This window comes from Nitratireductor aquibiodomus (assembly GCF_900105565.1).
Lineage (GTDB): Bacteria > Pseudomonadota > Alphaproteobacteria > Rhizobiales > Rhizobiaceae > Nitratireductor > Nitratireductor aquibiodomus.
In genome coordinates this window covers 1,190,520-1,245,883 of sequence record NZ_FNSL01000001.1, presented here as the reverse complement: position 1 = coordinate 1,245,883, position 55,364 = coordinate 1,190,520, and the positions used below count along the sequence as shown (strand labels likewise).

General features: G+C 59.9%; 57 protein-coding genes and 1 tRNA gene (2 of these 58 cut by a window edge). 39 read left to right on the top strand and 19 right to left on the bottom strand.

The window, feature by feature from the left end:
• The 13 genes from BLW55_RS06000 to BLW55_RS05940 form a co-directional block, all read left to right on the top strand.
• On the top strand, positions 1 to 3,236 hold the 3' portion of the coding sequence (locus BLW55_RS06000) for an autotransporter outer membrane beta-barrel domain-containing protein (protein ID WP_090327470.1). It extends 136 nt beyond the left edge of the window; the window shows 3,236 of its 3,372 coding nt (coding positions 137–3,372); its start codon lies beyond the left edge, outside the window; its stop codon occupies positions 3,234 to 3,236.
• Between the two features lie 91 nt (positions 3,237 to 3,327).
• On the top strand, positions 3,328 to 3,960 hold the full coding sequence (locus BLW55_RS21055; protein WP_090327467.1) for an amidohydrolase family protein: 633 nt from the start codon (positions 3,328 to 3,330) through the stop codon (positions 3,958 to 3,960).
• Positions 3,961 to 4,352: 392 nt separating this feature from the next.
• Positions 4,353 to 4,607 (top strand): hypothetical protein, encoded by a 255-nt coding sequence (locus BLW55_RS05990; protein WP_090327464.1) that lies wholly within the window; start codon positions 4,353 to 4,355, stop codon positions 4,605 to 4,607.
• Positions 4,608 to 4,777: 170 nt separating this feature from the next.
• The gene (locus BLW55_RS05985; protein WP_090327462.1) at positions 4,778 to 5,341 is read left to right on the top strand and encodes a helix-turn-helix domain-containing protein; all 564 of its coding nucleotides are present in this window, start codon (positions 4,778 to 4,780) and stop codon (positions 5,339 to 5,341) included.
• A gap of 399 nt (positions 5,342 to 5,740) precedes the next feature.
• Positions 5,741 to 6,973 carry a phage portal protein gene (locus tag BLW55_RS05975; RefSeq protein ID WP_177175029.1) on the top strand — a complete coding sequence of 411 codons (1,233 nt, stop codon included), beginning with the start codon at positions 5,741 to 5,743 and terminating at the stop codon, positions 6,971 to 6,973.
• Positions 6,966 to 7,292 carry a gene transfer agent family protein gene (locus BLW55_RS05970; RefSeq protein WP_090327457.1) on the top strand — a complete coding sequence of 109 codons (327 nt, stop codon included), beginning with the start codon at positions 6,966 to 6,968 and terminating at the stop codon, positions 7,290 to 7,292. Before BLW55_RS05975 ends, BLW55_RS05970 begins: the two co-directional genes overlap by 8 nt.
• On the top strand, positions 7,234 to 7,878 hold the full coding sequence (locus BLW55_RS05965; protein ID WP_177175028.1) for an HK97 family phage prohead protease: 645 nt from the start codon (positions 7,234 to 7,236) through the stop codon (positions 7,876 to 7,878). The genes BLW55_RS05970 and BLW55_RS05965 overlap by 59 nt, the downstream gene beginning before the upstream one ends.
• 3 nt (positions 7,879 to 7,881) lie before the next feature.
• Complete coding sequence (locus tag BLW55_RS05960) at positions 7,882 to 9,066, top strand: phage major capsid protein (protein ID WP_090327453.1); 1,185 nt, start codon at positions 7,882 to 7,884, stop codon at positions 9,064 to 9,066.
• A gap of 31 nt (positions 9,067 to 9,097) precedes the next feature.
• Positions 9,098 to 9,577 (top strand): phage tail tube protein, encoded by a 480-nt coding sequence (locus BLW55_RS05955; protein WP_090327450.1) that lies wholly within the window; start codon positions 9,098 to 9,100, stop codon positions 9,575 to 9,577.
• Positions 9,574 to 10,155, top strand: a complete 582-nt coding sequence (locus BLW55_RS05950; protein ID WP_143038421.1) for a hypothetical protein — start codon at positions 9,574 to 9,576, stop codon at positions 10,153 to 10,155. Before BLW55_RS05955 ends, BLW55_RS05950 begins: the two co-directional genes overlap by 4 nt.
• Positions 10,152 to 10,424 carry a helix-turn-helix domain-containing protein gene (locus tag BLW55_RS20620; protein ID WP_143038420.1) on the top strand — a complete coding sequence of 91 codons (273 nt, stop codon included), beginning with the start codon at positions 10,152 to 10,154 and terminating at the stop codon, positions 10,422 to 10,424. The genes BLW55_RS05950 and BLW55_RS20620 overlap by 4 nt, the downstream gene beginning before the upstream one ends.
• Positions 10,382 to 10,723, top strand: coding sequence for an HNH endonuclease signature motif containing protein (locus BLW55_RS05945; protein WP_008597087.1), 342 nt, complete (start codon positions 10,382 to 10,384; stop codon positions 10,721 to 10,723). Before BLW55_RS20620 ends, BLW55_RS05945 begins: the two co-directional genes overlap by 43 nt.
• 41 nt (positions 10,724 to 10,764) lie before the next feature.
• Positions 10,765 to 11,277, top strand: a complete 513-nt coding sequence (locus tag BLW55_RS05940) for a hypothetical protein (protein ID WP_040677561.1) — start codon at positions 10,765 to 10,767, stop codon at positions 11,275 to 11,277.
• A gap of 5 nt (positions 11,278 to 11,282) precedes the next feature.
• Here BLW55_RS05940 and BLW55_RS05935 read toward each other — a convergent pair whose 3' ends face one another.
• Positions 11,283 to 11,828: a hypothetical protein gene (locus tag BLW55_RS05935; RefSeq protein WP_090327446.1), complete on the bottom strand. Its 546-nt coding sequence runs from the start codon at positions 11,826 to 11,828 to the stop codon at positions 11,283 to 11,285.
• A 160-nt stretch (positions 11,829 to 11,988) separates the two neighbouring features.
• Between BLW55_RS05935 and BLW55_RS05930 the strand changes: the two genes are divergently transcribed.
• From BLW55_RS05930 to BLW55_RS05900, 7 genes are all read left to right on the top strand, one after another.
• Positions 11,989 to 12,279 (top strand): head-tail connector protein, encoded by a 291-nt coding sequence (locus tag BLW55_RS05930; RefSeq protein ID WP_090327443.1) that lies wholly within the window; start codon positions 11,989 to 11,991, stop codon positions 12,277 to 12,279.
• Position 12,280: 1 nt separating this feature from the next.
• Positions 12,281 to 12,691 (top strand): HK97-gp10 family putative phage morphogenesis protein, encoded by a 411-nt coding sequence (locus tag BLW55_RS05925; protein ID WP_090327441.1) that lies wholly within the window; start codon positions 12,281 to 12,283, stop codon positions 12,689 to 12,691.
• Positions 12,688 to 13,098 (top strand): DUF3168 domain-containing protein, encoded by a 411-nt coding sequence (locus BLW55_RS05920; protein ID WP_090327438.1) that lies wholly within the window; start codon positions 12,688 to 12,690, stop codon positions 13,096 to 13,098. Before BLW55_RS05925 ends, BLW55_RS05920 begins: the two co-directional genes overlap by 4 nt.
• Positions 13,095 to 13,418 carry a phage head closure protein gene (locus BLW55_RS05915; protein ID WP_244508997.1) on the top strand — a complete coding sequence of 108 codons (324 nt, stop codon included), beginning with the start codon at positions 13,095 to 13,097 and terminating at the stop codon, positions 13,416 to 13,418. The genes BLW55_RS05920 and BLW55_RS05915 overlap by 4 nt, the downstream gene beginning before the upstream one ends.
• 1 nt (position 13,419) lies before the next feature.
• Positions 13,420 to 15,060: a terminase large subunit gene (locus BLW55_RS05910; protein ID WP_090327436.1), complete on the top strand. Its 1,641-nt coding sequence runs from the start codon at positions 13,420 to 13,422 to the stop codon at positions 15,058 to 15,060.
• A gap of 26 nt (positions 15,061 to 15,086) precedes the next feature.
• Positions 15,087 to 17,873 carry a phage tail tip lysozyme gene (locus tag BLW55_RS05905; RefSeq protein WP_090327433.1) on the top strand — a complete coding sequence of 929 codons (2,787 nt, stop codon included), beginning with the start codon at positions 15,087 to 15,089 and terminating at the stop codon, positions 17,871 to 17,873.
• A gap of 139 nt (positions 17,874 to 18,012) precedes the next feature.
• The gene (locus BLW55_RS05900; protein WP_090327430.1) at positions 18,013 to 18,861 is read left to right on the top strand and encodes a hypothetical protein; all 849 of its coding nucleotides are present in this window, start codon (positions 18,013 to 18,015) and stop codon (positions 18,859 to 18,861) included.
• A 1-nt stretch (position 18,862) separates the two neighbouring features.
• On the opposite strand, the gene BLW55_RS05895 is transcribed toward BLW55_RS05900, so the two are convergent.
• Together BLW55_RS05895 and BLW55_RS05890 are read right to left on the bottom strand one after the other, a co-directional pair.
• Positions 18,863 to 19,114 (bottom strand): hypothetical protein, encoded by a 252-nt coding sequence (locus BLW55_RS05895; RefSeq protein WP_090327428.1) that lies wholly within the window; start codon positions 19,112 to 19,114, stop codon positions 18,863 to 18,865.
• Complete coding sequence (locus BLW55_RS05890) at positions 19,111 to 19,380, bottom strand: Arc family DNA-binding protein (RefSeq protein WP_090327425.1); 270 nt, start codon at positions 19,378 to 19,380, stop codon at positions 19,111 to 19,113. The genes BLW55_RS05895 and BLW55_RS05890 overlap by 4 nt, the downstream gene beginning before the upstream one ends.
• Positions 19,381 to 19,469: 89 nt before the next feature.
• Between BLW55_RS05890 and BLW55_RS05885 the strand changes: the two genes are divergently transcribed.
• Both BLW55_RS05885 and BLW55_RS21085 read left to right on the top strand, forming a co-directional pair.
• Positions 19,470 to 19,787, top strand: coding sequence for a hypothetical protein (locus BLW55_RS05885; RefSeq protein WP_143038419.1), 318 nt, complete (start codon positions 19,470 to 19,472; stop codon positions 19,785 to 19,787).
• Entirely contained in the window at positions 19,780 to 21,426 is a 1,647-nt protein-coding gene (locus BLW55_RS21085) for a recombinase family protein (RefSeq protein WP_425286774.1), read from the top strand. Before BLW55_RS05885 ends, BLW55_RS21085 begins: the two co-directional genes overlap by 8 nt.
• Here the strand turns inward: BLW55_RS21085 and BLW55_RS05865 are convergent.
• Positions 21,383 to 21,459, bottom strand: a tRNA-Met gene (locus BLW55_RS05865). The two genes, BLW55_RS21085 and BLW55_RS05865, sit on opposite strands and share 44 nt — an antisense overlap.
• A gap of 230 nt (positions 21,460 to 21,689) precedes the next feature.
• Here BLW55_RS05865 and BLW55_RS05860 point away from each other — a divergent pair.
• On the top strand, positions 21,690 to 22,643 hold the full coding sequence (locus BLW55_RS05860) for a Gfo/Idh/MocA family protein (protein ID WP_025030287.1): 954 nt from the start codon (positions 21,690 to 21,692) through the stop codon (positions 22,641 to 22,643).
• A gap of 101 nt (positions 22,644 to 22,744) precedes the next feature.
• Here BLW55_RS05860 and mnmA read toward each other — a convergent pair whose 3' ends face one another.
• Positions 22,745 to 23,926, bottom strand: coding sequence for a tRNA 2-thiouridine(34) synthase MnmA (gene mnmA / locus BLW55_RS05855; protein ID WP_090327418.1), 1,182 nt, complete (start codon positions 23,924 to 23,926; stop codon positions 22,745 to 22,747).
• Between the two features lie 288 nt (positions 23,927 to 24,214).
• Here mnmA and sciP point away from each other — a divergent pair, with 288 nt between their 5' ends.
• The gene (gene sciP / locus BLW55_RS05850; protein WP_007009631.1) at positions 24,215 to 24,490 is read left to right on the top strand and encodes a CtrA inhibitor SciP; all 276 of its coding nucleotides are present in this window, start codon (positions 24,215 to 24,217) and stop codon (positions 24,488 to 24,490) included.
• 261 nt (positions 24,491 to 24,751) lie between these two features.
• Here sciP and BLW55_RS05845 read toward each other — a convergent pair whose 3' ends face one another.
• Positions 24,752 to 25,126 carry a flagellar export protein FliJ gene (locus BLW55_RS05845; protein WP_065815511.1) on the bottom strand — a complete coding sequence of 125 codons (375 nt, stop codon included), beginning with the start codon at positions 25,124 to 25,126 and terminating at the stop codon, positions 24,752 to 24,754.
• A 443-nt stretch (positions 25,127 to 25,569) separates the two neighbouring features.
• On the opposite strand from BLW55_RS05845, the gene ctrA reads away from it, so the two are divergent.
• On the top strand, positions 25,570 to 26,265 hold the full coding sequence (gene ctrA / locus BLW55_RS05840; RefSeq protein WP_007009633.1) for a response regulator transcription factor CtrA: 696 nt from the start codon (positions 25,570 to 25,572) through the stop codon (positions 26,263 to 26,265).
• 103 nt (positions 26,266 to 26,368) lie between these two features.
• On the opposite strand, the gene BLW55_RS05835 is transcribed toward ctrA, so the two are convergent.
• Positions 26,369 to 26,737: a response regulator gene (locus BLW55_RS05835; protein WP_007009634.1), complete on the bottom strand. Its 369-nt coding sequence runs from the start codon at positions 26,735 to 26,737 to the stop codon at positions 26,369 to 26,371.
• A gap of 100 nt (positions 26,738 to 26,837) precedes the next feature.
• On the bottom strand, positions 26,838 to 27,470 hold the full coding sequence (chpT, locus tag BLW55_RS05830) for a histidine phosphotransferase ChpT (RefSeq protein ID WP_090329898.1): 633 nt from the start codon (positions 27,468 to 27,470) through the stop codon (positions 26,838 to 26,840).
• A 576-nt stretch (positions 27,471 to 28,046) separates the two neighbouring features.
• Between chpT and BLW55_RS05825 the strand changes: the two genes are divergently transcribed.
• Positions 28,047 to 28,637 carry a DUF1134 domain-containing protein gene (locus tag BLW55_RS05825; RefSeq protein ID WP_090327415.1) on the top strand — a complete coding sequence of 197 codons (591 nt, stop codon included), beginning with the start codon at positions 28,047 to 28,049 and terminating at the stop codon, positions 28,635 to 28,637.
• Between the two features lie 159 nt (positions 28,638 to 28,796).
• Positions 28,797 to 30,032 (top strand): coiled-coil domain-containing protein, encoded by a 1,236-nt coding sequence (locus BLW55_RS05820; RefSeq protein WP_007009637.1) that lies wholly within the window; start codon positions 28,797 to 28,799, stop codon positions 30,030 to 30,032.
• A gap of 12 nt (positions 30,033 to 30,044) precedes the next feature.
• Here BLW55_RS05820 and BLW55_RS05815 read toward each other — a convergent pair whose 3' ends face one another.
• The 7 genes from BLW55_RS05815 to BLW55_RS05785 form a co-directional block, all read right to left on the bottom strand.
• Complete coding sequence (locus BLW55_RS05815; protein WP_007009638.1) at positions 30,045 to 30,848, bottom strand: TrmH family RNA methyltransferase; 804 nt, start codon at positions 30,846 to 30,848, stop codon at positions 30,045 to 30,047.
• A complete protein-coding gene (locus BLW55_RS05810; RefSeq protein ID WP_090327413.1) occupies positions 30,845 to 31,615 on the bottom strand; it encodes a HugZ family pyridoxamine 5'-phosphate oxidase in 771 nt (256 codons plus the stop codon). Before BLW55_RS05810 ends, BLW55_RS05815 begins: the two co-directional genes overlap by 4 nt.
• Before the next feature lie 7 nt (positions 31,616 to 31,622).
• Entirely contained in the window at positions 31,623 to 32,798 is a 1,176-nt protein-coding gene (locus BLW55_RS05805; RefSeq protein WP_090327411.1) for a CaiB/BaiF CoA transferase family protein, read from the bottom strand.
• Positions 32,799 to 32,805: 7 nt separating this feature from the next.
• A complete protein-coding gene (locus BLW55_RS05800; RefSeq protein ID WP_090327409.1) occupies positions 32,806 to 33,567 on the bottom strand; it encodes a 3-hydroxyacyl-CoA dehydrogenase in 762 nt (253 codons plus the stop codon).
• Between the two features lie 94 nt (positions 33,568 to 33,661).
• Positions 33,662 to 34,849, bottom strand: coding sequence for a choline ABC transporter ATP-binding protein (gene choV, locus BLW55_RS05795; RefSeq protein WP_090327406.1), 1,188 nt, complete (start codon positions 34,847 to 34,849; stop codon positions 33,662 to 33,664).
• Positions 34,846 to 35,700 carry a choline ABC transporter permease subunit gene (gene choW, locus BLW55_RS05790; RefSeq protein ID WP_090327405.1) on the bottom strand — a complete coding sequence of 285 codons (855 nt, stop codon included), beginning with the start codon at positions 35,698 to 35,700 and terminating at the stop codon, positions 34,846 to 34,848. The genes choV and choW overlap by 4 nt, the downstream gene beginning before the upstream one ends.
• Before the next feature lie 134 nt (positions 35,701 to 35,834).
• The gene (locus BLW55_RS05785; protein ID WP_090327403.1) at positions 35,835 to 36,782 is read right to left on the bottom strand and encodes a choline ABC transporter substrate-binding protein; all 948 of its coding nucleotides are present in this window, start codon (positions 36,780 to 36,782) and stop codon (positions 35,835 to 35,837) included.
• A gap of 227 nt (positions 36,783 to 37,009) precedes the next feature.
• Here BLW55_RS05785 and BLW55_RS05780 point away from each other — a divergent pair, with 227 nt between their 5' ends.
• A complete protein-coding gene (locus BLW55_RS05780; protein ID WP_090329897.1) occupies positions 37,010 to 37,630 on the top strand; it encodes a thymidine kinase in 621 nt (206 codons plus the stop codon).
• A gap of 7 nt (positions 37,631 to 37,637) precedes the next feature.
• On the opposite strand, the gene BLW55_RS05775 is transcribed toward BLW55_RS05780, so the two are convergent.
• Positions 37,638 to 38,648: a YeiH family protein gene (locus tag BLW55_RS05775; protein ID WP_244508996.1), complete on the bottom strand. Its 1,011-nt coding sequence runs from the start codon at positions 38,646 to 38,648 to the stop codon at positions 37,638 to 37,640.
• A gap of 102 nt (positions 38,649 to 38,750) precedes the next feature.
• Between BLW55_RS05775 and BLW55_RS05770 the strand changes: the two genes are divergently transcribed.
• The 7 genes from BLW55_RS05770 to BLW55_RS05740 all read left to right on the top strand — a co-directional run bounded on the left by BLW55_RS05770 (position 38,751) and on the right by BLW55_RS05740 (position 48,196).
• Entirely contained in the window at positions 38,751 to 39,683 is a 933-nt protein-coding gene (locus tag BLW55_RS05770) for a LysR family transcriptional regulator (RefSeq protein ID WP_090327398.1), read from the top strand.
• A 20-nt stretch (positions 39,684 to 39,703) separates the two neighbouring features.
• The gene (locus tag BLW55_RS05765; protein ID WP_090327395.1) at positions 39,704 to 40,792 is read left to right on the top strand and encodes a coiled-coil domain-containing protein; all 1,089 of its coding nucleotides are present in this window, start codon (positions 39,704 to 39,706) and stop codon (positions 40,790 to 40,792) included.
• A 39-nt stretch (positions 40,793 to 40,831) separates the two neighbouring features.
• On the top strand, positions 40,832 to 41,980 hold the full coding sequence (locus BLW55_RS05760) for a hypothetical protein (RefSeq protein WP_090327393.1): 1,149 nt from the start codon (positions 40,832 to 40,834) through the stop codon (positions 41,978 to 41,980).
• Positions 41,981 to 41,988: 8 nt separating this feature from the next.
• Positions 41,989 to 43,893, top strand: coding sequence for an AAA family ATPase (locus BLW55_RS05755; RefSeq protein WP_090327390.1), 1,905 nt, complete (start codon positions 41,989 to 41,991; stop codon positions 43,891 to 43,893).
• The gene (locus BLW55_RS05750; RefSeq protein ID WP_090329896.1) at positions 43,890 to 45,176 is read left to right on the top strand and encodes a DUF6638 family protein; all 1,287 of its coding nucleotides are present in this window, start codon (positions 43,890 to 43,892) and stop codon (positions 45,174 to 45,176) included. The genes BLW55_RS05755 and BLW55_RS05750 overlap by 4 nt, the downstream gene beginning before the upstream one ends.
• Positions 45,177 to 45,209: 33 nt before the next feature.
• Positions 45,210 to 46,334: a DUF2333 family protein gene (locus tag BLW55_RS05745; protein WP_090327387.1), complete on the top strand. Its 1,125-nt coding sequence runs from the start codon at positions 45,210 to 45,212 to the stop codon at positions 46,332 to 46,334.
• A gap of 182 nt (positions 46,335 to 46,516) precedes the next feature.
• Positions 46,517 to 48,196 carry a formate--tetrahydrofolate ligase gene (locus BLW55_RS05740; protein WP_090327384.1) on the top strand — a complete coding sequence of 560 codons (1,680 nt, stop codon included), beginning with the start codon at positions 46,517 to 46,519 and terminating at the stop codon, positions 48,194 to 48,196.
• 35 nt (positions 48,197 to 48,231) lie between these two features.
• Here BLW55_RS05740 and BLW55_RS05735 read toward each other — a convergent pair whose 3' ends face one another.
• Entirely contained in the window at positions 48,232 to 49,782 is a 1,551-nt protein-coding gene (locus BLW55_RS05735; protein WP_090327382.1) for an MFS transporter, read from the bottom strand.
• Positions 49,783 to 49,939: 157 nt separating this feature from the next.
• Between BLW55_RS05735 and soxR the strand changes: the two genes are divergently transcribed.
• Complete coding sequence (gene soxR / locus BLW55_RS05730; RefSeq protein WP_007008717.1) at positions 49,940 to 50,374, top strand: redox-sensitive transcriptional activator SoxR; 435 nt, start codon at positions 49,940 to 49,942, stop codon at positions 50,372 to 50,374.
• A gap of 21 nt (positions 50,375 to 50,395) precedes the next feature.
• On the opposite strand, the gene BLW55_RS05725 is transcribed toward soxR, so the two are convergent.
• Both BLW55_RS05725 and rnk read right to left on the bottom strand, forming a co-directional pair.
• Positions 50,396 to 50,935 carry a GreA/GreB family elongation factor gene (locus BLW55_RS05725; protein WP_007008718.1) on the bottom strand — a complete coding sequence of 180 codons (540 nt, stop codon included), beginning with the start codon at positions 50,933 to 50,935 and terminating at the stop codon, positions 50,396 to 50,398.
• 190 nt (positions 50,936 to 51,125) lie between these two features.
• Positions 51,126 to 51,533 (bottom strand): nucleoside diphosphate kinase regulator, encoded by a 408-nt coding sequence (gene rnk, locus BLW55_RS05720; protein ID WP_040665180.1) that lies wholly within the window; start codon positions 51,531 to 51,533, stop codon positions 51,126 to 51,128.
• Between the two features lie 453 nt (positions 51,534 to 51,986).
• Here rnk and BLW55_RS05715 point away from each other — a divergent pair, with 453 nt between their 5' ends.
• From BLW55_RS05715 to BLW55_RS05705, 3 genes are all read left to right on the top strand, one after another.
• Positions 51,987 to 52,754, top strand: a complete 768-nt coding sequence (locus BLW55_RS05715; RefSeq protein ID WP_090327380.1) for a phosphatase PAP2 family protein — start codon at positions 51,987 to 51,989, stop codon at positions 52,752 to 52,754.
• A gap of 151 nt (positions 52,755 to 52,905) precedes the next feature.
• Positions 52,906 to 55,095 (top strand): anthranilate synthase, encoded by a 2,190-nt coding sequence (locus BLW55_RS05710; RefSeq protein ID WP_090327377.1) that lies wholly within the window; start codon positions 52,906 to 52,908, stop codon positions 55,093 to 55,095.
• A gap of 58 nt (positions 55,096 to 55,153) precedes the next feature.
• On the top strand, positions 55,154 to 55,364 hold the beginning of the coding sequence (locus BLW55_RS05705) for a cation diffusion facilitator family transporter (RefSeq protein ID WP_090327374.1). It continues 671 nt past the right edge of the window; 211 of the gene's 882 nt are visible here — the first part of the coding sequence; the start codon lies at positions 55,154 to 55,156; its stop codon lies beyond the right edge, outside the window.

Genomic DNA, 55,364 nt, shown 5'->3' with positions numbered 1-55,364 from the left:
TCATCGATGGCTCCATGGAGACCGTGGATGGCGATGGCGCGGGAACCAAACCGAGCCCGTGGCTGCTTCCTGGTAGCCTTATCCTTGGTGATCAGAGTGCGGGAATGCTGATCCTGCAAAACGGAGGCCTTGCGTCTGCGACCGACGTGCAGCTTGGCGCCAGGGCTTCGGGCGAGGGGCAGCTCTGGCTTCATGGATCGGTAGCTGATCGCGGCGTGCTTGAAACCGGTCAGGTCAGTGTTGGTGCGGGCGGCGGAACGATCAGTTTTGACGGCGGCATTCTTCGCCTGACGCGCGATGAGGCGGACCTCTTTGCGGGCTTTGACGATGGTGACATCACAATCGGCTATGCGAATGCCTATATCAACACGCAGGAACATTCGGTTGCGACGTCTGTTGGTCTCGAAGGCGTTGGCGGTCTGCTGAAGCGTGGCTCGGGCACGCTGACGCTCACCGGACACAATCGCTATCAATCCGGAACGACCGTTTACGAAGGTGTGCTTGCGGTCGATGGCGGAAGCATTACCCATACGGCCGGGCACGTTGTGGTGGCTGCGTCCGGCGGGGACGACGCGTCTCTGATTATCAAGAATGGAGGCGCAGTCAGCGGCTACAACAGCCAGATCGGGATGGGTAGCGGGTCGATCGGAAAGGCTCTCGTGACTGGCGCCGGATCATCATGGCTTAGCGCCGGAACGTTAGACATTGGCCGTTTCGGAAAAGGTGGTCTCACGATTGAAGATGGTGGGCTCGTCGAAAGCCGCGATGCGCACATCGGGTATGCCCAGAACGCTGTTGGTGAGGTGCTGGTTTCCGGAGCCGGCTCGAAATGGCGTCTGGATGACGGGCTGGAGGTCGGTCGAACTGGAAAAGGCGCGCTGACCATAGAGGATGGGGGTGTCGTACAGTCCGGCTCTGCGTTTCTCGGCACAAACGCAACCGGTCGTGGGACGGCTTTGGTCTCAGGCACCGGGACGCATTGGGGAGTTGTCGGAGAACTCGTCGTTGGCCGGGCAGGTGAGGGGGAACTTCATATTTTAGACGGTGCGATCGTCTCTGCCGGCCGGGTCGAACTGGGCATGTTCAGCAGTGCGTCAGGTACGCTGAGGCTCTCTGGCACGGCGGGGTCGAGAGGCGTTCTGGAAACTGAGCAAGTCAGCGAAACGTCCGGGGAAGGAAGCCTCATTTTCGATGGCGGAGTTCTGCGGCTCACTGCTAATGAGTACAACCTTTTTGCCGGACTTGAGGCGGGTGACGTCACAATCTCCGGGGGCGGCGCTTACATCGACACGCAGGGCTTCTCGGTTCACAGCGCCTACGCTCTTGGCGGCTCCGGCGGTCTGATCAAGCAGGGCAACGGGTCTTTGACGCTTTACGGTGCGAACAATCATACCGGTGGCACGATTGTTGAGGCGGGAACGCTTGTTCTCAAGGGCGGTGACGCGCTTGCCGATACGGGCGCGGTCGAGCTTCAGGGCGGTGTATTTCGGCTTGATGACGATGAAACGATAGGGTCACTTGCCGGTGTTGCTGGTGCGCACATCAGTCTGCAGGCCAACACGCTGATCACCGGCGGAAGCGGCAACAGCTCTGTTCTCGCCAGCAGCATTTCAGGAACCGGCGGGTTTGAGAAACAGGGGGCGGGAACGCTTGTTTACACGGGCGATGGCTCCGGCTTTGACGGAACAACCAGGGTTGTCGATGGTGCGCTGATCGTCGGAGTGGGCGGCAATGGCGCTTTGGGTGGCGCGGTTGAAGTCCTCAATGGAGGGGTGCTTGGCGGATCCGGCGACCTGGGAGCGCTGACCGTGGCTTCAGGTGGTGTTCTGAAACCCGGTAACTCCATCGGAACACAAAGTGTTTGCGGAAACGCGACTTTTGAAAACGGCTCGGTCTTTGAGGTCGAAGTGGACAATGCCGGAAGCAGCGATCGGCTGGCGGTCTCGGGCCGAGCATTTCTCAATGGTGGAACAGTGAATGTGCGCGCCGAGAACGGGACGGACGACGGCTCCACCTATGATCCCGTAAGAACCTACACGATCCTGAAGGCATCGGGTGGTATTAGCGGTGCGTTCAGCGGAGTGACGGAGAATTTCGCTTTCCTCGATGCAGCACTCGCCTACGATCCCGAAACAGTGTTGCTCACTCTTTCACGCAATGAGACGGACTTTTCCGAACTGGCAAGAACACACAATCAGCGCGTAGCAGCCATTGGTGCACAAAGCCTGGGGAGCGGCAATCAGCTTTTTGACGCCATACTTGGACTGAGTGACGCCCAGGCGCCAGGTTCATTCGATGCGATCTCCGGAGAGATATACGGATCGATCAGAAGCGGCTTCATTGCCGACAGCGGCTTTTTGCGGGACGCGGCTTCGGAGCGCGTCCGGAGTGCAATCGGGATTGGAGCGCCTGCTTCTGCGCCACAGTTTTGGAGCATGGGTTTCGGCTCATGGCAGAACTTTTCCAGTGATGGAAACGCGGCGCAATACACGCATGATACGCGGGGGCTGTTGCTGGGGGCTGATGCCGAGGTCGCTGGCTGGAATCTGGGGTTCATGGCGGGGTACAGCCGTTCATCCTTTCGCTCGGCAGATCGAGCTTCGGCTGGCAGCAGCGATAACTATCATCTCGGCATCTATGGTGGACGGCAGTGGGAGGCGCTCACGTTGAGCGGCGGGTTCGCCTATACCCGGCATGAAGTGGATGTGCGCCGCTCGGTCGCATTTGCGGGTTTCAGCGATGCCCTGTCTGCCGGGTATCACGCCGGAACGGCGCAGGGCTTTGGAGAGCTGGGCTATCGAGTGGAAACGCCTGTGGGGACGGTCACACCTTTTGCCGGGATTGCTCACATCTCCCATTCGTCTCAAGGTTATGCGGAAGAGGGCGGCGCTGCAGCTCTGGGGGCGCTCGCGCAGACCAGCAATGTCACATACACAACGCTGGGAGTGCGCATGGAACGCGATGTCAGTCTCGACGTTTTGAGCGGCGCATTGCACGGGGCGATCGGCTGGCAGCATGCATTTGACAACGAAGTGGCCCTGGCGCGCCATGCACTGGCGGGAGGCGATGCCTTCAGCGTTGCCGGCGCGCCCATTGCGGCAGACACATTGCTTCTGGAGGCGGGCTTCTTGCTTGCTTTGAGCGATTCCGCCACTCTCGGAGCAGCCTATGGAGGGCAGGTTGCCCGTGGCGCTGCGCGACACACTCTCGACGCGACACTCTCCATCAGCTTCTAAAATTCGTCCCAGCGTTTCCGGCCTGCCTGTTATCCGCGGGCCAGGCACCGGGACGCGCAGCCTGTGACGGGCAAAAAGACAGGAAAACGTCATGAAAACCAGACACAGCGTTCTTCTCACTGCGGCAGCCGTAAGCTGCTCCCTCATCACTCTGAACATTGCGGGGGCGGAAGCCGTGCCGGAATATGATCTGGTGATTGCCAACGGCCGCGTGATCGACCCGGAATCGGCACTGGACGCAACGCGGCATGTCGGGATTGTCGACGGCAAGGTGGTGGTCGTCTCCGAAGAGCCGCTTGACGGCGCAGAAGAAGTCGATGCAACGGGACTGGTCGTCGCGCCCGGCTTTATCGACCTTCATTCACATGCCCTCAATACCTCGTCCGCATGGATGCAGGCCTTCGACGGTGTGACAACCACGCTGGAACTGGAGCGGGGCGTGACCGAAAAGGCACCAGACATGGATCACGACATCAGAACTCGCGTTGTCGCGCTCGAACATTCAACCGCGGACAAGGAACGACGATTGTCTGAGCTGGAGGCGTGGAAAGCTCAGCAGGAGATCGAGAGCGCGCGGTACGATGAAAAGTGGAACGCGATGGAAGCTCGGATCGATACCCGGTTTTCCGGTCTTGAGACCTCAGTTGGAGACATCAAGAAAACCCTGTCGCACATCAATTGGCCGATCATTGGAGCCTCATCATTGGTATCGTGGCATTCGTGATCAAAGGTGGCTTCGCGCCCTGATCTTTCCGCATCCTTCCCAACTGACCCGCTGGTCTCGCGCTGGCGGGGCTCTTTTTTGCGTTTGGGGATGGATGATGTGTATGGCACTGCGCAAGAATGGGGGGACGATTCGTCGTCATTCCATGTTGCATCTATGTCGCGTGGCATTGTCGAGTGCGGCAAGAAACCCTTGGAAGTCAGTTGCAACAATTTGCAACATCGTACTGAGGCAAAAATGGCCTTAAGTCATTGAATTAAATGGTAGCGGAGGCGCGTCTTCGCCGGTCGCACCCCCCGACAGAAAATGGGGGTGAGATCGATGGTAGCGGGAGTCCGCTTCACCCGGTAGCACCCCCGACATGGGCTTATGTCGTGAGGGCGGCGTGAACCATGACCGTCACCATTCCTTGGAAGATCGCCGCCGCGCAATCCGGCAGGCGGGCCGCTGACAAGCTCTTTGAGCACGACGGCAGGCCATCCGACGCCCGCGTGAAGACCGTCCTGCAATCCATCTGCACCGGCCTTGCCGAGCTTATGGTTGAGCACGGGGAGGAAGACGCGGCCATTGACGTTGCCGCCGCCGCGATGGCGGACGCCTTCCTTGAGCGCATCGTGATCTTGGAGACAGCCCGGATACTCGACTGAAAAAGAAAAATCCCCCGGAAGGGTGCCCACCACCGGAGGATTTCGCCAAGGAGGCAGCAAGGGGAACGAATTGTCGATGAAACGTCCACGCTGAGAGGCGTACCTTGCAATCGGCAATCTAGCATCGTTCCCCGGCTCCGCAATTCAGACATTCCGAAGTGGACCGCAGAATGACCCACGACCTGAACAGCAAGAAGGCGAAAGCCGAGATCAAGGCAGCACTCGCCAAGCAGAAGGCAGCGAAGGCGTTGCAGGACGACAGCCCGCTGAAGACGCGGGAAGACCTCAAGGGCTTCTGGCGACAGTACCCAAAGGCTCGCGACCTATTCGGGCAGATCATGATTACGTGGCGCGGTTCGACCGCCCGCCGCCCCGGCGTAGCCGGATGCTGGGCAGCATATCCATATCCATGGTGGAGCGAAAAGACGAAACTGCCAGAAAGCACCCTGAGATATTACCTCAAGAAGCTTGTCGAGCATGGCCTTGTGGAGCGGCAGCAAGGGCATCATGGGGGCAAGCGCACACTGGCATTCATTCGGCCCACCGCCCTTGCACTCGAACTGTCAGATGGCCGGCCTGGCGATAGATACCACCTTGGCCTGATAGAAGGGGGCGAGGCAGAAAAACCGGTGAAGCCCGCTGGGAAGCCGATAGCCGAGACAGCGCTGACATCGGAAAAGGAGGATCACCCACCGCAATCTATGGCCGAATTGATGGCGATCCTGAAGGGGTGAGGTCCGAGCGAAGTGAGCTAGCCTGTTGGCAACTGTGTTAGCAAGTCTGTTAGCAGCTCCATATACAGATACTTATGATTATTCACTTCGTTCATAATCAAAGTATCTATCCGGCTTCGCCATCCAGCATCCATCGCGTGCGCGAGATTTCCTGTTTCCGGGATAAACCTCCCTTCGGTCGGCTCCGAGAAGATTGGTCGCTTCGCTCCCTCTCTCTCCCGTTGGTCGAGCCTCCCCCTATAGTCCCCCTCCCGCCCCCGGACCGACCATCCCACGGAGTGCTTGACGTACCGAGGCGACGCAGATAGACGGGAAATTGCTTCATTGCCCGGTGGAACCGTTGAGCGGCAATAGAGCGGGAAGGCCCCCGCAAGCGAATACCAAGCTTGCAGGTGAACCATGTGGCCTTTCACAAGTCTCCGACAGACTGGAACTGAAACCGTACACTCGCCCCGACAGGGTGGAAGTGCGGACGAACAGCGCTCGCTTGCGAACCCCGAAGACTGGCTGCTTGAGCTGTTCGGCGCTGTTCCCGTGGCATCTGGGGTTAGCGTCAATCCCCGCAGCGCACTTTCTGTTCCCGCTGTCCGCGCCGCCGTCGAACTGATAGCCGGCACAGCCTCCACGCTTCCCGTCAAAGTGTTTCGTCATGCCCCGAATGGTGGCAAGGAAGTCGCCGCTAACCACTCCGCATACAGCCTTGCCCACGATACGGCGAACCCATGGACCAGCGCTGGGGCTCTTCGTGCCCAGATCACCATGGACGCGCTGCTGACAGGCGGCGGCTTTGCCTATGCCAATCGTGCCAGCGATGGCCGCGTTGTCGAATTGATCCGGCTACCGGCAAACTCTGTCAGCGTAGAAACTGACACGCTTACGGGAGAACCCCGCTACCGGCTCAACGAGAGTGCTGGACAACGCTTTTTCACCTTTAGGGACATCATCCACGTTGCCCCTTTGGCGTCTCTGGATGGCGTGAACGGCGAAGCTCCGATCCGCACCGCACGGGAAGCCATCGGTCTTTGCATCACACTTGAAGCACACGCTGCCCGTCTTTTTGCCAATCAGGGCAGACCTTCCGGCTTCCTGAAGTTTGCCCGCGCGCTCGCTCCCGATGCGATGGCGAAGATGAGAGCATCCTGGCAGGCGATGACGCGAAGCGGCGGCACCGCCATCTTGGACGCAGACGCGGACTATAGGCAACTCACCCTTGCTTCCACCGATGCACAGTTTGCGGAAATGCGGGCCTTCCAGATTGTTGAGATTGCCCGCGCCTTCAACGTGCCCCCGACCTTCCTTGCCGACTTCAGTCGGGCGACGTGGAGCAACCTGACTGAAGCCAACCGCCAGCTTGTAACGTTCAGTCTCATGCCGTGGTTTCGCTCATGGGAAGCAGCTTACCGGCGTGTTCTTCTGAGTGATGAGGATCGGCAATCCGGCATCACTGTTGAGTTTGTGGTGGATGGGCTCTTGCAAGGCAATGCATCTGAACGGGCCGAAGCTGTTGCCAAGTTCCGGGCTGCTGGCGTGATGACCTCCAATGAAGCCCGACGCCTCGAAAACCTCCCCGCGATGGACGGCGGGGACAAGCTGGAAAACCCATACACCACCACAGGGGGCACCAATGAGTGACGCCCCCACGCATCGCCAGTTTTTCGGAGACACCGACCGTAATTTCCGGCTCACACCGGAACTTGTCACTGAACTTGAACGCATCACCGGTGCGGGCATCGGTGGCTTGTCCCGGCGCTTCTTCGCTGGTGATTTCCGTCATGCCGAGCTTCTGGGAGTGATCCGGCTTGGTCTCATCGGCGGTGGAGAGGACCCCGAAACCGCCGCCGCACTGATCGACGCATATGCGGCACCGCGCCCCTTGATGGAACTCTATCCGATTGCCGTGGGCATTCTCGAAGTTCTCATGTTCGGAAAGGTCTCGACCGATGAAGAATAACCCTGTGCAATTGATTGCACTCTTACCTAAACGTCAAAGTGCAATCAATTTCACTTCCGAAACGCGCGAAGCCAGTGCCGGCGACACGCTGGACGTGGAAACCCGCTTCACCGTGCCGACCGATAACGGTGACATTGAAGGCATGGCCGTTCGGTTCAACACGGTTGACAGCTACCGGACCGAATTCGCGCCAGACGCTTTCAGAAACATAGAAGGCCGATCTGTTCCGATGCTCTGGGCGCACGATCCCGGCACAGTCATAGGCTCATGGTCTTCTCTTCAGGTCCGGGCCGACGGTTTGACGGCGAAGGGCAGGCTCAATCTTGCTGTTGCCAAGGCACAGGAGGTGCGCAGCCTCTTGATTGCAGGTGACATCAAGGGGCTGTCCATCGGCTTCCGAACCGTAAAGGACGAGCGCCGCGCCAACGGCGTTCGCCGGATTGTGGAAGCCAGCCTTCGGGAAATCAGCATCGTAGCGTTTCCCGCCGTACCCGGCAGCGGGATTACATCCGTGCGCACCGGCAGCCCTGACTTTTCCGCCTTCCTCACCTCCGTCCGCGCCGCATCCGCAACCCTGAAAGGTTAACCTATGAACGCGCATACCTCCCTTGAAACCCGTTCAGCTCTTCCGCTGGAAATTCGGAATGATCCGTCCGAAACGAATGACCCCCTTGCCGCTGCAACGGCGGCGGTGGAAGAGCTTCGCAGTGCTTCCGCTGAATTCCGCACACGGCAGGAAGAAGAGCTTCGCGCCGCCAATGACCGCATCGCCGCGCTGGAAACCCGCCTCAATCGCCCCGGCACCGGCCAGCAGGAAAATCGAGAAGAACCAGCCCTCGAACGGCGGGCGTTCAGCAACTTTGCCCGCTATGGCGTGGAACGCATGCAGGCTGATGAAGTCCGCGCTCTCACAGTCTCGACAGACACAGCAGGCGGCTACCTCGCCCCGGAACAGTTTGTGCAGGAGCTTGACCGCAACCTTGTGCTGTTCTCTCCGGTCCGCTCCGTTGCCCGTGTCACACCGGCGTCCGCAGGCGAAATCATACTTCCGAAGCGCACTGGCACCATGACCGCAAGCTGGGGCGGGGAAACCGATCCGGCCACCGGAACCCAGCCGGCCTATGGCCAGCAGAAAGTCAATGTCTACGAACTCAAATGCTACGTGGACGTATCCAATACCCTCTTGGAAGATGCTGCCTTCAACCTCGAAGCCGAACTTGCTTTCGATTTCGCGGAAGAGTTCGGGCGTGCTGAAGGCGCTGCATTCATCAACGGTGATGGGACCGGCAAACCGAACGGCCTTCTGAACACAGCGGGCATCGACACGCTGGACACGACCGGGGCCGACCTCCGCGCCGACGATCTGATTGACGTGTTCCATGATCTTCCCGGCGCTTATGCCGCCCGTGCCGTCTGGGGCATGAACCGTTCGGTGATTGGCGAGGTTCGCAAGCTCAAGAACTCCGCAGGCGATTATCTTTGGCAGGATGCGCTCACAGCTGGCAATCCGCCAACCATTCTGGGCCGTCCAGTCGTGGAACTTCCGGATATGCCGGATTACCCCGCAACGGACGCCGAAGCCCTTCCTATCGTCTTCGGTGACTTCAAGAGCGCCTTCCGCATCTTCGACCGCGTGAACCTGTCCGTGCTCCGTGACCCCTACAGCCAGCAGGTGAACGGACTTGTGCGCTTCCATGCCCGCCGTCGCGTTGGCGGTGGCGTCACCAAGACGGAAGCTCTTCGGCTTCTGAAGGTGGACCGGACCACGCCATAACCGCCCAGCCACCGAACAAGGAACGAGAACCATGACCATCAATGCAACAGCCAAGGCCAAGGTTTTTATTGGCAGCGCAAGTGCGACGATTTCGGAACTTACCGACTTTGAAGCCGATACCTGGACCGAGATCAAGGAAGTGGAAGACCTTGGCGAATGGGGCGCAGAAGGCACCGAGATCACCTTTATCAGCCTTGCCGACAGCCACACCCGCCGCCGCAAAGGCACCATTGACAGCGGAACCGTCGCGCTTGTTTGCGCCCGTGATCCCAGCGACCCCGGACAGGAGAAGGCCCGCGCTGCCGTGGAAGATCACCTTCCCTATGCCTTCAAGGTGGAGCTTGCCGACAAGCCGACACCAACCGGCACGAACTCGATTTTCTACTTCCGTGCCCCCGTCATGTCGGCACGCAACCAGTTCGGCACGGCGAATGATCTGACGAAGACCGCCTTCAATCTGGGCATCGACGGGGCAATCCTCGAAGTGCCGGCAGCGGAAGGCACCCCGTGACCATGGCAAGGCTGGCAGACACCATCACTGTCAGCATCGGGGGCGAGGCCATACAGCTTCGCCCCTCTCTTCGCTTTGCCATCCGCTTGGAGCGCCGGCCCGGATCGTTCGCCCGTCTCGCAAGGGACGTGTTTGACGGCAGCCTCACCGCTGCAATCGACATCATCCGTGATCACTACGATCATCCGATGCTTGAAACGCTTATCCTCGACAGCGGGTTTGATCGGCTCCGTGAGCCGTTGACGCTCTACATCATGGCGCTGGCGGGCATGGACCCTGAAGCACGAACAGAAGCCCCAGATGACGCGAAAGCAGTTTCTTTCGGGGAATTTCTGGAAGACCTCTTCAAGAAGGCCGCTGGCTGGTTGGGCTGGGAGCCCGATGTTGCCCTTAATGCCACCCCCGCTGAAATCATGCTCGCCATGGAAGGCCGCATGGACATGCTCAAGGCCATCTTCGGCAGCGCAGACGATCAGGACACCCCCGAAAGCAAAATGAGTCTGGACGACAAATTCAGGACGGTCTTCAGCAGCTTTGGCACCACCAAATTCACCAAGCGCAAGGAGGCGAATTCATGAAAGTCACAAGGGAATGGCCGGCGCTTGTTCGGTCCTTAATGAACGAACACGGACTGTCCGAAAGGAAGCTTGCACCAATGGCAAATGTGCATCGCACAACCTTGCGCAACTTCCTGTCCGGAAACGCGCCACAAATGCCCGTGGATCATCTTGAACGCATCCTTTCCGTTTTCGGATACGAGCTGGAAACAGCGATTGTCTTTCCCGAAGAGAAGGAGGGCAGCGGATGCCATATGCGGCACCACGCATCTGTCAGTGTGGCCGTGTAGTCGCCACTGGCATGCGTTGCGGCTGCCAAGCCCAGCGCGACCGGGAACGAAAGGCTAGACACGATCAGAACAGGCCCAGCGCACGCCAGCGCGGATATGACAGCAAGTGGCAGAAGGAGGCCAAAGCCTTTCTTGCCACGCACTCCCGTTGCGTCATGTGCGGAGCACCGTCCCGTGTCGTGGACCATGCCACCCCACACAAGGGCAACCGGAAGCTCTTCTGGTCACGGTCGAACTGGCAGCCCCTATGCACGTTCTGCCATTCGTCCCGCAAGCAATCCATGGAGAAGCGCCGATGAACAGGACATCGCCGAAGCTCCACCGCTTTCGGAACACATGGATGACCGCACAGCAGATTGCCGAAGTAACCGGCCTGAAGGTGCGTACCGTTCACCGTCGCATTCAGTTCAGCCTTCCCATTGAAGGGCCGGCACGTAGGGGACCGGAACCGAAGCGGTATGAGTTCCGTGGCAAACTCGCCACGGCACGGGAAATCATGGCAGAAACCGGATTGTCGCGCTCTCAGGTTCACAAGCGCACGGATGGTGTTCGGTTCTTCGATCTGGACGAAACAACAGACCCGTATGCGGACTTCCAGCCGAACTGTCGCTTCGTCACCTATCGCGGCATCAAAGACAGCTTGGCAGGTTGGGCACGCCGCACGGGCATCCCTCGCCATGCAATTGCATACCGAATTGAATGTGGGTGGCCACTCAAGCGTGTCCTAACCGAACCCGCCATGCGCCCCCATCAACGCAAGCGATACCAGCGCAATGCCGAGATCATCCGCAGGATGCTTGAGGGCTTCAGCAAGCGCGCCGTCAACCTACAATCTCTGGAGCGGCTAGCATGATCACCTCAGCCAGAAAGACCAACTGCCACACCAATGGCCGTGGACGCACCTCGTTTCACCAGCTTTACCGCTCTCTGGATGCGAACGTGCCGCTTCACTTTCTCAGTCACATCGAAACGAAAATCCGCAGGGTCGGTCCGTCCATTTTCGAATTCATTGACAACGATATCACCGATTTCACCCATTATCGTGATGACTTCCTCTTCGGACATCCCGGAAAGCGAAACGTAAAAGTAATCACTCTCCTGAGTGTAGTTCTCGAACAAAATTACCGGAAGTTCAGCGGTGCCGATGCCCTGTTCTTTTATGACTTGGCGCGAAAGGTGGATGCCATAACTTCTTTTCGTCAACGGCACGTCAATCGCATAGCCACCCTCCTTGTAGGGAATAAGCATGTGCCAAGCGCGACCCACATGAGCGTCAAAGCCCCATTTCGCATTCATCACGACTTCAATATTGCGTTGAGTGTAACCACTATCCAAGAACAGAGTTATCAGCGCCCGCTGCCGTTTGTACCTGTCGAGTTGTTGTTTGCTCGAAATAGTAAGCATGCCTTCCCCTCCAAAACCCAAACGCGTCAAGCCAAAGTCACGGCGAACTCTACACACGTCAAGCTCCGACACCGGGGTATGCGACGACTTTCACCTAACCCACTGGGACCGGCGGGGGGAGTCGCGTGCGCGATTTGCATCCCCGGAAGGAGCTTTCGCAATGACCATCATTAGCGTGGAAGATGCGAAAGCGCATCTGAACATTACCGTGGATACCGACGACGCGTTGCTTTCCGGAAAGATTGAGGCTGCCGAGGCGTGGATTAGCCGCTGGCTGGAAACCCCGCTTGCCGAGATGGCCGAAGTGCCGGCCGATCTGAAGGAAGCCGTCCGGCTGCTTGTCGGGCATCTCTATGAAAACCGGGAAGCAACCCTCGTTGGCATCACAGCCGAGGAAATTCCCTTCGGCATCTGGGACATCATCAACCAGCATCGGGCGTGGAGTTTCTGACATGGCGAAGAACCCCGGTCTGACCCGCCTGCAAAAACGCCTCGACGCGATCCCACGCGCCGTCAAACAGGCAGTGCAACCAGCTTTGAAAACATCCGGTGATGAACTTGCCCACCGGATGCGTGCGCTGGCTCCGGAAGACACAGGTGCGTTGAAGCGCAGCATTGCAGTGACGCCACCGGGCGGCACCACACCGCCCTATTCGCAGCCGGGAGGTTCCCAGACCGCAACGGAAAATCAGGTTCTGGTTACTGTCGGCAATTCTGAAGTCCGCTATCCGCACCTTGTTGAATACGGCACCGCCAACGCTGAAGCGCAGCCCTATTTCTGGCCTGCTTACCGGCTCACCAGAAAGCGCATCACCAACCGCATCAAACGCGCTATGCGCAAGGCTGTGAAAGAGGCGAGATGAGCGAACCCAGCTTTTACTTCAACAGAGCCATTCGCGCCCGTCTTGTGGCTTCGTCGGCGGTCACGTCACTTGTGCCAGCTTCAGCGATCATTGACCGCAATTCACGCCCTGAACTGGATAATGCCATCATCATCGGGGAAGGCATGACGGTACCCGATGACGGTTTCGCCCGGTCACGTTATGAGACTTTTGCCGGCCTGCATATCTGGCGGAAGGAACCCGGTCTTGTCGGGGCGAAACAGATTGCCGGCGCAATCCGCGCTGCCCTTTCCGATGGACCGCTTGCCGTGGAGCTGTTCCACGTTGCCGACTTGCGGATAGCGTCCACCCGCTTTTTGCGCGATCCCAACGGCACGCATTCGCACGGTATCGTGTCCTTGGAAGCCCGGCTTGTGGAGATTACATGATGCGGGCCGGGAAGCTTGATAAGATCATCACTCTTCAGCGGTTCACCTCGACCGTGGACGAAGACGGTACGCCTATCGAGACATGGACCGATCTTGCCACGGTACGCGCCCAGCTTGTCCAATCCACCACGGAAGAGTTCATGCGCGGCTGGGGCGCATCGTCTGAAGCGGCCATCGTCTTCCGCATCCGGCACATGGACGACATCACGCCCGCCGACCGCGCAAGGTATCAAGGGCGCGCCTATGATCTGAAGGAGATCAAGGAGCTTGGACGCCGTGAAGGTTTGGACCTTCGATGCGTGGCGACCGGGAGCGCGTAGAATGCCCATCGTCATTAAGAAGAAGCGCAAGAACCCTTTCCCCGATATTCCCGACTCGTTTGGCTATGGTCAGCGCGCGGTGGACTATCTGCGCAGGCTGAAGCATCCGAAATCCCGCCTGCCCAATCAAGCTTTCCAGCTCGACCCTTGGCAGGAAGAAATCGTCCGCCGCATCTATGGGCCGTGCGACGAGGCCGGCAATCGCATCGTGCGCAATGTCGTCATCATGCTGCCGCGCGGCAACCGGAAGACTTCGCTTGGCGCGGCGCTGTCTCTTCTGCATACGGATGGGCCGGAAGCTGTTCCGGGCGGGGAAGTGATCTTTGCCGCCGCCGATCAGAAACAGGCGAAGATTGGCTTCCGGGAAGTGGAAGGCATTGTCTCCGCTGGCGACTTCCTTTGGCGAAAGGGACAGGCTTCCCGCCGTTACGATGCCGGTCATCATGTGAAGCTTCAGGAATACAAGAACCGCATCACCTTTCCGAATGGCTGCTTTCTAGAAGCGCTCTCCAACGATGCCGGCACCCAGCACGGGCGGACGCCAGTCTTTGCCCTGATTGACGAAATCCATGCTTGGCAGAAGCGTGACCTCTGGGACGTCATCCGCACTGGTCTTGTGAAGGTTCCCGGTTCCCTGTCCATCGTCATTACCACGGCAGGCCGAGGGCAGGAGAACATCGCCTTTGATGTGATTGACTACGCCCGGAAGGTCGCGCGGGGAGAGATTGAAGACCCTGCAACATTGCCGGTCCTGTATGAGACGCCCCGTGATGCCGACTGGCAAAGCGAAGACGTCTGGAAGGCGGCGAACCCCGGCCTTGCATACGGCTACCCAGACATACATGGTCTTCGGCAGCTTGCCCGCGAAGCCGCCCAGCGCCCAGCCGAGCGGGATGCCTTCCGGCAATTACATCTGAACATTTGGCTGGACCATTCCTCCACGCCCTTCGTGGACATGGCAACCTATGATGAGGGCGCGCAACCCGTGTACCTTGAAGAACTGGCCGGCGAACCTTGTTGGCTTGGCGTGGACCTTTCCAGCAATTCCGACCTGACTGTGATCGTGGCCGCGTGGCGTACGGGCGAAGACGGTTACACGGTTCATCCGTGGTTCTTCTGCCCGCGTGACAATCTGCACCGGAAAGCGGACCGGGATGGTGTTCCCTATCCGCTCTGGGCCGAACAGGGCTTCATTGAACCCACACCCGGCAATGTTGTGGACTTCCGTGCCGTCGAAGACACGATCCGCGATCTTTGCCAGCGTTTCGACATACGGGAAATCGCCTTCGACCCGCATCTTGCCCGCAACATGATGAACACCTTGCGAGAAGACGGTTATCCCGCCGTGGAAATGCGGCAAGGTTGGGTAACCATGGCACCTGCCATCAAAGAGCTTGAACGTGCAATCGTTGCCGGCAGGTTCCAACATGGCGGGCACCCCGTCCTTCGCTGGAACTTCGACAACATTGCCGTTGAGATCGACAAGGCCGGCAACAAAGCGTTCCACAAGGGCAAGAGCAAAGACCGCATCGACGGTGCTGTTGCCGCCGCGATGGCCGTTGCCCGCGCCGCTGCCGGGGAAGGCCAAGGCCCATCGATCTTCGATGATCCCGATATCACCGCCGCCGATCTGGTCTGGTGATTGCAATTCTACAAGGAGGCCCGACCATGGCCCGCGAAACCGAACAGCTTGTTGTTGCTCTTGAAGCCCGCATCCGGGACTTTGAAAAGAATTTCCAGAAAGCGAACCGCACGGCGAACGACAACTTCAGCCGGATAGAGCGGCGGGCCAAGCAATCTGGTGACCGGCTCGAAAAATCCATGGCATCGGCATCAAAGCGCATGGGTACGGCACTCAAATCTTTCGGCGCAGGCTTTGCCGGCGGGATTGTCGGCGGGCTCACCATCGCAGGGCTGCAACAGATCGCGGGGCGTATCCATCAAGTCGCCGAAGGTGTGGCCATGATTGGCAGCAACGCCAAGCGGGCGGGCTTGGATGTGAAGGCGTTTCAGGAGCTTTCCTATGTTGCTGACCAGAACCGGATTTCCGTGGACGCGCTTACCGATGGCATGAAGGAGCTTAACCTTCGCGCCGACGAGTTCATTGTTACGGGAGGTGGTCCCGCTGCCGAGAGTTTTCAGCGTCTGGGATACAGCGCTTCCGAACTTCGTGAGAAGCTGAAAGACCCGTCTGCCCTGCTTGTGGACATCATTGCCCGCATGGAGCAACTGGACCGCGCCGCACAAATCCGCGTTGCGGATGAACTCTTCGGCGGCACCGCTGGCGAACGGTTTGTCGAACTCTTGGACCGGGGCGCTACAGGCATCCGCAACATGATCCGGGAGGCCAACGAGTTCGGGCTGGTCCTCGACAAGGACATGATTGCAAAGGCTGACGAGATCGACCGGAAGTTCAAGCTGATAAGCAATACGATCAGCACGGGCGTTAAGTCTGCCATTGTGGAAGCAGCAAGCGGACTGTTCTCATTTCTGGATCGCCTCAATGCGTTCGAGGAACAGCAAACCCGCACCCTTGGCGATCAGCTCAATGACATTGGAAAACGCCGTCTCGAAATAGAAAACGAAATCCTGAAGCTCCGCGAGGATAAGGAAACGTCCATTGGCGGAACTCTCTTTGGCACTGCCTACGACAAGCAGATTGAGACCCTTGAGCGCAAAAGTAGGGAGCTACACGAGACCGAAAAGCGCATTCTGAATGTTCTGGACGAGCGCAACAAAAAGGTAGGTGATGCTGCCAAGGAAGCCGTTCCGGACATCACGAAACTGAACAGCGCCGTTCAGGGCACGGGAAGCAGCACCAAAGGTGCGGCCTCCGGACTGAAATCTTATGCTGATGCCATCCGAGCGCTGAAAGGAGAAATCCCGGAACTTGCCGAGCAGCTTGCCGAATTCGATGCCAGGGCAAAAATTGACACCGCCTATAGGGCAGCCATGGCTCAGGCCACCACCAAGGAAGAACGGGACGAGGCGACGGGCTTGCGCGATCGCGCTTTAGGCACCATCGGTTCCCCGGTCATGTCGGACGCTAGCAAGCGAACACCGGGCACCGCGCTGGGGACGTTTTCTGAACTTGCCCCCAAGATTGTCTCCGACCTCATGCGTGATCTTCAGATCACCAAGGAACAAGCAGCGGGCATCGTCGGCAATCTTGGTGGCGAAACAGGCGGCTTCAAGCACATGCAGGAACTCAATCCGCTTGTGAAAGGATCACGGGGCGGGCTGGGCTGGGCACAGTGGACAGGTCCGCGCCGCCGTGAATTTGAAGCTTATGCCGCCAAGATGGGCCTTCCTGCCGATAGCTACGCTGCCAACTACGGAAATTTGCTTCGTGAATTGAAAGGACCGGAAGGCGCGGCCCTCGCGCACCTTCGGGAGCAAACGACCGTAGAAGGGTCAACGCTATCGTTTTTGGACAAGTTCGAGCGTGCCGGCATCCGCCATGAGAAAGGCCGCATCAATTGGGCGAACCGCGCCTATGATCCTGAAGGGGTGGAGCGGAAGGAACTGGAAGCACAGCAAAAGCAGAAGCAACTTCAGCAGGAAGCGCAGCAGCGCATCAAGCAGCAGGCCGAAGCCTATTCCGACATCATTGCGCAGGCGAAGCAATACAGCGCCGCACAGGCGAATGAACAGCAGGCGCTTTCCATGACGGCACAGGCCGCCGCCGCTTTTCGGCATGAGCAGGACATGCTCAATCAGGCCCAGCAAGCCGGCCTTCAATTGACGCCCCAGCAACGGACAGAAATCCAGCACTATGCACAGGGCATGGCACAGGCTGAAGCGGCCACCCTTCAGTTCGCACAGACACAGCAGCAGGCTGCCGAGTTCTCCCAGATGCTGGGCAACAGCGCGATAGATGCACTAACCGGCATTGTTTCGGGCACCATGACCGCAGAACAGGCTCTTGCCCAGCTTGGACAGCAATTGCTCAAGATCGCCCTGCAATATCTGCTTCTAGGACAGGGACCGCTTGCCGGCGGCGGTGGTTTCGGCGGTCTGTTCGGGGGCGTTGGTTCGCTTCTGGGCGGCTTTCTTGGATTGGCGGACGGTGGCCGTGTTGCCGGTCCCGGCACCGCGACCAGTGACAGCATTCCCGCGATGCTGAGCGATGGGGAATATGTGGTGAATGCCCGTGCCACCCGGAAGCATCTGCCCGTGCTCGAAGCGATCAACAGCGGGAAGGCGCCAGCGTTTGCCACGGGAGGGCTTGCCAGCCGCAATGCCTTCAGCAGCGCCATGACCTATGCGCCCAGCCTGTCCTTCAACATGCAGGGCAGCAGCGGCAACCCGAAGCAGGACGCCCGGTTCGCCCAGCAAGTCGCAACCGCCGTGGATGCTGTTCTTCAGCGCCCGGACGGCTTCAGGCGTACCGAAGGCCAGAAGCTCGCCAAATTGGCGGGAGACCTTCGCGGGGCTGGGGGGCGGAATAGCTGAAGCACGATGCAATCAACTTCACGGGAAACAACATTTATTTTTCGCGTATTGCGTCGTGAACAACGACTTCCCGCACCTTTCGGTTGACGCAGCAGCCCTATAAAGTGTGAGGGTAATTTTTTCGGCGCGGGGCATTAAAATGCGGCAAGTGATTGCAGGGTTGTGGGTACGATTATCTAAGTTCATTTCCGCAAATTGGGAACGCATCCTATTTGGCTTGGTGGGCTTGATAGGTCTTATATTCAGCTTTAGATATGTTTATCAGGATAGGATAACAGAAGCGTCGGCCGTTTTTGCAATGGCCTTTCTTAGCTTTATTTATTCAAATCTATCGCGCTTCAAACGTTTCAAGGGACTTGGCTTCGAGGCTGAGCTATGGGAAGACAAGCAGAAAGAAGCAGCCGACTTAATTGAAAGGCTGAAGAACGTCGTTTCCATATATACGCACGAAACTGTTATGAATGACGTTTTGCGTGGGCGTTTTAGCGACGGAGTAAGATGGAATAATACTTGGACACTTTTTAACAATCTTGTTTCGCAGCACGACGTTCTTGGTCAAAAGATAGATTTTTCCAGCTTGAAGCGGGACGTGGATAGCTATTTTCTTTTCGATATGTGTATGCCCGCCGCAAGTGCGGTACAGATTGCTATAGAAAACGCGAAGCGAGAAGCTCGGCAGAAGATCGACACTGAGTTTGGGACACCTATCCGCGATGCGGCTGGATATGGCGCACGCATTGCCAAGCTAAATGAAATTACGTCCCGTATTGAAGAGCCGTTTACCCTATCGAAAAGTCGCAACCTCGCAAGAGTTGCCATCGACATGGCCGCAGTTGCGCGTGAAAAACTAAAAAGCCACTTCGAGATAGACCTGCCGCTAGACCAAGAAATGCTTGATCGCCTTCACGCGATAGAAAGTCTATACGAAAATCGCCCAGTACAGGTAACCGACGAACTAATTCTATGGGCGGACCGTTGGCATCACTGACCTAGTACGACGCTGAACGTCCCACCAAGTGACGCCAGCCGAAACCATCGGGCAGCGCCGTCCGCGATTTCCATAGACCGGCATCCGGGGCGATCTTGTTCAGCGCCCGCCGCACACTTTCCTTGTGCTTCCGTTCGATAGGTTCGCCGGGATACGCCAATTCACACAGTTCCTCGACCGTGAACCGCTTCGCCGGTTGATCCTCGAATGCCGCCATGATGCGGCGTTGCACGATGCCCGGTCCCCGGCTCATTTCGTCCTTTCCACCGACTGCCTGAACTCCGCGAACTCGCTTTCCAGCTTGGCAAGACGTTCCTCGAAAGAGGCCATGGAATTTGCCTTGGCCTTTGCAATCCACGTCGTTCTGCCGCTTTCCCGTTCCGCATCCTCAATAAAGGTGCGTTCCAGTCGCGCCACGATTTCCCCGTTCAGGGTCCGGTTTGTCTCTTCCGCCGCCGCCTCAATCTTGTCTTTGAGGGTCCGCGCCAGCCTGATCTTCATTTGTGCATCTTCGGTCATAGTTCAAAAATAGACCAAAACCGGTTTACAGACAATTCCGGATCATGTAAACCAATTTCGGTCCATAAGTAAACCGAATGGAGTTTGCTATGAGAGATCATTCCGCCTTGAGCATCCGGCTCCCCCTTGACGTGAAGGCGAAACTTCAGCTTCGCGCTGGCAGCGGGAGCCTGAACGCTGAAGTCATCCGCATGCTGAAAACCATGCTGGACGCCGAGCCGGTTCACTTTCGGCTCTACCAGAAGAACGGCTTCTATGTTCTCGACACCGGGGCCGGAACGGAAATCCATGACGTGTTTATGAGCAAGGATGAGGCCGTTAAATCCGCCGTATTGACACTCAACAGCATGGGGTTGAACGAAACCGACCTTCTCGACATGACCGAGAAGGAGACTGTCCATGCGTAACCGCGCCGCTGTCTATGCCCGGTTCTCGACCGACCTTCAGAACGAGAAGAGCATCGAAGACCAGATCGCCTTGTGCCGGGACTTCGCCCGCCGTGAAGGCTTTGAGGTTATCGCCGTGTATCAGGACCAAGCCCGTTCAGGGGCTTCTCTGCATGGCCGAGACGGCATTCTTGAAATGCTTGCCGATGCCAAGGCTGGTAGGTTCGATGCCGTCATTGTCGAACAGATGGACCGCCTTTCCCGCGACATGGAGGACATGGCCGGGATGCACAAACGCCTGTCCTTCATGAACATCAAAATCGTGGAGGTTCACGGCGGCGAGGCCAACACCTTGAGCGTCGGAATGCGCTCAATCTTTTCGCAGCTTTTCCGCGAGGACAACATGCACAAGGTCCGTCGCGGCATGACCGGCCTTATTAAGCAGGGCTTGACCGCAGGCGGCAAGGCTTACGGCTATCAGCCCGACCCGGCGAACCCCGGCAGGCCGACTATCATGGAAGATGAGGCCGAAGTCGTGGAACGCATCTTCAAGGATTATGAAGCGGGCATATCGCCCCGGCAGATTTGCTACCGGCTGAACGGGGAGCATGTGAAGCCGCCACGGGGCAAGCGTTGGGAACCATCCGCCCTCTACGGTAACAAGGATCGCGGCGCGGGCATTCTCCGCAATCCGATCTACACAGGCCGTCTTATCTGGAACAAGGTCCACATGGTCAAAGACCCGGATACGGGCAAGCGTCTGAGCCGACCGAACCCGCCCAGCGACTGGCAACGCGCCGACGTGCCGGAATTGCGCATCGTTTCCGATGAGCTGTTTGACGCCGTGCAGGTTCAGCTTGCCGCACGGTCTCACACCCAGCGCAAGGATAACGTGGGCGCACAGCGCCGCCCCGTGCGCCTTCTGTCCGGTCTATTGAAGTGCGCCGCGTGTGGCTCCGGCATGGCGGTAGCTGGCCCGGATAAGTCGGGCAAGGTGCGGCTCCGTTGCTCCGCGCACAAGAACAGCCGGTCATGTCCCGATCCGAAGACGTTCTATCTGATCGACGTGGAAGAATTGTTCCTCGACAGCCTGACCCGAGAGCTTGCCACCCCGGACCAAATCCACCGCTATGCCAAGGCATACATGGAAAAGCTCCATGCCAATGCCGAACATGAGGACCGACGCCGCAGGCAGATCGACAAGCGGCTTGGCGAGATCGAAAAGGACAATGAGCGTTTGACCGACATGCTTATGCGCGGGCTGGGCGACACCCGCGTCATCGACAAGCGTATCAAGGAACAGGCCGAAGAGCGGGCAGACCTTGAACGCGAATTGCGCTCCCTTCCTGAAGCCAGCAACATCGTCGTGCTGCCGAGCGCCATCAAGAATTTTGCCGACAAGCTACGGCAAAGCAGGGCGAAGACAGAAGTGGTCCTTCAGACGCTGGACGATATGGGCGAGCTTCCCCGGCTGGTGCGGGAACTGGTGCATTCGATCACGCTCCGCAAGACGGAGACAGGAAAGGTTGAAATGGAGGTTGTAAGCTCGCTTGAGCCATTCTTGCACGATGATGAAAACCCCGTGAAGGCCAATCGCGGCTGGGGGGTTATATCGATGGTAGCGGAGGAGGGATTCGAACCCCCGACACAAGGATTATGATTCCTCTGCTCTAACCGACTGAGCTACTCCGCCGCCAGGAGGCTTCAGGAACCAGTGTCGAAACCAGTCCGGTGCCTCACGAAGACGCGCGGATATAAGGTGGCGTTGTCTGTTGTGTCAAGCGGGGGAGACCGTTTCTTCGGGGAATTTGTCGTGGCTTACAAATTCGCTTAAGAAATGACCGGGTTTTCAAGGGCAGGGTTGAGTCGCGGGGGCGGCGTCTGTATGTGTTTTCAGCGCCAAAATCTCGGGCGAAGGATTTTATGAAACCGCGTATTGCCGTACTCGGATGTGGCTATTGGGGCTCTAACCACATTCGCACGCTTAAGTCTCTCGGAGTGCTGGCTGCCGTGTCCGATGCCAATGAGGCGCGGGCTGAAGGCTTTGCCAGCGAGCATGATTGTGTGGCGATATCGCCGGAGGCGCTTTTCGAGCATGCCGGGATCGACGCAATCGTTCTGGCCCTGCCGCCGCAGTTTCATGCCGAGTATGCCATTCGCGCCATGCGCTCCGGCAAGGACGTTCTTGTCGAGAAACCGATTGCTCTCACGGTGGATGATGCGCAGCGCGCCGTTGCCGTCGCGCGCGAAACCGGACGCATCATCATGGTCGGTCATGTGCTGCGCTTTCATCCGGCATTCGAGAAGCTCAAGGAGCTGATCGATAAGGGTGATCTCGGCGAGATCCGCTATATTCACTCGCACCGCCTCGGCCTTGGCAAGTTCCACACCGAGAACGATGCCCTGTGGGATCTGGCGCCGCACGATCTCTCGATGATTCTCGCGCTGACCGGCGTTGCGCCGGAAGAGGTGCGCGGTGAGGGCGCGGCGCTGCTCGATCACCTGAGCGACTTCGCGCATCTGCATATGCGCTTCCCCGGCGGTCTGCGAAGCCATCTCTTCACCTCGAGGCTCAACCCTTATCGCGAGCGCCGCCTGACGGTGGTTGGCGACAAGGCGATGGCTGTGTTCGACGATGTCGAGCCATGGGGGCGCAAGCTTGCCGTCTATCGGCATGCGGTCTGGCACGACAGCGGGCACTGGGCCTTCACCACCAATGAGCCGACCTATGTGGATGTGGAAGAGGGAATGCCGCTCACGCGTGAGCTGCAGCATTTCCTCGATTGCATCGAAACGCGCGGCGAGCCGCGCACGACCGGGGAAGAAGCCATTGAGGTTCTTCGCATTCTGACAGCCGGTTCAGTAACACATGGCTGACGCTTTTTACGGGACAGGCGAAAGCGTATGCCCCGTAAAAAGCTGCGTTTCATCGAGGCCGTGAGCCCGTCGGAATGCCGGCCTCTCCCGGGCGCGTGATCTTAGGCGCTTTGGGCCGTTGCCACCAGTCTTGTCAGCTGGGCTTCAGCTTCCCGACCCCGCTCCGAACGCTCGATAAACCCGCCGCCATAGACGCGGGCCTCATTGCCGTCATCCGAGTAAAGCACGCAGGCCTGTCCCGGGGCGACGCCGGCTTCTCCCTCGGTCAGTTCGACCCAGGTCACGCCGTTCTCGTGATGCAGCACAGCCGGGCGCGGCGGGCGCGTGGAACGCACCTTGGCGAACACTTCCATGCCGCCCGCGGGCAACCCGCCGAGCGGGCCGTCGCCCAGCCAGTTGACCTGGCGCAGAAAGACCTTATGCGTTTCCAGCGCCTCGCGCGGCCCGACGATGACGCGTGCATTCGCTGCATCCAGATGCACCACATAGAGCGGCTCACCTGTCGCCACGCCGATGCCGCGCCGCTGGCCGATCGTGTAATGCATCACGCCGTCATGATGGCCGAGCCTGCGCCCGTCCAGATGCACGATCTCGCCGGGTGTCGCGGCTTCGGGCTTCAGCTTGCTGATGATGTCGGAATATTTGCCGCGCGGCACGAAACAGATGTCCTGGCTGTCCTGCTTGGTGGCGACGCTCAGGCCCATCTCCTCGGCAATGGCACGCACTTCCGGCTTCGACAGACCCCCCAGCGGAAAGCGCAGATAGTCGATCTGCTCCTGCGTTGTGGCGAAGAGGAAATAGCTCTGGTCCCGATCGGCATCCACAGGGCGGGTCAGGGCGCGGTGTGCGCCATTGGCGCGGCTGCGGATATAGTGACCGGTGGCAAGAGCATCGGCACCGAGCTCGCGCGCGGTCTCCAGAAGATCGGCGAATTTGACGGTCTGATTGCACGAAACGCAGGGGATCGGCGTTTCGCCCGCCACATAGCTCTGCGCAAAGGGATCGATCACCGCTTCGCGGAAGCGCTGCTCGTAATTCAGCACGTAATGCGGAATGCCCAGCGTCTCGGCGACGCGGCGCGCGTCGTCGATGTCCTGACCGGCGCAGCAGGAGCCGGGGCGGTGTGCCGCTTCGCCATGATCGTAGAGCTGCAGGGTCACGCCAACGACGTCATAACCCTGTTTCGCCAGGATGCCGGCGACGACGGAGGAGTCCACGCCGCCAGACATCGCCACCACGATTCGGCAGTCCTGCGGGCGTCCGGGCAGGTCGAGGCTGTTCATTTGTTTGATCTTCTTTGTCTCTGGTCGTGGGCGATTACATGCCAATGCGGCGAATATAGGTCAAGGATCGGGTGGCTGCCAGCACGAAGGTTAACGAGCGACCTCAAGAGCGAGAGCCCGGTTTCCCGGGCCTTTGCTGCCGGACTCGGCGCAATTTGAAACAAATCGGCGGCAAATTCCTAACGCGGGATTCATGTCCGTTACCGTATGCTTACCATGTGTTTAGGCAAATTTTAAAGCCGGCGCATTAGCTTGTGTAACGGGTCTTGAGTTCAGGTAGAGAGTACTATGACCGAAATGGTTCGACCGCGCGTAAAATATGTCATCGGCCCGGATGGCAGTCCGCTGACAATCGCGGACCTGCCTCCGAGCAATACGCGCAGGTGGGTTATCCGTCGCAAGGCGGAAGTGGTGGCCGCAGTGCGCGGTGGGCTTTTGAGCCTAGAGGAGGCCTGTCAGCGTTATCGTCTGACGGTGGAGGAGTTCCTCTCATGGCAGGCTTCCATCGATGATCATGGCCTGGCGGGGCTGCGGACGACACGTATCCAGCAATATCGGCATTGATCCGGTTTCGGCGCGCCCGTCCCAGGAATGGAACAGCGCGGCGACTGCCGTTCAAACCCGAAACGGGCCGGCGCCATGCGCCGGCCTTTTTCTTTTCCGCCAATGCGGCGCCGGCAATGCTGCCCGCGCAGGAATAGCGTGAAGCCGGCGTTGGTGCACGGCTGCGTTTTCATCGGGTTTGGGTGGGCACAACGAAAAACGACAGGGAGACCCTGCCGTTCAAACCGGTTCCTCGATGTGATGTGGCTGTGGGAAGAGTGATCAGCCCGTCATTGCGCGCGATGCTGCGGCATCCGGCCTTCCGCGTCCGTCACGATTCTCCAGTGCCTCGGCCTTGGCAAGCTCGGCTTCGGCCTCGGTAAGCTCCGCTTCGGCGGATTTGCGCTGTTCGATCAGCTCGGCCTGCGATGTGCGCAGGTTGTCACGGCGCAGCCGCGCGGCCTTGGCGAAAGTCGGATAGGCAAAATGGTTGAGGTCGGTGATGCCGGCCTTCGTTTCCTCGGACGTGATCTGTGCATCGAGTTCCGCGGCCATGCGGTCGAACTCGGCAATCATCGAATCCAGCTGTGCCATGCGGCGGCGCTTCTCATTAACCTGAAACTGCTTCAGTCGAACGAGGTTTTCACGCGGCTTCATACTCGATACTCCCACAATACGCACACACCAGCGCCCCTCGGCGGCTGTCCGTCCCGTTTACGCCGGGGCAGTCATCCCATGGTAATCGCACTTAGGAAACAAATTCCTAAGATTTGACCCCTTCGGTAACCATTCGTTTACGGGCATTGTTAATCATAAGGACGATGGCTTAAGGCACGGTAAAGATTATGCGTCAGAAAGCCGTAATTTGATTGCTGGGAGAGTCGGTTAGCTGAAATTGCTAATGTGATTCGATCTGTTTAAGAGCGGATATTTGACCATTGGAATCAATGCGGTGCCTTCGAAAGCTGAAAAGGGAATCTGGTGCTTGCCAGACCGAATTAGATTTTGTTAACCATTAACTGGCAGCCTCCGATTCAGGCAATCATTGCTTCGGTGCCGGGTGCCTGCCAGGCCGGGTCGGCGGCGAAAAGGGGATAAAGATGCGCGTTTTGCTGATTGAAGACGACAGTGCCACGGCACAGAGCATCGAACTGATGCTCAAGTCCGAGAGCTTCAATGTCTATACGACGGACCTCGGAGAAGAGGGCGTCGATCTCGGTAAGCTCTACGACTACGATATTATTCTGCTCGATCTCAACCTGCCGGATATGTCGGGTTACGAGGTTCTGCGGACACTGCGCCTTTCGAAGGTGAAGACGCCGATCCTTATTCTCTCCGGCATGGCCGGTATCGAGGACAAGGTGCGCGGCCTGGGCTTTGGCGCAGACGATTATATGACCAAGCCGTTCCACAAGGACGAGCTGGTGGCGCGCATTCATGCCATCGTGCGCCGTTCCAAGGGGCATGCCCAGTCGGTCATCACGACAGGCGATCTGATCGTCAATCTCGACGCCAAGACGGTCGAGGTCGGTGGTCAGCGTGTTCACCTGACCGGCAAGGAATACCAGATGCTGGAGCTGCTTTCGCTCCGTAAGGGAACGACGCTCACCAAGGAAATGTTCCTCAACCACCTTTATGGCGGCATGGATGAGCCGGAACTGAAGATCATCGACGTGTTTATCTGCAAGCTTCGCAAGAAGCTGGATGCGGCGTCCGGCGGTCAAAACTTCATCGAGACGGTATGGGGCCGCGGTTATGTGCTGCGCGAGCCCGAGGAAATTCGCGAAAGCGCCTGATCCTGCTCCTGCATCCCCTTCAAGAACGCGCAAACCCGGCCGCGAGGCCGGGTTTTTTGCGTTTTTAACCTGGTAAGACGTTCGGCAAATGGGTCCTGAACCCTTAAGCTGCCGTTTGAAACTCGCGGAACTGCTCGAGCAACTGGGCGCGGGTGAAGGGTTTTAGCATATAGCCCTGCGCACCGGCACGCTTGGCGCGCATGATCGCGCCGAGGTCGAGTTCGGCCAGACACAGAAGCACATGCGGCTTGAATTCGGCTGGAAGCGCCATCAGTCGGCGCACAAGGTCGCTCGAATCCATGTCCGGCAGCGAACTGTCGATAATGATGATGTCGGCCATATCATGGGCGGAGAGGTCGAGCGCCTCCTGTCCAGTGGCGGCCTCCGTGACCATCATCTCAGCACTGGTCAGGATCCGTTTGGCGACTTTCCGGATAACGCTCGAATCGTCGACGATCAGGCAGCGAGCCATCTTCCATACCCTTTCACGCAATGCAGTCTGCCGCTGACAGCAGACAGGGAGACTATGACGCAAGCTGGTAAAGCCGCCGCAAAGACTTATGGTTAAAAGTCTATTTTCTCGCCGACAGGATGATTTCTTCTGCTGTTGCGCGAATGTTGACGGTCATGCCGGTCTCACGGGCCAGCAGCAGCGTGTAGTAAAACTGTACGCTGTGGGCGTCGATCGGCTCTTCGGGCCTGCTTCCCGAATGAAGCTCCAGAAATTTCGGCGGCACGCGAAGCATCGGGCCTTCCGCAGTGATCCTGAAGGCGGGAGCGTTATCCAGGTCTTCCAGGTAAACACGCAGTTTGCCCCCGCGCGGAATGGCGGAATTGGCGACCAGCAGCAGGTTCAGCAGAAGCTTTACCTGGTTTTTGGGCAAAAGCGCGCGGGCGCCGTGCCACTCGAGGTCAGGCTTTTCGTTGGAGATGAAGGCCGTCGCCACCGATTGCGCGTCGCCGGTGTCTATCTGCATGCCCGCCGATCCGGCCGCGCCGAAGGCGATGCGCGCAAACTGCAGCCGTGCCGAGGCGTTTACCGCGCTGGCGCGGATCAGTGCCATCGCATCTTCGTCGGCGCCGCCCTCGTCCAGCAGTTCAAGGCCATTGTTGATGGCACCCACCGGCGAGATGATGTCATGACAAACGCGGCTGCACAGAAGAGCGGCGAGATCGGTCGCGCTCAGCGAGAAAAGTTCGGACATGGGCATCTGTCCTCCAGATGTTGTTGCATCGGGCCATCGCCGCCTGCTGATGCGCGGTGCTGGCCGGTCCTTGCTCTAGATCGCCGCACGTCCGTCATGACGCACCAGGGACGATCCAAACTATTCATCGAGCATCGGAATAATCCGAAAACCGGATCCCACTTTTCGGTCCGATGCTCTAGATCGCCGTGCGTCCAACCGGACGCACAAAGGACGATCTAAACTATAAATGGAGCATCGGAATAATCCGAAAACCGGATCCCACTTTTCGGTCCGATGCTCTAGTGGTCCTGACTTCGAACAGGTTCCAGTCTCCAACCAAATCCGATCGTAGCCGAATCAGAGCATGGAACGCGCTGCTTCTGGTTACACAGGCGGGCGAAAACCGGCAACAGTTTGGCCGGAAATGGCGTCCGGCGCAGGCGGGCTTTCCGCGCTTCAGGCCATCTGCCGGCCATGTTTCAGCTTGAGGTTAACAGTTGGAAAAGATTCGCGGCCTATTTTGAAGCAATCGTGGCTCAGCGCGGGGTAACGGTGGGCGGTCCAAGACAGCCACTCATGGATGGAGAATGAACAATGCCTGCAAGGCTTTTTGACTGGACGCGGTTCATCCAGGTCGTGCTGGTGGTTTTCGCGGTCGGCCTTGGCGCCATTTCCCTGACCACCAACACGGCGCGGGCCAATAACGGCTATACGGCGCAGGAAATCGTCGATGCCGGGCACGGCTTCTTCGGCGCGACCACAGGCGGTCTGGCGACACTGGTCGAGAAGGTCTTTTCTCAATACGGTTTGCCGAACGGATATGTTCTTGGCGAGGAAGGCTCTGGTGCGTTCATCGGTGGCCTGACCTATGGCGAGGGCACGCTCTACACAAAGAACGCCGGCGATCACAAAACCTTCTGGCAGGGACCGTCGATCGGCTGGGATTATGGCGGGCAGGGCTCCCGCGTCATGATCCTCGTCTACAACCTCAATTCGGTGAACGATCTTTACCGTCGTTTCGGCGGTGTTGCCGGCTCTGCCTATCTGGTGGCCGGCCTTGGCTTCAACGCGCTCACCAATGACAACATGATCCTGGTTCCAATCCGCACCGGGGTCGGTGCGCGGCTCGGCGTCAATCTGGGGTATCTGAAGATGACCCCGCAGCCGACCTGGAACCCTTTCTGACGTGGTTTCGAATGGCGGCGCGTTGAACAATCCCGCGCCGCTGCGAAGGGCGAAAACCGCTTCACGAGCGTATCAGCTTGACCTGCGTGTCGTTTTGCGTGACCCAATGAGGTGACAACTGCAGATGCAGGGCTTCGCTGAAGATATGGGTTTCATGCGGTGATCACGACGATACTGCTCATTCTGCTGGGCTTTTTCATTGCGGGTTTTCTCGCCCTTTTGCTTGCGCCGCTTGTGTGGCGCAGGGCAGTGAGGCTCACCACAAAGCGCATCGAAGCCAGCCTGCCGCTTTCTGCCAACGAACTTGAGGCAGAGAAGGACCGGTTGCGTGCCAGCCATGCAATGGCGGCCCGCCGACTCGAAATGAACATCGAGAACCTCAACCGAAAGACTTCGTCGCAACTGGTCGAGCTTGCGCGTCTGAGCGATGAGGCGCGACAGCTTGCCGAAGAGCGTGACGCGCAGGACAGGGTGATCGCCGATCTGCGGGATGAAACGGAAAAACAGCGCGCTGCGCTGGCGGAAAACGCCGCGATCATTTCCACGCTCGAAACAAGGCTGGACGAAGCGGTTTCCGAGCTGGAAGTGCGCGGCACGGCGCTGATGGAGCTCAATGATCGCTACGAGGAAGAACGCCTGCTGGCGAGCAGCCGGCAGATCGAAATGGTCGCCCGCGAAACGGAACTGCGCAAGGTCGAGGACGATCTGGCCGAGCTTCGCCGCGATCGCAAGAATGCCATTCGTGCGGGCCGCGATGCCGAGGCAGCGCGCAAGGAGGCGGAGGCCGGTCTGAAGGTGGCGGAGAAGCGCAATGCGGATCTTCAGAAAAAAATGGAGAGCCAGATGAGGGCGCTATACGAAAACGAGGAAAAGCTGGAACGCCGTGAGGCCGAGATTGCCCGTTTGCGCAAGGAAATGAATGCGGCAAGCGAGGCCAGCCTTTCTGATCAGGCCACGCGCCGATTGATGGAGGCCGAGGCGGAAAGCGATCGGCTCTCCCGCGAGCTTGCCGACAAATCCCTGCAGCTGCGTACGCTTCTGGCTGATGCCGGTGGTCGGACCGCCGCGCCTGCAAAGTCCTCGGAGGCCGAACAGGACAAGCTCAAGACACGCATTTCCAGACTGCTTCAGGAAAACAAGAAGCTTCGCGGCGAACTTTCCGAGAGAAAGAGAAACGGCAAGGCCGCTCCCGCAAGGGCTCAGGCCGCGGGGCAGTCGGACGATGCCCTGCGCGAGCAGATCCACAGCCTTGCTGCCGAGGTGGTCAGTCTCACAGCCGCGCTTGAAGGCGGGGACACACCCATTGCCGACCTTCTGAAACAGGAGGAGGCAGCCGGCGAGGGGCGTCCCCTGAGCCTTGCCGAAAGAGTGCGGACCCTGCGCGATCGTTCCTGAGCGCTCGGGCGATCAGTCCTTGCGCCAGAGCCTGTGCAGGGCGATGGCCGAGGCCGCTGCCACGTTGAGACTGTCGAAATCGGGAGCCATGGCGATGCGCGCGGTTGGAAGCCGCGTCATGTCTTCGTCGGAGAGGCCGTGCCCCTCACTGCCGAGCAGAAGTGCGTGACGTGGACTGCGCCTGACGTCGGCGATGTCGATTTCCCCGCGCGGGCTCAGGGCCAGAATGGGATAATCCCGGTCCTGCAGCGCCGCCGCAAGCGCAGCCGTGTCGCTGAAGCGGGCGAAGGGCACTTTGAGCGTCGCGCCCACGGAGACGCGGATCGCCTTGCGATAGAGAGGATCGCAGCAATCGTCGGTCAGAAGAACGGCGGCGGCTCCGAATGAAGCGGCGTTGCGGAAGATCGATCCAACATTGTCGTGGTTGGAGATGCCGGAGAGCGCGACGACCAGCGCTTCGTCCGGCAGCGTGTCGAGAAGCGCTTCGCCGCTGGTTTCCGGCTTGCGACCGATGGCGAGGATGCCGCGGTGGATCTCAAATCCGGCGATTTCGTCCATGACCGCGGCGCTGGCGGTGTAGACGGGAACGTTCCGGGGAATGCGTTCGATCAGGTCGCCGAGCCCCGAAACGCGGTTTTCGCGCAAAAACACGCTTTCTGCATCGAACCGGCTCGTAGAGAAAAGCACGTTCAGCACCACGCGGCCTTCGGCCACGAAGCGCCCCTGCCGGCCCACGAGGTCGCGTTCGCGGATGTTCCGATAGGCGGCGATGCGTGGATCGTCGGCGCTCTCGATGGGAAGGAATTCCCGTTTCACGCGGCAAGTCCCGCGCGTGCTTTCTTTGCCATGGCGACAAGGGTGGGACGCATCTGGGTCGCGTCGCTCAGCGGAGCAGCGAAAAAGATGCGCAGCGTTTCGTCGCCAAGCGCCAGGTCCAGCCCTTCGGGGTCGATACCGGTCAGTCGCCATTTGCCGGCGGGTACGCGGGCAAAATGGCGGGCATAGTTTTCGACGGCGTCCGCGTGATCGCTGTTCATATGCGCGATGGCGCCGGCCTCCGCCTCCGCAAGCCCGTCAAGTGCGGCGCTGCCGGTCAGAAGATCGTTGCCGGTGAGCCTGTAGGCACGGGCGAACCCGCCATTCAGAAGTGCGCCCTGCAGCTCCAGCCGGTAGATGATGAAATCGGGAAAATCGACATAGAGTTTTGCCTTGGGGTGGCGGGCGAGATAGCGGCGCCTGACACGCTCGTGGACCTCGCTCCCGCGTTCCAGCCGGGAGGCGACGGCCTTGATAGACAGGCGCGGATGCGCCAGCGGGTCGCCCTTGCCGGGCTCGCCGATCATGAGCGAGCAGCGCGGATCGGTCTCAAGGCCCTTCGTGTGTGCGGAAAGGCCGGAAACGAGAATGAGCGGCGTCCCGTCGAGATCGGTCGCGGTGGCGACGCGGGTGGCAAAGGGCGCGCCGTCCTCCGGGTCAATGGTTGCCAGTGCGCCAAAACGTGCGGTCCGCAACAGCGTCTTTGCGAGGCGAATGGCATCGGCATCGGTTTCGAGAATGACGTCTTTCTGTTTTTCTGCGCTCATCGCTGCCTCAATCCGTTGAAGCGTCTCCTTCGCCTATGATGCCTTCGGCTGCAAGTCTCTGTTGTTCTTCTCCGCTGATCCCAAACCGGGCAAGTGACACCGCCGCGCCGGCGGGCGCTGCCGTTTCGCCCGGTGTGCGTGAGAAGCGGGGAGCGGGGGCGGGGCGTTTAAACCCGTGTTTTTCCACGTGGGCGTGGCGGGCGCGGCTGTGCGGATGAGCAGCAGCTTCCCCGGGCGTCAGGACCGGTGCGACACAGGCGTCCGAGTTTTCAAAGCGCTCGATCCAGAATGCACGATCCTGCGCGCCGAAGCGCCGGGTGATTGCCGCGCGCATGTCCGGCCAGCGTGCCTGATCGTATTGCGCCGCGGCCAACTCAGTCTCGAGCGGCAGAAGACGTGCGAACTCGGCAAAGAACTGCGGCTCGAGGCAGGCGACGGCCATATGCCGACCGTCTGCCGTTTCATAGGTGTCGTAGAATGGCGCGCCGCCGTCGAGCAGGTTGGTGCCGCGTTCCTGCCGCCAGAAACCCGTTGCCATGAAACCGAAAATGGGTGCGGCCAGCATTGAGGCGCCGTCGATCATCGCTGCATCGACGACCTGTCCCTTGCCTGACCGCGTTTTCTCCAGAAGCGCTGCCAGAATGCCGGCGATGAGAAACATTGTTCCCCCGCCATAGTCGCCCACGAGATTGAGTGGCGGAACCGGGCGTTCATCCCTGCGCCCGATCATGGAGAGCACGCCGGAATAAGCGAGATAGGTCAGGTCATGCCCGGCGCGCTGCGCCAGCGGACCATTCTGCCCGAACCCCGTCATCCGGGCGTAGACGAGGCCGGGATTGGCGCCAAGGGTTGCATCGGGCCCCGCGCCCAGACGTTCCATCACACCTGGGCGAAACCCCTCCATCAACACATCGGTCTGGTGGATCATGCGCATGAGCAGTTCCCGCCCGGCCGGGTGTTTCAGGTCGAGCTTCAGGATTTTCCGGCCATGGCGGTCGAGATCGTATTGTGGCGGGACTTTGAGAAAGTCGCGTCTGGCATCCCTGCGCTCGATGCGCAGAACCGCCGCGCCCATTTCGGCCAGCATGAGCCCGGCCAGCGGAACGGGCCCCAGCCCCGCCATCTCTATGACGGTGAAGCCCGCGAGCGGGCCTTTTCGGTCATCGCCTGTGTCTGGGCCCATGTCTGGCCTATTTCGGGGCCATGCGGATCGCGCCGTCGAGGCGGATCGTCTCGCCGTTCAGCATCTGGTTCTCGACGATGTGGCAGGCAAGCGCTGCATACTCGGATGGTTCACCGAGGCGCGGCGGAAAGGGCACCTGCTCACCGAGCGAGGCCTGCGCCTCCTCCGGCAGGCTCGCCATCATGGGGGTCTTGAAGATGCCTGGCGCAATGGTGCACACGCGGATGCCCGCCCGTGAAAGATCGCGCGCGATGGGCAGTGTCATGCCCACCACCCCGCCTTTGGAGGCGGAGTAGGCCACCTGGCCAATCTGGCCGTCGAAGGCTGCCACCGACGCGGTGTTCACGATGACCCCGCGCTCGCCACCCTCAAGCGGTTCGAGTTCCTGGGCCTGGGCGGCAAACAGGCGGATCATGTTGAACGTGCCAAGGAGGTTGATCTCGATCACCTTGCGATAAAGATCGAGCGGGTGGGGCCCATCCCGGCCGACGGTTTTAGTGGCCGTGACAATGCCGGCACAGTTCACCAGTATGCGGGGCGCACCGAGCTTTTTCGTTGCTTCATCCAGAGCCGCCAGACCATCGGCTTCGCTGGTGACATCGCATTTGACCGCAATGGCGCCGATATCGGCGGCCACCATTTCGGCCCGCTCCATGGCGACATCGGCGATGGCGATTTTGGCGCCCTTTGAGGCCAGTGCCCGCGCGGTTGCCTCCCCAAGCCCCGAGCCGCCGCCCGTAACGAGCGCAACGATACCGGATGGGTTCATGTGACAGCCTCCCTCAATGTGTCATCAAGACAGTAGCGGGGGAGGCTCACTGGGAAAAGCGGCATCTGCGCAATGCCGCTGTGTGTGGAGATACTCAGCGCCGGATGATCGCGCCAAGCACATCGCGTATGCCAATCGCCCCGACAAAACGCGAGGCCTCGTCAAAGAGCGCCACCGGTGCCGTCTGCGATTGCTGCATGGCGCGCATTACCGTCCGCAGTGGCGTGCCGGCGGTTGCCCAGAAGACCTTCGGCCTGTCCTCGGGCAACTCCTCGATATTGTCGCAGGAAACCCAGATGGCAGGCTTGCCGTTTCTCTCAGCATCAATGACCAGCATGTTCTCATCGAACTTGAACCGCGTGGTCTTGCGCCGGTCGAGCCACAGCCAGCCCTCACCACCTGCTTCAAGGTCGCGCACGTCACGCATCACATTCCAGGCTGTCAGCACCGAGAGCGGGTTCACATTGGAAATGAAATCGCGCACATAGTCGTTCTCGGGAGCCAGCACGATGTCTTCCGGCGTGCCCGTCTGCACGATCCGCCCACCTTCCATGATCGAGATACGGTTGCCGATCTTGAGCGCTTCCTCCAGATCATGGCTCACGAAGAGGATTGTCTTCTTCAGACGCTCCTGAAGTTCCAGCAACTCGTCCTGCAGCTTGGTGCGGATGAGTGGATCGAGCGCGGAGAAGGGCTCGTCCATGAGCAGGATCGGCGCTTCCGTGGCAAAGGCGCGGGCAAGACCGACGCGCTGCTGCATACCGCCCGAAAGCTCATGGGCATATTTGTCGGCCCAGTCGGTCAGATGCACCAGCTCGAGCTGCGCCATCACGCGTTCCTTGCGCTCCTTTGCTGGTACACCGGCAAGCTCCAGCCCAAAGCCGACATTCTCTGCCACCGTGCGCCAGGGCAGAAGGGCGAATTGCTGGAAAACCATCGCCACGCATTCGCGGCGGATCTTGCGCAGTTCCGCTTGCGAGCAGTTCACCACATCCGCCTGCCAGTCGCCGTCATGAACGACGACAGTGCCGCGGGCCACCGTGTTCAGCCGGTTCACTGCACGCAGCAGGGTGGACTTTCCCGAGCCCGACAGGCCCATCAATACGGAGATCTCGCCGCGTTCCACTGTCAGATCGCATCCGGCACAGCCAAGGACAGCGCCGGTTTCGGCAAGGATTTCCTCGCGGTTCTTGCCAGCATCGACAAGTGGCAAGGCCTCTGCCTTTTGCCGTTCGTCACCGAACAGGATGTCGACCTTGTTAAAATCGATGGCCACGCTCATTTGTCGCTCCCCCGCTCAATGCGCGCGATGCGGTCGAGAATGATCGCCAGAACGACAATGGCGAGGCCGGCTTCAAGCCCTAGAGGAATGTTGACCGAGTTAAGTGCCCGCACCACCGCTTTTCCAAGCCCGTCTGCACCAATCAGCGCGGCTATGACGACCATAGAGAGCGAGAGCATGATGCACTGTGTCAGCCCGGCCATGATCGACGGAAGGGCGGCAGGAAGTTCCACCTTCCACAAAAGCTGGCGCTTTGTGGCGCCGAAAGCGTGCCCGGCCTCAATCATGGGCTGAGGCACGGAGGTTATTCCGAGATAGGTGAGCCGGATCGGCGCGGGCGACGCGAAGATCACGGTCACGATCAGACCGGGTGCGGCACCGAGGCCGAACAGGATTAGTACCGGAATGAGATAGACGAAGGTCGGCAGTGTCTGCATCAGATCGAGCACCGGCCGCAGAAACTGATAGACGCGAGGATTATGCGCTGCCCAGATGCCAACGGGAACGCCAATCGCCATGGACACGGCTGCCGCGGCCACGACAAGCACCAGCGTCTCGACCGTTTCTTCCCACAAACCCTGATTGATGATGAAGAGAAGGCCGAGTGCAACTGCGACAGAAAGCTTCCAGGAGCGTTGAAGAGCGTAGGCCAGTACGGCGATGGCCAGTACCAGAACGATGGCAGGAACGGCGAGCAGAATATCCACCATTCCATCCAGCACATCGGCCAGAGCGTCTGCCAGGGTGTCGAACAGCCAGGCGAAATTGGTGGTCAGGAAATCGAAAAAATCTCGGCCCCATCGGCCGATGGGAATTTTCCAGTCAGCGATCCATTCTGAAAGAGGGTCCATGAGCCCGGGGAGTTCCTTTTTCGGATTTTTTCTTGTGTGTTGTGCGTGCCATCGGCACGGCGGACTTTCGACCTGCGGGCCGAAAGTGAGACGTCGCGGAGTGCCTGCCCCGGCACCCCGCATCGTCCTGTCGTTTACATGCCCAGATGCGCTTTCACGGCGTCGAGGCCAGGCTCACCCTCAAATGTGGTGACACCTTCGAGCCACGGTCCGAGCGAGTCGGGATTGGCCTTCAGCCATTCTTCAGCGGCCTTTTGTGGCTCGGCGCCGTCGTCAAGGATCTTGCCCATGATCTCGTTCTCCATTTGGAGCGAGAAGACCATGTTTTTCAGAAGCTTGCCGAGGTTGGGGCACTCTTCGGAAAGGCCGGCACGGGTGTTGGTATGCACCGTCGCACCACCATAATTGGGGCCGAACACGTCGTCACCGCCTTCAAGGTAGGCCATTTCGATATTGGCATTCATCGGGTGCGGTTCCCAGCCGAGGAACACCACATGTTCCTTCGATCCCACGGCGCGGCGCACCTGCGAGAGCATGCCGGCTTCCGAGCTTTCCACCACCTCGAAATCCTTGAGGCCGAACGTGTCGTTCTCGATCATGTCAAGGATCAGCCGGTTGCCGTCATTGCCGGGCTCGATGCCGTAGATCTTGCCGTCCAGCTCGTCGGCAAATTTGGCGATATCGGCAAAGCTCTTGAGGCCCGCATCATAGGTGTATTGCGGCACGGCCAGCGTGTATTTCGCGCCTTCAAGGTTGGTCACCACGGTTTCCACCGTGCCATCTTCGCGGTAGGGGGCGATATCGGCTTCCATGGTCGGCATCCAGTTGCCGAGGAAGACGTCAACATCGTTGTTTTTGAGCGATGCATAGGTCACCGGCACCGAAAGCACCTGTGTTTCTGGCTCGTATCCGAGGCCTTCCAGCACCACCGAAGCCGTGGCCGTGGTTGCAGTGATGTCGGTCCAGCCGACATCCGAGAAGGTGACGGACTGGCAGGAATCCGGCTCTGCAGCGATCGCTGCGCCCGATGCAAGGCTCGCGGCGAGTGCAAGAACCAGAGACGTTTTTCGGCTGGATAACATGACAGCTCTCCCTTGTCTTATTTGTGAAACAGAGCGCGGGTCTTACCCGGCTTTGCAAATTTATTCAAAGGCAAGCACCAATTCGGTGTCGCTGCAAGCACAAAGACGTGTCATTCCGCGCCATGCAACGTGCCGTATGCGACGGTAATCCAGTGGAAGAATGCCAATCTGGCATTTTCCAAAGCCTGCTGGTGGTGTTTAAAAGCGCGAACGACACAGGCAGCGCGATGGCAAAGCTCTATTTCCACTATGCGACGATGAATGCGGGCAAGTCGACCATGCTCCTGCAAGCATCCTACAATTACCGCGAGCGCGGCATGAACACGATGCTGTTCGTCGCTGGCCACTACCGCAAGGAAGATGGTGGCTACATCTCATCGCGCATCGGTCTCGACAGCGGTGCGGAAATGTTCCGCAAGGGCGATGACCTTTTCGCGCGCATTGCCGAGCACCACGATCACACGACAGTGCATTGCGTCTTTGTCGACGAAGCGCAATTTCTGGAAGAAGAACAGGTCTGGCAGCTCGCCCGCGTGGCGGACAGGCTGGGCATCCCGGTCATGTGCTACGGTCTGAGGACCGATTTTCAGGGCAATCTCTTCAACGGATCGCAGGCACTTCTGGCGCTGGCGGATGAACTGCGCGAGGTGCGCACGATCTGCCGCTGCGGCCGCAAGGCCACCATGGTGGTTCGTCTAGGACCGGATGGCAAGGTTGCCAGGAAGGGCGAACAGGTGGCGATCGGCAAGGACGTCTATGTCTCGCTTTGCCGAAAGCACTGGGAGGAAGAGATGGGGCGCTGGAAGGCAGAGGATCTCGTGGGATTTGCCGGGAGTGCCGCCGAGTAGCGCCTGTTCAGACGACACCCAGCAAGCGGATCAACGCGTAACTCACCATTCCCAGAACGGTCAGCGAGAGAAGCGCTGCAAGGATCACGCGCGCACCGCTCTTCATCACGCTTCTGATGTCCACCGTCAGGCCAAGCGCGGCCATGGCGATGATCGTCAGAAAGCCGGATGTCGCGTGCATGAGGGGTAGCGCCGGAGCCGGTATGAGGTCTGCCGAGCGCAGCCCCATCATGGCCAGAAAGCCGATGATGAACCAGGGCACCATCTCGAAGAATGTGAGTTTCATGCCGGTCTTGCGGCCATGGGTCAGCCCCAGAAGAAAGATAACCGGACCGAGCATCAGTACACGCACCAGTTTGACCAGCGTGCCCACCTGAATGCCGATCGGGCCGGCCGGGGCGGCCGCAGCAAGCACCTGCGGCACCGCGTAGACCGTGAGGCCGGCAAGCACGCCCGATTGCACCGCGCTCATTCCAATGGCGGCATATATGACGGGCAGTAACAGCACGACGAGAATGCTCAGGAATGCCGTGAAGGAGAGGGATGCGGCCACGTCCGAGGCTTCGGCACGGATCACGGGTGCTGCGGCTGCGATCGCCGAATTGCCGCAGATTGAATTGCCGCAGGCAACCAGTGTCGCAAGTCCACGCGAAAGGCCAAGTGCCCGGCTGATCGTATAGCCGGCAACGAGCGACAGTACGACCACGCCGACAATGCCGCCGACCAGTCCGAATCCTGCATCGCCGAGCGCTGCGAGACTGATGGAGGCACCGAGCAAAACGATCGCCACTTCCAGCACCGCCTTGGCACAGAAATCGATGCCGGGGCGGAAGGCAGGGGTGATCCGGGCGATGGAGCTTATCGCGGCGCCGAACAGAATGGCGAGAACCAGTCCTTCGAGCCACGCCTCGCCGAGAAATACCTGTTCTGCCCACGCGGCCGCCAGCGCTGCTGCTGCGACGAGTACAGACAAAACAATGCCGGGAAGAAGCTGAAGCGGGTGGCGAAGTGCGGACATGAATGCGACCTGATGCGATGAACGCATTCTTGGTCGCATGAGCGTTTATCGACTTCTATCGAATAATATGTCATATTTCATTCGTGAAAATCGAATGATCCCATGACTTTTGAACAATTGCTGATCTTCGTGGCCGTCGCCGAGCGGGAGCACCTGACTCAGGCTGCCGCCGCTGTCGGGCGCACGCCCTCTGCCGTCAGTGCATCGATCAAGGCGCTTGAGAGCTATTATGGTGTCGAGCTTTTTCACCGCGTTGGCCGCCGCATCGAGCTGACACGTGTCGGCAAGGTATTTCTTGGCGAGGCGCAGGCAACGCTCGCCCGTGTCCGCTCGGCTGAAACCATGCTGTCCGAACTTGGCGGGCTGCGGCGCGGCACGCTCAATGTCCATGCCAGCCAGACGGTGGCCAGCTATTGGCTGCCGCCGGTGCTCATGCGGTTTCACAAGCTCTACCCCGGCATCTCGTTAAAGCTCAGTGTGGGCAACACCCGCATGGTCGCCGATGCAATGCTGGAAGGCGTGGCGGAGGTGGGGTTGGTCGAGGGCAGGGTGGATGAGCCGGCGCTTACCGTGCGCCGGGTGGATCGCGACGTGATGGCGGTCGTCGTCGCACCAACGCACCCATGGGCCTCAGGCAAGCCGCTTGCGCCGCAAGATCTTGTCGAGGGCTCAACATGGATCATGCGGGAGGAGGGATCGGGCACCCGTGCCGCCTTCGAAAGCACATTGACCGAGATGGGCGTCGACCCAGCCGGGCTCAATCTGGTCATGGAGTTTCCCTCCAATGAGGCAGTGCTTTCCGCCGTGCGCGAGAGCGGCTGTGCCGCAGCCATTTCCATGTCTGCTGCAGGCCCCCTGGTGGAGCGCGATTTGCTGAAAGTCGCGAATATCGATCTTGGTGCACGCGATTTCAGCCTGCTTCGCCACAGGGAGCGCAGGCAGAGTGGTGCTGCCACCGCGCTTGAGGAATTGTGCGTCGAGGCCGGTAACGTCTTTCAATCGTCAATGGACGCACATATATTTCCGCAACCCTGACCTTTGCGGAGCGTATCAACATGGCCACCTTGCAGAATTTCGACACGGAGATCGCGAAGACCCGTGAGGTGGTCGATGAGATGCGTTCGAAGATCGAGCAGTCGGGCACTGTGCTCGACAAGCTTGCCCGCACTGACGAAAAGATCGGCCAGGCCGATTTCGACATTGAGAATGCCCGCATTCAGGATGTGCTCACCCAGCAAAAGGTGATGGAAACCAACATCGCCGACCTGATCATCGGCCTCGAAGATGCCACCAATGTCTTCGGCTCCGAGTTCGAGAGCATGAAGAGCTATACCGGCTGGGAGAATTTCATCGGCATCTTTTCCAAGCAGAGAAAGCAGCGCATGCGCACCGAGCGCGTCCGCAACATGTCGCTCGCGGGCAATCTGCAGGAACTGCTTGCCAAGTCGGACACGATCACAGGGATCCTCCAGGACCAGAAACAGGTTCTGCAGGAGCGCTACCAGACTTCCGAGGCAAGTCTTGCCAAGGTGATCGAACGGCGCAAATCCACCATGGAGACGCTGGAGGCGACCCAGAAGCGCATCGAGGAATTGAACCCGATGTTGCTCGATATCGAGAACCGCATTGCTGCTTCCACCAGCCAGAAGGATCGTGCGAAGCTCGAAGGGGAGCGCTCGAAGCTTGCCACCGAATACAATGAGGCGCAGGCGAAGGAGCAGGAGCTGCTTGCCGAAAGCCAGACGCTTGAGCGCTACACCTCCATGTTCCAGACCTTTGTGGATTCGCTCAACAACCAGATCGCGGCCCAGTCGACGCTGATCAACAAGCTCACCATCGACACCGAACAGCGCATCGTTCTCTACAAGGCGCTCGAAGATTCATTGAAGACTGCAGCCCAGCAAGATGTCGCCCACCGCATCAACACGCTTGGTTCCAAGGTCGACAACACCGCTGAGGAAACCATGGCCGGCATAGGTGCCGCGGCACAGCGGCACATTGGCGACCTGCTTGAACTGCATGAGAAAAACATGGTCACCACCGCCGACATCCAGCGCCGCAAGAAGCTTGCCGACGACGCCTTTGCCCGCCGCTTCGAAGACGTGATGAAGAAGCACGACGCCGCGAATTACGTTCGCACCTGATGACGGTATGGGGGAAAACAGACAGTCGGGGCGATCTGCATGAACGCCGCTCCTGATGCCGCAGGGCGCTATTTCGATGCCATCGCATCCGCGCTGGAGGGTCTAGGCGTCTATTTCGGCGACCGCTCCGCATCGCCTTTCCAGTTGCACGGTCTCGTGGCCGAAGTCGTCTCACCCTATATCGGACGGCTGGAGCGCTCCTTCGAGTGCTGGCAGAACCGTCTCGGTTTCATGGAAAAATTCCGCATCCAGCGCGCCGAAAGCGGTTATCCGGTTTTCCAGAGTGTGCTTGAACTGGAAAATGACCGGCGTCAGGCCGAGAAGCGTCTTGCCGGTATATCGGGGCCAGACGAGCTGCGCGCAGAGATGGTCGATTTCATCCTGCGCCATCGCGAATTTCCGGCTGACCTCCAGCGCTCCATGGCCGAGCGCCTTTATCTGGAGCAATTGAAGGCGGGCAATGTGTTTTCGCCGTTCATTTTGCCGGAAACGGTGCGCGTTTCGGTGAATCCGAAGACAAAACGGCCGTATTATCTGGTGCACTGGGGCGCTTTTGACGGAAATTCGAGCCTGCCCATGGTCTATATGGCAGCGGTCGAGGATTCCTCGCCCGGCATGGTCAAGGCGCTTGTTTCCGACGATGGCAGGCTCAACGACGATGTCGAGATCGGCCTGCCGGTGGGCGGTCTGCTCAATCCGGAACTTGCGCATCAGTTCGACGATTTCGCGGAGAAAAACTCCGCCTATTCCCTGTCGCCGGCCACGATTGCCGGCAATCTCGACAAGGATTTTGACCACCTCCACCCCAAGCAATTGCGCCGGGTGGTGCTGGGGCCGTTCTACACGGCCGGCATCACGGAGAACAATTCGACTGTCTCGGACGTGCTTGGCAAGGTGCGCCGGCAGGAGAATGCGTGGCTTCTTACCTGGACGGTGCAGGAGGTCTATTCCAAGACTGAGCGCCCGGCGCGCAAGGGGCTGTGGTCCAGCCAGCCGGCGCGTGAAGAGTTCTTCATCGATACGGATGATCTCGACGCCGCCCGCATGGGCGTGAGCGCCTATGAGCAGCACGCGCTTGTGCCGCACGAGGCCTATCAGGCGCTCTATGCCGCCGGCGAGGCGCAGAAGATTTTCGAAGGCTACGACGTGCACGTCATTTCGGGCGGGCGGGTCATCACCGACGTATAGGACATTCCATGGACACCGGCCTGACCACCATCGACGAGAAGGACATCGAGATGCACCGGGCGACGGCGCAGAGCCTTGTGACGCGCTTCGTGGTTCTGCAGGCCGATGGCGGTCGCTCCGGCACCGAGCTTGCCGGCACCGGGCGGCGTTTCGTGTCGACCGTCTCCACCGGCGCGCTGCGCCGAACGCGTGAAGTGGAGCTGGCGAAAACCATCGCCGCCATCCGGCAGGGCGACCCGATGCTGTCCATTCCGCAACACACGCTTCTCTTTCGCACGCGTCGCGGGGTGGCCGTGGCGCTGGCCGTCGCCGATGTCTTTGCGCGCTCGACCGAACTTGAAACCCTTCAGGAGCGCAACGCCCGCAGCCCGCTTGAGGGCGCGGCGGCGCAGACCTATCACGCGCTTTTGCAGGCGTCTGCCTATGTTGCCGCCTTCACGCTCTCATCCTATCTCCTCCAGATGCTTGACGCGGACAGCGAGCCGGTGAACGACACGGATGAGCCGGATTTCCAGTTCGACACGCCGCAGGATGCGCTCAAAAGCGTTCTTGCCGCGCTCGATGGCGCGATCTCGGGTGCCGCCGACGACACGGCGATGACGGCGCGCGCTCGCGCGCTTGCCCGCGTCGCAATCGAGGGGCTCTTGCAGCGCCGCAGCCGTTTCACCGGTCTCGGCGCGTTTGAAGACACGCATATGCGGCTTGAGGCCGACGATTTTACGCTGGACGGCTTCGACGTTGCGCCGGGCAGCCGGCGCAAGCCGCTCGTCATGACCTTCAAGAAGCCCAACGAGATTATCGGGAATCACATCGCCAAATATCAGGCCATGAAGCTCGCCAAGATGCTGATGGCCTATGATTTCGAGCGCCAGCTCAACCCTTTCGTGGAACTGGGCGGGTTTCTCTTCACCTTCATCGGCGACGGCGCGCCGGGCACCGGCAAGACGATCCTCATTCAGATGACCGCCGGGCTTTTGAACGATTACTGCCAGATCGCGGGCGTACCCTTCCACTATGAGAATTTCGGCGTCGACCAGATTTCCTCCTATCAGGGCAAGTCGGGGCAGAACTGCAAGCAGTTCGTGGAAAATGTTCTGAGCCCGCGCGCCATCGGCTTCGGCACCATCGACGACATCGATCAGGTGGCGGCCAAGCGCTCCGACGACCGGGCGTCTGCCGGCCAGCAGGAGGTGACGGGCGTTCTGATGGAAAGCTTTGCGGGCGCAGGCACCGTAGTGCGCGGTAATTGCTCCTTCGGCATGTTCTCCAACTATCCGGAGAATGTGGACGATGCGCTGCGGCAGCGCGCCGGCGCGCGCTGGCTTGTCGATGGGCCGCAGACTTTTGAGGACTATGTCGACATCTTCGTGCTTCTGGCCGGCAAGAACCATGCGATCCCGATTGGCGAGCACGAGCTTTACGCGACGCAGGAAATCAAACGCGCGGTCGAAACCGCCTATGAGGCGCACTCTAAGCCGCAGGAAGAAGGGCTTGTAAAGGTTCACGAGCGCTTCCTGAACGATCGCGGCGAGCCGAAGACGCTGACGGATATCGGCGCCTATCTGCACGAGATCAAGCTGGCGGAGCCACGCTTTACCGGCCGCGCCATCAAGAACATCACCGACGCCATCAAGATGCGCGCCATGGACATCGAGCTTCCCGATGCGTGGTTCGAGACGCCGGACGCCTTCATGCGCAAGGGCTATGATGAGAAGAAGGCAATGATCGCCGAGCTGCGCCGGCCATTCACGATGGACATGGTGATGCAGGAGATCAATCGCTACGCGGATTCGGAGTTCCGCTACTCGGACCGCTCCGACGATGCGGCCGTCTCCACCATCGTCCGCGACCAGCGCCTGCGCGAACGCGCGCTACGCGAAATTGAAGAGATGAAGGCGAGGGGGACTTGGTGAACCTCCTTCGTGAAAACGATCTCATCTTCGGCCGCCTCCTGAAAATCGAGGAGCCGCATCTGATCACGCGCTACAACAAGGCGCTCGATGCCTTCGGCGTGCCGCAGACGAAGCTCGCCTCCTTCGAGATCGACCGCACCGGCTTCTCGCCACAGATTGCCGAGGAGCTGGACGACGCGCAGTATCTCGACCCCAATGGTGTCAATCGCCGCTTCATCATCCTCACCCCGGCGCAGATCGAGCTGCCGGTGGTGCATACGGCCTTCTCCAACACCTCGCAGCTCGTCTACGAATTCATGATGGCCAATGCGCGCGCCATTAACGCCATCACCATCAAGGATGTGGTCTATGGCGAGATCGAAGAGCAGGTAAACCAGGTGCGCGACATTGAGGACCTGCTCTCCATCGCGCAGGTGGAGTTCAAGGTCATCTCCGCCGAAGATCTGCTCGGAAAGGCCGCGGAGCTTGGCCGGCTTGCCGACCGTGTGAAGCATGAACCCGACGCCTGGCGCGACGATGCGCTACTCAACCGCATGGTCGCAATCGCGCGGGAAACCGGCGACATCCGCGAAAACAGCCTCGTGCCCGAACAGGTCGTGTTCAGGCATGATGCCTATTGGACGAGCCATTTCGGCGGCATCTATATTTTTACCGATCCGGACACGACCACGGTGATCGCCGATCCGGCAACGCCGGGCTTCCGCCGCTCGCGGCCGTGGCAGGTGAGCTATCTGTCGAAGGACGATCCGGCGCGCATCTTCCGATTCCTGGCCGAGACGGGCCGCATCCAGCTCCCCCGCGCCTCGTGGGTCGAACGCTCGAACTATCTCGCCCATCGCGGCGAAATGGTGCTGCTCGATCTGATACGCCGCGAGGAGCCGGATACGGATTTCGCGCGCGTCGATCCGGTATGGCTGCAGACCTGGACGCACCGCAACGCGAAACTGGTTGCCGGTGAGGGGAGTGTTCCGCTTCTCAACGCCGCCGTGCGCGAAATCAGCCAGACGGGTACGCTCAAGATCGAGGAGATCCCGCCGCGGGAACGCTTTCTCGTCACCCGCGCTGACCCGGAGCATAAGGATGCCTGGCTCACCAACCGGTTGATTTCCGATTTCGTGCCCTCCGACTTCATGGCCCGCTATGTCTTCAACAAGCAGGGTTTTTACCGCGACTACGAGACCTGGCCGCAAGCCTGGCGCGAACATGTTGTGGCGCGGCTCAAAACCGAATATCTCATGGACAAACCGGCGCTGCGGAAGCGCCTCTATGGCTTAGAGTCCTGATTCAAGACCAAATTCGCCTGAGGGAGGCGCTTCGTGCTCGATCCGATCGTTGAATTCTTCACCCGCGTGTTTCACTGGATCGGTCGCGGCATTGGGCTGTTGATTGCGTGGATCCTCTGGCCCTTCATGGCTGCCGGACGCTGGTATACGCGGCGCGGGTGGATCATTCGGGGTTCGATCGGTCTTGTGCTGCTCGCAATCGTTGGCTTCTACGGTTATTTTTTTTGGCAGACGCAGGTCTGGACGGGCTTCAATCCCGATTACGTCGCGGAATACAATCTTGACGCGCGTGGCGTTTCCGCCGGCGAGCAGACAGCAGCCACCCAGGGCGGCGAGACGCGCACTTGCGGGCGGTCCGCCATCGTCGATGTGACCGCGGACCTGACCGACTTCAATGTCAACGACAATGCATGGATTTCCTCCATGCTGCTCTACAAGCTAGGCTTTTTCTTTGCGCTTGACTGGGACGACACGCCCTTTTTCGACAACAAGGCATCGTTCCAGCGTGGCATCAACCAGGCCGTCCGCCGCAGCGCCATCGAACTCGTCGATGCGCTTGGTCGCGTGCGCGGCACATCGCAGATCGACCGCGATCTGCAGAATGCGCGCGGCGCGCTGACCTTTGATGAGGAAACGTGGTATTTCGGCCTGAGCCCCTTTGGGCCCAAGACGCCCACCCCGAGTTTCTATCGCTCGGCCATCCGAGATCTGCGCAGCTTCAATGGCCGGCTTGAGACCTGCGAGGCCGTGTTCGATGCACGCGCCGACAATCTCATCCAGTATCTCGACCGCATTGCGAGCGATCTGGGTTCAACCTCAGACCTGCTGCGTCAGCGTTCGGAGAACTACAATTCCGGCTGGTTCGACACACGTGCGGATGATCGTTTCTGGTTCGCCTATGGCCAGCTCTACGCTTATTACGGCCTTCTGAAAGCGGCGGGCGCCGACTTTGAAGACGTCATCAAGCAGCGGTCGCTCGGCTCTCTGTGGGACACGACGGAAGAGCAGTTCCGCGCCGCGCTCCAGGTGCAGCCTGCCATCATTTCCAATGGCCGTGAGGATGGCTGGATCATGCCCACACACCTTGCCACGATGGGCTTTTACATTCTGCGGGTGCGATCCAATCTTGTGGAACTGCGGCTCGTTCTGGACCGGTAGTGGTCTTCGCGCCAGCGGCGGGTGCTTTCGCCTGTATGCCCCGCCGCTTCATCGCCACGTCCGCATAGTTCCTGTCGCATTTCACGCATTGTCCGCCTCTTTTGCGATGGTGGAGATTTTCAATTCGCGGCTTTATGCCTATCGGCACTGATTGCATGCCATCGGGAGAGGGAAACATTGTCATGGTCGAAGTGAAATCCGACATTGAAATCGCGCGGGCAGCGAAGAAGAAGCCCATTCAGGAGATTGGCGCGCGGCTCGATATTTTAAGCGAACACCTTCTTCCCTACGGCCATGACAAGGCAAAGGTCTCTGCCGAATTCATCTCCGAGACCCGCAAGAACAAGGATGGAAAGCTGATCCTCGTCACGGCGATCAACCCGACGCCGGCAGGCGAAGGCAAGACCACCACCACGGTCGGTCTCGGCGATGGCCTGAACCGCATTGGCAAGAAAGCGGCAATCTGCATTCGCGAAGCCTCGCTCGGTCCGTGCTTTGGTGTGAAGGGCGGGGCAGCAGGCGGCGGTTATGCCCAGGTGGTTCCGATGGAGGACATGAACCTCCACTTCACCGGCGATTTCCACGCCATCACCTCGGCCCACAACCTGCTTTCCGCACTGATCGACAATCACATCTACTGGGGCAACGCCCAGGAGATCGACATTCGCCGTGTGGCATGGCGGCGCGTGATGGACATGAACGACCGGGCGCTGCGCGAAATCGTCTGTTCTCTGGGCGGCGTGGCCAACGGTTTTCCGCGCGAGGCGGGTTTCGACATCACGGTGGCGTCCGAGGTCATGGCCATTCTGTGCCTGGCGACGGACCTGAAAGACCTTGAAAAGCGGCTCGGCGACATCATCATAGGCTATCGCCGTGACAAGAGCCCGGTCTTTGCCCGCGACATCAAGGCTGATGGCGCCATGACCGTTCTCCTGAAGGACGCGCTCCAGCCCAATCTGGTGCAGACGCTGGAAAACAATCCGGCTTTCGTGCATGGCGGCCCCTTCGCCAACATCGCCCATGGCTGCAACTCGGTGATGGCCACTTCCACGGCGCTGAAGATCGCCGACTATGTGGTGACGGAGGCTGGGTTCGGTGCCGATCTCGGTGCGGAAAAATTCTTCGACATCAAATGCCGCAAGGCAGGCCTCAAGCCTGCCGCCGCCGTGATTGTGGCGACCGTGCGGGCGCTCAAGATGAATGGCGGCGTCAAGAAGGAAGACCTTGGCACCGAGGACGTCGCATCCGTCAAGGCAGGCTGCGTCAATCTTGGCCGCCACATCGAAAACGTGAAGCAGTTCGGGGTGCCGGCCATCGTCGCGATCAACCACTTCCATTCGGACACGGATGCCGAGATTGAGGCGGTTAAGGCGTATGTGGCCGAGCAGGGGGAGGAGGCCGTTTTGTGCCGCCACTGGGCTGAGGGCTCTTCCGGTATCGAAGAACTGGCACACAAGGTGGTAGCGCTGGCCGAAAGCGGCGTCTCCCAGTTCGCACCACTCTATCCCGATGACATGCCGCTTTTCGACAAGATCGACACGGTGGTGAAGCGCATCTATCGCGGCTCGGAGGCAATCGCAGACAAATCCGTGCGCAATCAGCTGAAGCAGTGGGAAGAGCAGGGATACGGCCATCTGCCGGTCTGCATGGCCAAGACGCAGTATTCCTTCTCCACCGATCCAAATCTGCGAGGCGCGCCGACCGGGCATGTGGTGCCGATCCGTGAGGTGCGTCTGTCCGCCGGCGCAGGCTTCGTGGTGGCGATCTGCGGTGAGATCATGACCATGCCGGGCTTGCCGCGCGTGCCTTCGTCCGAGCATATTTTTCTCAATGAAAACGGCCTGATCGAGGGGCTTTCCTGATAAGTTGAGTCTGGCAGGAAAACGCGCGCATCTTTTTAGCCGTCGTCCTGCTGCGGCACGCGCCGCAGAACGCGGAACGCCAGAACCGCCAGTCCAAGAACAAGCGCCAGGCCAACGATCGCGCTCAGAGAAAGGCTTGTCACGAAAGCCTCCCGGCTGGCGGTGATGAGCGCGTTGGCTGCGGTGGCGTCGAGCTGTTCGGCTGCGGTCACGGCGTTGCCGAGCGATTCCATCGCGCCCGTGGCCGGGTCGAGGTCATTGGTGCCGGGCAACGCCGCGGCGACGGAATTGCGATAGGTGGCGCTTGCGAGGCTGCCGATCACGGCGAGGCCAAGAGCCATGCCGAACTCGCCGCTCATTTCCGACAGGCCGGAGGCTTCTCCCGCGCGCTCTTCGGGTGCCGCGCTGACGATGATGTTGACGATGAGCGCCATGGTCGCGCTGCTGCCGATGGTGATGAGGGCGAGCCCGCCCAGCACGGCGCGCAACGTGCCTTCGGCTGGTGCAAGGGTGAGCAATGCGAAACCCGCCGCCGCGACGAGCATCAAGAGCCCGGTCACACTGCCGGGATGCAGAATGCGGGTTGCCACGGGCGCAAGAAGCGCGCCGGCGATGCCGGCCAGCATGGGCGGCAGCATGGCAAGGCCGGCCTCAAGTGGAGACAGGCCGGCAACCAGTTGCAGATACTGGGTCGACAGGAAATAGGGTGTCGCCACGGCGAAGATGGTCAGGAACTGGGTGGCGAGCCCGGCGGTGAACCGCGTGTTGCGAAAAAGGGAAAGGTCGAGCATCGGGTCCGCGAGCCTTGTCTGGCGTCTTAGGAACAAGATGCCGAAACCAAGCCCGGCGCAGAGCGCCAGCAGGGCTTTGAGGTCCAGCGTTTCGGAGGCGATGTGCTTTATGCCGTATACGGCGGTCAGCACCGCCGACAGGAACAGGGCCGCGCTTGCAAGATCGAGCCGCCCGCCGCCCGTGCGTGCGCTTTCTGGCAGAACCAGCGGTCCGACGGCCAGAAGAACCAGCATGAGCGGCACGTTGAGCAGAAACACCGAACCCCACCAGAAATATTCGAGCAGCGCGCCACCTATGATGGGACCGATCGTCGTTCCCGCCATGAACATGCAGGACCACACGGCGATTGCAATGCCACGCTGCCGGTTGTCGCGGAACATGTCGGTCAGGAGAGCGAGGGTGGAGGGCATGAGTGCGGCCGCCGATATGCCAAGAAACGCGCGTGCGGCAACCAGCATTGCGGCACTGTTTGCGAAGGCTGCGAAGGCAGAGGCCGCGCCGAAGAACACCGCACCCGCCAGAAGCAGACGCCGGCGGCCGATCCGGTCGCCCAGCGTGCCCATCACCACCAGACAGCCCGCGATCATGAAACCGTAGATATCGATGATCCAGAGAAGCTGTGCGCTGCTCGGACGCAGCGCTGCCGTCAGATGCGGCACGGCAAGATGCAGAACCGTCATGTCGATGGCGACGAGAAATGTCGGCAGGGCGAGGGTCGCAAGCCCGAGCCACTCCCGGAGGGTGGCTCGGGCCGCTGTGGTTGAGGCGCTGGCTCGTTGTGTTGCGGCGGTCATGAAGCCTCCCTGAAGAGTTCCGGTAGACATGTTCTGCCGGAATTCATCCGCATTGGGCACGATCCGACACATGCCGGGCCTTTCTAAAAGCTCAAGTTAACTTGAAGTAAAGCCCCTTCTGTGAGATTCTCGGCGCCGCTGAAAAGGGAGGCTGCCATTGCTCACCATAAATCAGGTTTCGCGGCGCAGCGGCGTTGCCGCCTCCGCCCTGCGCTACTATGAGGAGCGGGGATTGATCACTTCCGAGCGCGCCGGTTCGGGCCATCGCCGCTACCAGCGCGCCGTGCTGCGTCGCGTGGCCTTCATCGTTTTCGCCCAGCGGGTGGGGCTGTCGCTTGATGAGATCAAGGCGGAACTCGACAAGCTGCCAACCGACCACGTGCCCAGGGGCGATGACTGGGCACGCCTTTCAGAAAACTGGACGAAGCGCATAGACGAACGGATCGCGGAAATGGAGCGGCTCAAGCGTGGCCTCACCGAATGCATATCCTGCGGCTGCCTGTCGCTTGAAACCTGCGCGCTAACGAACCCGGCCGACCGGGCAGGGCGAATGGGGCCGGGTCCGCGATACTGGGTGGGCGGCAGGGCGTGATGCCGCTTGCCCACCGGTTGTTCAGGCCGCACTCGGTCCGGGGTCGTCATCGCCTCCGGAGATGATGGGCACACCGCGCGGTGGTGTGCCGGCGTCCGCATTGTGGACGAGGCGCAGCGCGGGGCGTGCTGTCGCGCGCATTTTTCTGCGTGCGGCTTCGGGCTGGTAAAGCACTGCTTCGAGCACAACACGCTCGGGCGCGGCTGTGCCGTCTCGCGGCAGGACGATTGTCTCGCCGGCGGCGAGCCCCAGAAGCGCAAGCCCGCGCAATGTCGTCAGCGGCAATGTCAGGCCGACGAAACCCTGCAGCTCGTCATGGCTGATGATGCGTGTCTGTGGTTGTTCGTCGCCGATGCGAAAACGCACACGGCTGTTCAGTGTGGTGACGTGTGCCGGCATGTCTTCCCGGAAGATGACTGTAGCCGCGTCAAGTTTCGCGCGCAAAAGCGCGGCATAGGTTTCACTGAACCTGTGCCTGCGCTCCTGCAGGAATTCGAGGATGGTGAAGTCCTTGGTGGTGAGAATGCATCCCTGTCCGGTCCACACGGCAATCTCCTGCACGATCTCCAGCGCGGTTCCGGCGTCCTGGGACGGGAACCGCGAACAGACAAATCCGCGCGGCCTTGCGTCGGCAGCGCAGCTTGAACATCGGTCGTCCGGCCCCTGCGCCCAGGAATGACGCAGGGGCTAGGCTCCCGTCAGGAGATGTCCCGTGAAAAAGCGGAGATGCGGGCTGGACATGATGGCAGACTCAGGCGGCGTTCTCTTCCTGGGTTACGCGCACCACGGTCAGCCTGTGGGTCTGGCCCGTGCGTGCGGTCCAGTCGATCGACTGGCCTTCCTTCAACCCGATCAGGGCTGTGCCCACCGGGGTTGTGATGGAAATCCGTCCCTTTTCAATGTCCGCGTCGCCCGGATAGACGAGCGTGACCGTCTTCTCGGGACCTTCGTCTGCCGTGTAGACAACGGTCGAGCCCATGCGCACGATGGTTGTGGCAAGCGAACCGTCGCGCACCACGCGTGCCCGGTCGAGTTCGGCCATCATGGTTTCCGAGGCTTCGGGATTGCGGTCTTCCAGCGCCTCGGCCAGGCCGGTCAGGCGTTCATAATCAGTTTCGGAAATCGTGATGCTCGGCTTGCGCCCTGTCTTCTGCTGCATTGGCTTGTCCATGCGTGTCATGCGGGCATGTGTTCGGTTCATGCCGCGAGGCTTCGATTGTCGTAGAAAGTCTTGGTGATGCGCCCTGGAACCGTTTCCGCCGCTCGATTTAATCGTCTCGATCAATCGACGGAAGAGCGCCCCTCGGTTCGGAGGCGCACAGCACCGAACCGGGGGTCAATATCCCGCAATGGGACATACCCGGAAGAGAACGGAAATGTGTTTTCGGTTCGTGCTCATTTTATAAACGTGGTGCGCGGATGCGGCGATGTCAAGGCGGTAGCCGTAAATGTGGGGCCATAGAGAGGTGAGCTGTGATCCGGTGAATTGCGCGCCTTCGTTGTGCACGCGAAAGCCCTGAGACTTTCGTGACTGCATCTTATTTAAGCGGCAATCATGGTGTTCGCATCCCTCGTGCTGCAGAATCAATCGGTCAGGAGGGGGAATTCGAGAATGTGGGCTCAGGAAAACGGTTTCGTTCGGCAGATAGCGCGGCACCGCAGGGCGCTGGCGCCCGTGCTTCTCCTTCTGGTTCTGACGCTTGGTTCGTTCGTATTCCTGGCGATAGCCGATGAAGTCGCGGAGGGAGAAATCAAGGCGCTGGACGAACAGGTGCTTCTCGCCCTGCGCAATCCTCTGGACGCTTCGGATCCACTCGGGCCGCCATGGCTGGAGGAAGCCGCGCTGGAGATAACCGCCATTGGCGGTTATCCGGTCATTGTTCTGTCTCTTCTGATGGTGACCGGCCTGCTTGTCGTGACACGGCGTTATGGCGCGGCCTTTTATGCGGTTCTGTCCGTCGGTTCCGGTGCGCTCGTCTCCTACATTCTGAAAAACCACTATGAGCGTCCGCGACCCGACATCGTCGAGCATCTGGACGTGATCCATACGGCGAGTTTTCCAAGTGGTCACGCCACCGTCACCACAGTCGCCTATCTGACACTGGCGGCTCTTGTCGTGCGTTTCTTTCCGGACTGGCGCATCAGGCTCTATGTGCTCGCCGTGGCGGTTTTCATATCGTTCATCGTGGGTGTCAGCCGCATCTATCTGGGTGTCCACTGGCCGAGCGATGTTGCCGCCGGTTGGGCGCTGGGCGCGGCGTGGGCAAGCTTCACATGGCTGTGCCTCAGCCTCCATGCGCTCTATCGCGGCAGACGGCTGGCCGATGGTGCTGGAAAGCGGTTGCGTGAAAGCTCCGTCGAGGCTATGGAGAAACCATGACGACGATTTCTTGCGCAAAACTCTGGTGGTGGGTCCGTTAACAGCGGCCGACCGTGCAGTGTGCGCGCAGAAAAGACCATGGCCGCAGGTGAAAACCGGGCGGCCATTTTTGTCTGCGCTTCCCGGCGATGCCTGAACAAGGGAGCATGAAATGAGCCTGGAAGTTCTGGATAACGGCGCCGAGCGATTTAAAACGGCAGGCGGCGTGACCATCACGCGGACCCGTGTGGAAACCGCCTATGAAGGTGCCATCGACACCTATATTGATGCACTGGACGAGCGCCGCGGCGCGGTCTTTTCTTCCAATTACGAGTATCCCGGTCGTTACACCCGCTGGGACACGGCGATCATCGATCCGCCGCTGGTGATCTCGGCGCGCGGCCGTGACATGAAGATCGAGGCGTTGAATGATCGGGGCAGGGCGCTTCTGCGCATCCTTGACGACCGGGTTGCCGGGCTCGAGGCTGTCACAGTGACGGAGCGAGACGACGCACTGCTCGCGCTGGTCGTCGCAGAGCCCGAACGGGTTTTTTCCGAGGAAGAGCGTTCCCGCGTGCCGACGGTCTTCACCGTGCTGCGTGCCATAACCGATCTCTTTCATACCGATCACGATGCCAATCTGGGGCTCTATGGTGCGTTCGGTTACGATCTTGCTTTCCAGTTCGATCCGATCAAACAGAGCCTCAAGCGCCCCGAAAGCCAGCGTGACCTCGTGCTTTATCTGCCGGACGAGATCCTCGTGGTCGACCATCACGCTGCAAAGGCCTGGCACGACCGCTACGATTATGCGGCGGAGGACGCTTCGACGACAGGCCTTCCACGCGATGGCGCAACGGCGCCTTTCAAGACGGCCGATCATGTGCCGCCGCGCGGCGATCACGAGCCCGGCGAGTATGCGCGCCTTGTCGAAAAGGCCAAGGAGAGCTTCCATCGCGGGGACCTGTTCGAAGTGGTGCCCGGGCAGATGTTCATGGAGCGGGCCGAGCGGCGTCCGTCGCAGATTTCGCGGCGCCTGAAAGAGATCAACCCGTCGCCCTATTCCTTCTTCATCAATCTGGGTGAACAGGAATATCTTGTCGGTGCATCGCCGGAGATGTTCGTGCGGGTCAATGGCCGGCGCGTCGAGACCTGTCCGATCTCCGGTACCATCAAGCGGGGCGACGACGCCATTGCCGATGCCGAGCAGATCATCAAGCTCCTGAACTCCAAGAAGGACGAATCCGAACTGACCATGTGTTCGGATGTCGACCGCAACGACAAGAGCCGTGTGTGCGAGCCGGGTTCCGTGCGGGTGATCGGGCGCCGCCAGATCGAGATGTATTCGCGTCTCATCCACACCGTCGATCACATCGAGGGACGGCTGCGCGAGGGCATGGATGCGTTCGATGCGTTTCTGAGCCACGCATGGGCCGTCACCGTGACCGGCGCGCCGAAACTCTGGGCCATGCGCTTTATCGAGGAAAACGAGAAGAGCCCGCGCGCCTGGTATGGCGGCGCCATCGGCATGGTGCATTTCAATGGCGACATGAATACCGGCCTGACGCTGCGCACCATCCGCATCAAGGATGGTGTGGCGGAGGTTCGGGCAGGGGCGACGCTCCTGTTCGATTCCGATCCGCAGGAAGAAGAGGCCGAAACGGAACTCAAGGCGTCGGCCATGCTGTCGGCGATCCGTGATGCCGGGAAAACGAACATGGAAAATGAAACGCGCGCAGGCGCCCGTGTCGGCGAGGGGGTGAAGATCCTGCTCGTGGATCACGAGGATTCCTTCGTACACACGCTCGCCAACTATTTCCGCCAGACGGGCGCGGAGGTGGTGACGGTTCGTGCGCCGGTCGCAGACGAGGTGTTCGAGCGTGTGGCGCCGGACCTGGTTGTTCTGTCGCCGGGACCGGGGCGGCCGGAAGATTTCGACTGCAAGACCACAATCGCCAAAAGCCGCCAGCGCAAACTGCCGATCTTCGGCGTGTGTCTTGGCCTGCAGGCGCTTGTCGAGGCTTATGGCGGTGAGTTGCGTCAGCTTGCCGAGCCCATGCATGGAAAGCCCTCGCGCATCCGTGCCAGCGGCAACAGCCTTGTGTTTTCAGGTCTCCCCTCCGAGGTGACCGTGGGGCGCTACCATTCCATCTTTGCCGATCCGGTGCGCATGCCGTCCGCCTTCATGGTGACGGCGGAGACTGAGGATGGTGTGGTCATGGGCATAGAACATGAGGATGAGCCGGTTGCGGCCGTGCAATTCCATCCCGAATCGATCATGACACTCGGACAGAATGCCGGCATGCGCATGATCGAGAATGTGGTGGCGCATCTGCCACGAAAGGCGCGTGTGAAAGCGGCCTGACACATTGGCCATTTGGGCTCCCGCCGGGGTTGGGCGGGAGCGATGGAAAGGAACCGCCATGCCATCCAATGGCAAGCTTCAGCGCATCGCGATGTGGTCCATCGTTGTTGCGCTGGGCATTTTCGCGCTCAAGCTTGCCGCGTGGTGGCTCACCGATTCCGTGGCGCTCTTTTCAGATGCGATGGAATCGGTGGTCAATGTCGTCGCCTCATGTGTGGCGTGGTATGCGCTGCGCATCGCCCACACGCCGGCCGACGACAATCACCCGT

Excerpts from the sequence above, each read along its gene's own strand:
- BLW55_RS21055 (WP_090327467.1), top strand. The coding sequence starts at position 3,328 with ATGAAAACCAGACACAGCGTTCTTCTCACTGCGGCAGCCGTAAGCTGC.
- BLW55_RS05990 (WP_090327464.1), top strand. The coding sequence starts at position 4,353 with ATGACCGTCACCATTCCTTGGAAGATCGCCGCCGCGCAATCCGGCAGG.
- BLW55_RS05985 (WP_090327462.1), top strand. The coding sequence starts at position 4,778 with ATGACCCACGACCTGAACAGCAAGAAGGCGAAAGCCGAGATCAAGGCA.
- BLW55_RS05975 (WP_177175029.1), top strand. The coding sequence starts at position 5,741 with ATGTGGCCTTTCACAAGTCTCCGACAGACTGGAACTGAAACCGTACAC.
- BLW55_RS05970 (WP_090327457.1), top strand. The coding sequence starts at position 6,966 with ATGAGTGACGCCCCCACGCATCGCCAGTTTTTCGGAGACACCGACCGT.
- BLW55_RS05960 (WP_090327453.1), top strand. The coding sequence starts at position 7,882 with ATGAACGCGCATACCTCCCTTGAAACCCGTTCAGCTCTTCCGCTGGAA.
- BLW55_RS05955 (WP_090327450.1), top strand. The coding sequence starts at position 9,098 with ATGACCATCAATGCAACAGCCAAGGCCAAGGTTTTTATTGGCAGCGCA.
- BLW55_RS20620 (WP_143038420.1), top strand. The coding sequence starts at position 10,152 with ATGAAAGTCACAAGGGAATGGCCGGCGCTTGTTCGGTCCTTAATGAAC.
- BLW55_RS05945 (WP_008597087.1), top strand. The coding sequence starts at position 10,382 with ATGCCATATGCGGCACCACGCATCTGTCAGTGTGGCCGTGTAGTCGCC.
- BLW55_RS05940 (WP_040677561.1), top strand. The coding sequence starts at position 10,765 with ATGACCGCACAGCAGATTGCCGAAGTAACCGGCCTGAAGGTGCGTACC.
- BLW55_RS05935 (WP_090327446.1), bottom strand. The coding sequence starts at position 11,828 with ATGCTTACTATTTCGAGCAAACAACAACTCGACAGGTACAAACGGCAG.
- BLW55_RS05930 (WP_090327443.1), top strand. The coding sequence starts at position 11,989 with ATGACCATCATTAGCGTGGAAGATGCGAAAGCGCATCTGAACATTACC.
- BLW55_RS05925 (WP_090327441.1), top strand. The coding sequence starts at position 12,281 with ATGGCGAAGAACCCCGGTCTGACCCGCCTGCAAAAACGCCTCGACGCG.
- BLW55_RS05920 (WP_090327438.1), top strand. The coding sequence starts at position 12,688 with ATGAGCGAACCCAGCTTTTACTTCAACAGAGCCATTCGCGCCCGTCTT.
- BLW55_RS05915 (WP_244508997.1), top strand. The coding sequence starts at position 13,095 with ATGATGCGGGCCGGGAAGCTTGATAAGATCATCACTCTTCAGCGGTTC.
- BLW55_RS05910 (WP_090327436.1), top strand. The coding sequence starts at position 13,420 with ATGCCCATCGTCATTAAGAAGAAGCGCAAGAACCCTTTCCCCGATATT.
- BLW55_RS05905 (WP_090327433.1), top strand. The coding sequence starts at position 15,087 with ATGGCCCGCGAAACCGAACAGCTTGTTGTTGCTCTTGAAGCCCGCATC.
- BLW55_RS05900 (WP_090327430.1), top strand. The coding sequence starts at position 18,013 with ATGCGGCAAGTGATTGCAGGGTTGTGGGTACGATTATCTAAGTTCATT.
- BLW55_RS05895 (WP_090327428.1), bottom strand. The coding sequence starts at position 19,114 with ATGAGCCGGGGACCGGGCATCGTGCAACGCCGCATCATGGCGGCATTC.
- BLW55_RS05890 (WP_090327425.1), bottom strand. The coding sequence starts at position 19,380 with ATGACCGAAGATGCACAAATGAAGATCAGGCTGGCGCGGACCCTCAAA.
- BLW55_RS05885 (WP_143038419.1), top strand. The coding sequence starts at position 19,470 with ATGAGAGATCATTCCGCCTTGAGCATCCGGCTCCCCCTTGACGTGAAG.
- BLW55_RS21085 (WP_425286774.1), top strand. The coding sequence starts at position 19,780 with ATGCGTAACCGCGCCGCTGTCTATGCCCGGTTCTCGACCGACCTTCAG.
- BLW55_RS05860 (WP_025030287.1), top strand. The coding sequence starts at position 21,690 with ATGAAACCGCGTATTGCCGTACTCGGATGTGGCTATTGGGGCTCTAAC.
- mnmA (WP_090327418.1), bottom strand. The coding sequence starts at position 23,926 with ATGAACAGCCTCGACCTGCCCGGACGCCCGCAGGACTGCCGAATCGTG.
- sciP (WP_007009631.1), top strand. The coding sequence starts at position 24,215 with ATGACCGAAATGGTTCGACCGCGCGTAAAATATGTCATCGGCCCGGAT.
- BLW55_RS05845 (WP_065815511.1), bottom strand. The coding sequence starts at position 25,126 with ATGAAGCCGCGTGAAAACCTCGTTCGACTGAAGCAGTTTCAGGTTAAT.
- ctrA (WP_007009633.1), top strand. The coding sequence starts at position 25,570 with ATGCGCGTTTTGCTGATTGAAGACGACAGTGCCACGGCACAGAGCATC.
- BLW55_RS05835 (WP_007009634.1), bottom strand. The coding sequence starts at position 26,737 with ATGGCTCGCTGCCTGATCGTCGACGATTCGAGCGTTATCCGGAAAGTC.
- chpT (WP_090329898.1), bottom strand. The coding sequence starts at position 27,470 with ATGTCCGAACTTTTCTCGCTGAGCGCGACCGATCTCGCCGCTCTTCTG.
- BLW55_RS05825 (WP_090327415.1), top strand. The coding sequence starts at position 28,047 with ATGCCTGCAAGGCTTTTTGACTGGACGCGGTTCATCCAGGTCGTGCTG.
- BLW55_RS05810 (WP_090327413.1), bottom strand. The coding sequence starts at position 31,615 with ATGAGCGCAGAAAAACAGAAAGACGTCATTCTCGAAACCGATGCCGAT.
- BLW55_RS05805 (WP_090327411.1), bottom strand. The coding sequence starts at position 32,798 with ATGGGCCCAGACACAGGCGATGACCGAAAAGGCCCGCTCGCGGGCTTC.
- BLW55_RS05800 (WP_090327409.1), bottom strand. The coding sequence starts at position 33,567 with ATGAACCCATCCGGTATCGTTGCGCTCGTTACGGGCGGCGGCTCGGGG.
- choV (WP_090327406.1), bottom strand. The coding sequence starts at position 34,849 with ATGAGCGTGGCCATCGATTTTAACAAGGTCGACATCCTGTTCGGTGAC.
- choW (WP_090327405.1), bottom strand. The coding sequence starts at position 35,700 with ATGGACCCTCTTTCAGAATGGATCGCTGACTGGAAAATTCCCATCGGC.
- BLW55_RS05785 (WP_090327403.1), bottom strand. The coding sequence starts at position 36,782 with ATGTTATCCAGCCGAAAAACGTCTCTGGTTCTTGCACTCGCCGCGAGC.
- BLW55_RS05780 (WP_090329897.1), top strand. The coding sequence starts at position 37,010 with ATGGCAAAGCTCTATTTCCACTATGCGACGATGAATGCGGGCAAGTCG.
- BLW55_RS05775 (WP_244508996.1), bottom strand. The coding sequence starts at position 38,648 with ATGTCCGCACTTCGCCACCCGCTTCAGCTTCTTCCCGGCATTGTTTTG.
- BLW55_RS05770 (WP_090327398.1), top strand. The coding sequence starts at position 38,751 with ATGACTTTTGAACAATTGCTGATCTTCGTGGCCGTCGCCGAGCGGGAG.
- BLW55_RS05765 (WP_090327395.1), top strand. The coding sequence starts at position 39,704 with ATGGCCACCTTGCAGAATTTCGACACGGAGATCGCGAAGACCCGTGAG.
- BLW55_RS05760 (WP_090327393.1), top strand. The coding sequence starts at position 40,832 with ATGAACGCCGCTCCTGATGCCGCAGGGCGCTATTTCGATGCCATCGCA.
- BLW55_RS05755 (WP_090327390.1), top strand. The coding sequence starts at position 41,989 with ATGGACACCGGCCTGACCACCATCGACGAGAAGGACATCGAGATGCAC.
- BLW55_RS05740 (WP_090327384.1), top strand. The coding sequence starts at position 46,517 with ATGGTCGAAGTGAAATCCGACATTGAAATCGCGCGGGCAGCGAAGAAG.
- BLW55_RS05735 (WP_090327382.1), bottom strand. The coding sequence starts at position 49,782 with ATGACCGCCGCAACACAACGAGCCAGCGCCTCAACCACAGCGGCCCGA.
- rnk (WP_040665180.1), bottom strand. The coding sequence starts at position 51,533 with ATGCAGCAGAAGACAGGGCGCAAGCCGAGCATCACGATTTCCGAAACT.
- BLW55_RS05715 (WP_090327380.1), top strand. The coding sequence starts at position 51,987 with ATGTGGGCTCAGGAAAACGGTTTCGTTCGGCAGATAGCGCGGCACCGC.
- BLW55_RS05710 (WP_090327377.1), top strand. The coding sequence starts at position 52,906 with ATGAGCCTGGAAGTTCTGGATAACGGCGCCGAGCGATTTAAAACGGCA.